The 48,713-nt window shown below is 70.8% G+C and carries 46 protein-coding genes (1 of these 46 running past the window's edge); 24 read left to right on the top strand and 22 right to left on the bottom strand.

Features of this window, described 5'->3' with window-relative positions; genetic code table 11:
- The 7 genes from KME78_RS11750 to KME78_RS11780 form a co-directional block, all read right to left on the bottom strand.
- Positions 1-503, bottom strand: partial view of a sensor histidine kinase gene (locus KME78_RS11750; RefSeq protein ID WP_219528863.1) — the 5' portion only. Its footprint begins 685 nt before the window's first position; only the first 503 of its 1,188 coding nucleotides appear in the window; it begins with the start codon at positions 501-503; its stop codon lies beyond the left edge, outside the window.
- Positions 500-1,171 carry a two-component system response regulator CseB gene (gene cseB / locus KME78_RS11755; protein WP_219528864.1) on the bottom strand — a complete coding sequence of 224 codons (672 nt, stop codon included), beginning with the start codon at positions 1,169-1,171 and terminating at the stop codon, positions 500-502. Before cseB ends, KME78_RS11750 begins: the two co-directional genes overlap by 4 nt.
- 15 nt (positions 1,172-1,186) lie before the next feature.
- Positions 1,187-2,362 (bottom strand): ABC transporter permease, encoded by a 1,176-nt coding sequence (locus KME78_RS11760; protein WP_219528865.1) that lies wholly within the window; start codon positions 2,360-2,362, stop codon positions 1,187-1,189.
- Between the two features lie 2 nt (positions 2,363-2,364).
- Positions 2,365-3,039: an ABC transporter ATP-binding protein gene (locus tag KME78_RS11765; protein ID WP_219528866.1), complete on the bottom strand. Its 675-nt coding sequence runs from the start codon at positions 3,037-3,039 to the stop codon at positions 2,365-2,367.
- A complete protein-coding gene (locus KME78_RS11770; RefSeq protein ID WP_246650922.1) occupies positions 3,032-4,735 on the bottom strand; it encodes a peptidoglycan-binding protein in 1,704 nt (567 codons plus the stop codon). Before KME78_RS11770 ends, KME78_RS11765 begins: the two co-directional genes overlap by 8 nt.
- On the bottom strand, positions 4,735-5,520 hold the full coding sequence (locus KME78_RS11775; protein WP_219528868.1) for a hypothetical protein: 786 nt from the start codon (positions 5,518-5,520) through the stop codon (positions 4,735-4,737). The genes KME78_RS11770 and KME78_RS11775 overlap by 1 nt, the downstream gene beginning before the upstream one ends.
- Before the next feature lie 81 nt (positions 5,521-5,601).
- Positions 5,602-6,795, bottom strand: a complete 1,194-nt coding sequence (locus KME78_RS11780; protein WP_219528869.1) for an MFS transporter — start codon at positions 6,793-6,795, stop codon at positions 5,602-5,604.
- A 60-nt stretch (positions 6,796-6,855) separates the two neighbouring features.
- On the opposite strand from KME78_RS11780, the gene KME78_RS11785 reads away from it, so the two are divergent.
- A complete protein-coding gene (locus KME78_RS11785; protein WP_219528870.1) occupies positions 6,856-7,827 on the top strand; it encodes an ArsR/SmtB family transcription factor in 972 nt (323 codons plus the stop codon).
- Here KME78_RS11785 and KME78_RS11790 read toward each other — a convergent pair.
- The 3 genes from KME78_RS11790 to KME78_RS11800 all read right to left on the bottom strand — a co-directional run bounded on the left by KME78_RS11790 (position 7,820) and on the right by KME78_RS11800 (position 11,229).
- The gene (locus tag KME78_RS11790) at positions 7,820-8,995 is read right to left on the bottom strand and encodes a pyridoxal phosphate-dependent aminotransferase (RefSeq protein WP_219528871.1); all 1,176 of its coding nucleotides are present in this window, start codon (positions 8,993-8,995) and stop codon (positions 7,820-7,822) included. The two genes, KME78_RS11785 and KME78_RS11790, sit on opposite strands and share 8 nt — an antisense overlap.
- A 127-nt stretch (positions 8,996-9,122) precedes the next feature.
- On the bottom strand, positions 9,123-10,139 hold the full coding sequence (locus KME78_RS11795; protein WP_219528872.1) for a proline racemase family protein: 1,017 nt from the start codon (positions 10,137-10,139) through the stop codon (positions 9,123-9,125).
- A gap of 22 nt (positions 10,140-10,161) precedes the next feature.
- Complete coding sequence (locus KME78_RS11800; RefSeq protein ID WP_219528873.1) at positions 10,162-11,229, bottom strand: proline racemase family protein; 1,068 nt, start codon at positions 11,227-11,229, stop codon at positions 10,162-10,164.
- 165 nt (positions 11,230-11,394) lie between these two features.
- Between KME78_RS11800 and KME78_RS11805 the strand changes: the two genes are divergently transcribed.
- The 6 genes from KME78_RS11805 to KME78_RS11830 all read left to right on the top strand — a co-directional run bounded on the left by KME78_RS11805 (position 11,395) and on the right by KME78_RS11830 (position 16,694).
- Positions 11,395-12,237 (top strand): ABC transporter substrate-binding protein, encoded by an 843-nt coding sequence (locus tag KME78_RS11805; RefSeq protein ID WP_219528874.1) that lies wholly within the window; start codon positions 11,395-11,397, stop codon positions 12,235-12,237.
- Positions 12,238-12,240: 3 nt separating this feature from the next.
- Complete coding sequence (locus tag KME78_RS11810) at positions 12,241-12,966, top strand: amino acid ABC transporter permease (protein WP_219528875.1); 726 nt, start codon at positions 12,241-12,243, stop codon at positions 12,964-12,966.
- Positions 12,963-13,721: an amino acid ABC transporter ATP-binding protein gene (locus KME78_RS11815; RefSeq protein ID WP_219528876.1), complete on the top strand. Its 759-nt coding sequence runs from the start codon at positions 12,963-12,965 to the stop codon at positions 13,719-13,721. Before KME78_RS11810 ends, KME78_RS11815 begins: the two co-directional genes overlap by 4 nt.
- A 28-nt stretch (positions 13,722-13,749) precedes the next feature.
- Positions 13,750-14,646 carry a dihydrodipicolinate synthase family protein gene (locus KME78_RS11820; RefSeq protein ID WP_219528877.1) on the top strand — a complete coding sequence of 299 codons (897 nt, stop codon included), beginning with the start codon at positions 13,750-13,752 and terminating at the stop codon, positions 14,644-14,646.
- 28 nt (positions 14,647-14,674) lie between these two features.
- Positions 14,675-15,931 carry an NAD(P)/FAD-dependent oxidoreductase gene (locus KME78_RS11825; protein ID WP_219528878.1) on the top strand — a complete coding sequence of 419 codons (1,257 nt, stop codon included), beginning with the start codon at positions 14,675-14,677 and terminating at the stop codon, positions 15,929-15,931.
- Between the two features lie 136 nt (positions 15,932-16,067).
- Positions 16,068-16,694 (top strand): GntR family transcriptional regulator, encoded by a 627-nt coding sequence (locus KME78_RS11830; RefSeq protein ID WP_219528879.1) that lies wholly within the window; start codon positions 16,068-16,070, stop codon positions 16,692-16,694.
- A 7-nt stretch (positions 16,695-16,701) separates the two neighbouring features.
- Here KME78_RS11830 and KME78_RS64150 read toward each other — a convergent pair whose 3' ends face one another.
- Positions 16,702-16,947: an aldehyde dehydrogenase family protein gene (locus KME78_RS64150; protein ID WP_372454897.1), complete on the bottom strand. Its 246-nt coding sequence runs from the start codon at positions 16,945-16,947 to the stop codon at positions 16,702-16,704.
- Positions 16,948-16,970: 23 nt separating this feature from the next.
- Between KME78_RS64150 and KME78_RS64155 the strand changes: the two genes are divergently transcribed.
- The 5 genes from KME78_RS64155 to KME78_RS11855 are packed head-to-tail and all read left to right on the top strand — an operon-like array spanning position 16,971 to position 20,542.
- Positions 16,971-17,477 (top strand): LysE family translocator, encoded by a 507-nt coding sequence (locus tag KME78_RS64155; protein ID WP_308126905.1) that lies wholly within the window; start codon positions 16,971-16,973, stop codon positions 17,475-17,477.
- A gap of 48 nt (positions 17,478-17,525) precedes the next feature.
- Complete coding sequence (locus KME78_RS11840) at positions 17,526-18,110, top strand: sugar O-acetyltransferase (protein WP_372454905.1); 585 nt, start codon at positions 17,526-17,528, stop codon at positions 18,108-18,110.
- Positions 18,107-18,676 carry a TetR/AcrR family transcriptional regulator gene (locus KME78_RS11845; RefSeq protein WP_219528880.1) on the top strand — a complete coding sequence of 190 codons (570 nt, stop codon included), beginning with the start codon at positions 18,107-18,109 and terminating at the stop codon, positions 18,674-18,676. Before KME78_RS11840 ends, KME78_RS11845 begins: the two co-directional genes overlap by 4 nt.
- A 36-nt stretch (positions 18,677-18,712) precedes the next feature.
- Positions 18,713-19,915, top strand: a complete 1,203-nt coding sequence (locus KME78_RS11850) for an MFS transporter (protein ID WP_219528881.1) — start codon at positions 18,713-18,715, stop codon at positions 19,913-19,915.
- Between the two features lie 33 nt (positions 19,916-19,948).
- Positions 19,949-20,542: a helix-turn-helix domain-containing protein gene (locus KME78_RS11855; protein ID WP_219528882.1), complete on the top strand. Its 594-nt coding sequence runs from the start codon at positions 19,949-19,951 to the stop codon at positions 20,540-20,542.
- 27 nt (positions 20,543-20,569) lie between these two features.
- Here KME78_RS11855 and KME78_RS11860 read toward each other — a convergent pair whose 3' ends face one another.
- Both KME78_RS11860 and KME78_RS11865 read right to left on the bottom strand, forming a co-directional pair.
- The gene (locus KME78_RS11860; RefSeq protein WP_219528883.1) at positions 20,570-21,040 is read right to left on the bottom strand and encodes a hypothetical protein; all 471 of its coding nucleotides are present in this window, start codon (positions 21,038-21,040) and stop codon (positions 20,570-20,572) included.
- Positions 21,041-21,410: 370 nt separating this feature from the next.
- On the bottom strand, positions 21,411-21,908 hold the full coding sequence (locus KME78_RS11865; protein ID WP_219528884.1) for a winged helix-turn-helix transcriptional regulator: 498 nt from the start codon (positions 21,906-21,908) through the stop codon (positions 21,411-21,413).
- A 76-nt stretch (positions 21,909-21,984) separates the two neighbouring features.
- On the opposite strand from KME78_RS11865, the gene KME78_RS11870 reads away from it, so the two are divergent.
- On the top strand, positions 21,985-22,821 hold the full coding sequence (locus tag KME78_RS11870; RefSeq protein WP_219528885.1) for an MBL fold metallo-hydrolase: 837 nt from the start codon (positions 21,985-21,987) through the stop codon (positions 22,819-22,821).
- A 91-nt stretch (positions 22,822-22,912) separates the two neighbouring features.
- Here the strand turns inward: KME78_RS11870 and KME78_RS11875 are convergent, their stop codons facing one another.
- From KME78_RS11875 to KME78_RS11885, 3 genes are read right to left on the bottom strand one after another with little or no spacing between them, the layout of a single operon-like run.
- Positions 22,913-23,557, bottom strand: coding sequence for a response regulator (locus KME78_RS11875; protein ID WP_219528886.1), 645 nt, complete (start codon positions 23,555-23,557; stop codon positions 22,913-22,915).
- Positions 23,548-24,636 carry a sensor histidine kinase gene (locus KME78_RS11880; RefSeq protein ID WP_219528887.1) on the bottom strand — a complete coding sequence of 363 codons (1,089 nt, stop codon included), beginning with the start codon at positions 24,634-24,636 and terminating at the stop codon, positions 23,548-23,550. The genes KME78_RS11875 and KME78_RS11880 overlap by 10 nt, the downstream gene beginning before the upstream one ends.
- Complete coding sequence (locus KME78_RS11885) at positions 24,620-25,237, bottom strand: DedA family protein (RefSeq protein WP_219528888.1); 618 nt, start codon at positions 25,235-25,237, stop codon at positions 24,620-24,622. Before KME78_RS11885 ends, KME78_RS11880 begins: the two co-directional genes overlap by 17 nt.
- Positions 25,238-25,347: 110 nt before the next feature.
- Here KME78_RS11885 and KME78_RS11890 point away from each other — a divergent pair, with 110 nt between their 5' ends.
- Positions 25,348-28,104: an SCO1167/SCO6262 family helicase gene (locus KME78_RS11890; protein ID WP_219529069.1), complete on the top strand. Its 2,757-nt coding sequence runs from the start codon at positions 25,348-25,350 to the stop codon at positions 28,102-28,104.
- The gene (locus KME78_RS11895) at positions 28,101-29,216 is read left to right on the top strand and encodes an SWIM zinc finger family protein (protein WP_219528889.1); all 1,116 of its coding nucleotides are present in this window, start codon (positions 28,101-28,103) and stop codon (positions 29,214-29,216) included. Before KME78_RS11890 ends, KME78_RS11895 begins: the two co-directional genes overlap by 4 nt.
- A gap of 29 nt (positions 29,217-29,245) precedes the next feature.
- On the opposite strand, the gene KME78_RS11900 is transcribed toward KME78_RS11895, so the two are convergent.
- Complete coding sequence (locus KME78_RS11900) at positions 29,246-30,217, bottom strand: quinone oxidoreductase family protein (RefSeq protein WP_219528890.1); 972 nt, start codon at positions 30,215-30,217, stop codon at positions 29,246-29,248.
- A 90-nt stretch (positions 30,218-30,307) separates the two neighbouring features.
- Here KME78_RS11900 and KME78_RS11905 point away from each other — a divergent pair, with 90 nt between their 5' ends.
- The 6 genes from KME78_RS11905 to KME78_RS11930 all read left to right on the top strand — a co-directional run bounded on the left by KME78_RS11905 (position 30,308) and on the right by KME78_RS11930 (position 34,911).
- The gene (locus KME78_RS11905; protein WP_219528891.1) at positions 30,308-30,823 is read left to right on the top strand and encodes a MarR family winged helix-turn-helix transcriptional regulator; all 516 of its coding nucleotides are present in this window, start codon (positions 30,308-30,310) and stop codon (positions 30,821-30,823) included.
- Positions 30,824-30,886: 63 nt separating this feature from the next.
- Positions 30,887-31,726, top strand: a complete 840-nt coding sequence (locus tag KME78_RS11910) for a prephenate dehydratase (RefSeq protein WP_219528892.1) — start codon at positions 30,887-30,889, stop codon at positions 31,724-31,726.
- A 188-nt stretch (positions 31,727-31,914) separates the two neighbouring features.
- A complete protein-coding gene (locus KME78_RS67110) occupies positions 31,915-32,139 on the top strand; it encodes a DUF4982 domain-containing protein (protein ID WP_219528893.1) in 225 nt (74 codons plus the stop codon).
- 49 nt (positions 32,140-32,188) lie between these two features.
- Positions 32,189-33,037 (top strand): CPBP family intramembrane glutamic endopeptidase, encoded by an 849-nt coding sequence (locus KME78_RS11920; protein ID WP_219528894.1) that lies wholly within the window; start codon positions 32,189-32,191, stop codon positions 33,035-33,037.
- Between the two features lie 75 nt (positions 33,038-33,112).
- Positions 33,113-34,228 (top strand): sensor histidine kinase, encoded by a 1,116-nt coding sequence (locus KME78_RS67115; RefSeq protein ID WP_219528895.1) that lies wholly within the window; start codon positions 33,113-33,115, stop codon positions 34,226-34,228.
- Entirely contained in the window at positions 34,225-34,911 is a 687-nt protein-coding gene (locus KME78_RS11930; protein WP_219528896.1) for a response regulator, read from the top strand. The genes KME78_RS67115 and KME78_RS11930 overlap by 4 nt, the downstream gene beginning before the upstream one ends.
- On the opposite strand, the gene KME78_RS11935 is transcribed toward KME78_RS11930, so the two are convergent.
- Genes KME78_RS11935 through KME78_RS11945 form a run of 3 tightly spaced genes read right to left on the bottom strand, consistent with a single transcriptional unit; the run spans position 34,908 to position 38,116 of the window.
- The gene (locus KME78_RS11935; RefSeq protein ID WP_219528897.1) at positions 34,908-35,702 is read right to left on the bottom strand and encodes a class I SAM-dependent methyltransferase; all 795 of its coding nucleotides are present in this window, start codon (positions 35,700-35,702) and stop codon (positions 34,908-34,910) included. The genes KME78_RS11930 and KME78_RS11935 overlap by 4 nt on opposite strands.
- Before the next feature lie 19 nt (positions 35,703-35,721).
- A complete protein-coding gene (locus KME78_RS11940) occupies positions 35,722-36,387 on the bottom strand; it encodes a response regulator transcription factor (RefSeq protein WP_246650925.1) in 666 nt (221 codons plus the stop codon).
- Positions 36,380-38,116 (bottom strand): sensor histidine kinase, encoded by a 1,737-nt coding sequence (locus KME78_RS11945; RefSeq protein WP_219528898.1) that lies wholly within the window; start codon positions 38,114-38,116, stop codon positions 36,380-36,382. The genes KME78_RS11940 and KME78_RS11945 overlap by 8 nt, the downstream gene beginning before the upstream one ends.
- A 160-nt stretch (positions 38,117-38,276) precedes the next feature.
- Between KME78_RS11945 and KME78_RS11950 the strand changes: the two genes are divergently transcribed.
- A complete protein-coding gene (locus KME78_RS11950) occupies positions 38,277-39,620 on the top strand; it encodes a serine hydrolase (protein ID WP_219528899.1) in 1,344 nt (447 codons plus the stop codon).
- 103 nt (positions 39,621-39,723) lie between these two features.
- Here KME78_RS11950 and KME78_RS11955 read toward each other — a convergent pair whose 3' ends face one another.
- Positions 39,724-43,470 (bottom strand): S8 family peptidase, encoded by a 3,747-nt coding sequence (locus KME78_RS11955; protein WP_219528900.1) that lies wholly within the window; start codon positions 43,468-43,470, stop codon positions 39,724-39,726.
- A gap of 177 nt (positions 43,471-43,647) precedes the next feature.
- Here KME78_RS11955 and KME78_RS11960 point away from each other — a divergent pair, with 177 nt between their 5' ends.
- Entirely contained in the window at positions 43,648-44,481 is an 834-nt protein-coding gene (locus KME78_RS11960) for a pentapeptide repeat-containing protein (protein WP_372454906.1), read from the top strand.
- A 77-nt stretch (positions 44,482-44,558) separates the two neighbouring features.
- Positions 44,559-45,446: an alpha/beta hydrolase gene (locus tag KME78_RS11965; protein WP_219528901.1), complete on the top strand. Its 888-nt coding sequence runs from the start codon at positions 44,559-44,561 to the stop codon at positions 45,444-45,446.
- On the opposite strand, the gene KME78_RS11970 is transcribed toward KME78_RS11965, so the two are convergent.
- Positions 45,443-48,700 carry an nSTAND1 domain-containing NTPase gene (locus KME78_RS11970; protein WP_372454907.1) on the bottom strand — a complete coding sequence of 1,086 codons (3,258 nt, stop codon included), beginning with the start codon at positions 48,698-48,700 and terminating at the stop codon, positions 45,443-45,445. The genes KME78_RS11965 and KME78_RS11970 overlap by 4 nt on opposite strands.
- Between the last annotated feature and the right edge of the window lie 13 nt (positions 48,701-48,713).

Raw genomic sequence — 48,713 nt, forward strand, 5'->3', positions numbered from 1 at the left:
GCGGCCAGGTCGCCGTCGGCGATCCGGCGGGCGGTGCGGGCCATGCGCCGCAGCCGCCGGTTCGGGAGTTCGGCGGCCAGGACCGACAGCGGTACCACCCCGGCCAGGGCGAGCAGCGCGGCCTTGACCATGTCGCGATCCAGCGCGTACAGGCTGAGCAGCTCCGAGCCCATCGAGATCTGTGCGCTCGCCGCCTCGCGGCCGTCGCCGCCGTACGGCTGGGCGGCCCACATCCACGGCTCGTCCCGGTGGTCGAGCCCGTACCAGGTCACCGTCCGGCCGGGCCGCAGCTGGGCGGCCAAAGCGTCAGGGAGTTCGTCGACGGCCACCACGTCGGCGGAGGCCAGTGACTTGTCGACGGCCACCTCGGCCCGGGCCTTGCCCAGGTCCAGGGCGCGCTGCCAGGTCGCCTGGTGCACCAGGAGCCCGACCACGGCGGCGACGACGGTGGCGGCGAGGGTGACGAGGGCGGCGATCTTCCAGCGCAGCGAAGCCGGATTCATGTGACGCTCAGCTTGTAACCGAACCCGCGGACCGTCTCGATCCGCTCGGCGCCGATCTTCTTGCGCAGGCGCTGTACGCACAGGTCGACCACGCGGCTGTCGCCGTCCCAGCCGTAGTCCCACACGGTGCGCAGCAGCGTCGCCCGTTCCAGCACGATGCCGGGGTGGGCGGCGAACTCCAGCAGCAGCCGCAGCTCGGTCGGGCTCAGCTCGACGCGTCGCCCGGCCCGCCGTACCTCCAGCGCGCCGGTGTCGACGCTCAGGTCGCCGAAGGTGAGCGCCGCGCTCGCCGCGGCCTGCCCGGCGAAGGTGGCCCGGCGCAGCAGCGAGCGGATCCTGGCCACCAGCACCGGCAGGTCGACCGGTTTGACCACGTAGTCGTCGGCGCCGCCCTCCAGCCCCGCGACGATGTCCAGGCCGTCACCGCGGGCCGACATCATGAGGATCGGCACCTGACTGGTCTCCCTGATCCTGCGGCACACGCTGATGCCGTCGAGGCCCGGCAGCATCACATCCAGCAGCAGCAGGTCGTGACCACCCGCCTGAGCGGCCTCCAGCCCGGCCAGCCCGTCAGCGGCGGTGGTCATCCGATAGCCGTAGCGTTCCAGAGCCAGGCCCACCGACGCGCGGATCACCGCGTCGTCCTCGACGAGCAGCAGGGATGTCATGAAAGTGCACCATACCTAGCGAAGTGCGGCGACCGGCTCCATGCGAGCGGCCCTCAAAGCCGGGTACAGGCCCGCGAGCAGCCCGACGACGGCACCGGCGGCCGGCGCCATGACGGCCAGCCGTACATCCATGACCGGAGTCCATTGCTTGATGGCGCAGACCACGACGATCACCACGATCCCCCCGGAAGCGCCGATGACGCCGCCGGTCAGCCCGGTAAGGGTGGATTCCAGCAGGAACTGCGCGGCGATGTGGCGGCGGGCGGCGCCCAGGGCGCGGCGCAGGCCGATCTCGGCGACGCGCTCCATCACGGTCACCAGCGTGACGTTGGCGATGCCGACCGCGCCGACCACCAGGGAGACCAGCCCGAGGATCAGGAACAGGGCATTGACGTCGCCTTGCACCGCGTCGCGTGCTCTGGTGGGGCTGGATGGCGAGCTGACCTGGAGGAGGGCCTCGTTGCCTGGGCTGAGCGCGGCCGGCGCCTGCTTGGCGATCAGTTCGGCGGCGCCGAGGCCGGTGTTGACCAGGACCCGGGTCACGGTGCCCAGGCCGTAGCGCTTGCCGACGGACGGGGGCAGCAAGACCGCGCTCGCGAGGCTCTTCTCGCGTCGCGGGTCGCCGAGCACGCCGATGACGGTGTACGCCTGGGTGCCGATGAAGACGGCCGGGGCCCGGGTCAGCCGGGTGATGCCCAGCAGCTTGGCCGCGTGCTGACCCAGCACGACGACCTGGTCCCCGCGGGCGATGTGCCCGGAGTCGAAGTAGCGGCCCTCGATCATCCTGCCTTTGACCGCGGCGGGCAGGCCGGGGCTGCTGGAGAGCACGGTCAGGGTCTGGGTGGTGATCCGGGTCGGGTCCACGAGGTCGTTGGAGCGGACGCTGAGGTTGGCGCTCTGTTCCGACTCGGCGAGCCCGGCGGCGGAGACCACCCCGCGCAGCCGGCTCACCCGGCTGACGTCGGCCCAGTCGACCAGGGGGAACGGGCGGTCCGGGACGTCGACCGTGATGGAGGTGGCGGTGAGCTCGTCGAAGCGGCCGACGATCTGGTTGCCCGCCGTCGCGGCGACGCCCAGGGTGACCACGAGCGTGGAGATGCCCAGCACGGTGCCCAGCGTGGTCAGCGCCGAGCGCACCGGGCGGGCCAGCAAGCCCGCCACGGCCTCGTTCAGCAGGTCGCGAGGGTGCACGTCTACTCCTCGGTGAGGACGCCGTCGGTGATGCGCACCCGGCGCCCGGCCCGGTCACTCACGTCGCTCTCGTGCGTGATGACCACGATGGTCATCCCCTGGGCGCGCAGGTCGTCGAACAGGTCGAGCACGGCGTCGGTGTTCTTGCTGTCGAGGTTGCCGGTGGGTTCGTCGCACAGGAGCAGCGACGGGTCGCCCATGAGCGCGCGGGCGATGGCGGCGCGCTGCCGCTCACCGCCGGACAGCTTGCCGGGCAGGTAGCCCACCCGGTGCGACAGCCGTACCCGCTCCAGAGCCCGCAGCGCGCGTTCGCGGCGCCCCGCGCGCGGTGCCGCGCCGTAGACCTCGGCCAGCATGACGTTCTCCAGCACGCTGCGGTGCGGCAGCAGGTGGAAGGACTGGAAGACGAAGCCGATCCGGCTGCCCCGGATGGTGGTCCGTACGCTGTCCTTCAGGCCGACGGTCTCGATGCCGTCGAGCCGGTAGCTGCCGCTGGTCGGTCGGTCGAGCAGACCGAGCGTGTTGAGCAGGGTGGACTTCCCCGACCCCGAAGGCCCAACAATGGCCACGTAGTCCGATTTTTCGACTCTTAGGTTGATAGCGGAGAGCGCCCTGACGGGAGGGTCGGCGGGGAACTCCTTGGTCAGCTCGTCGAGCAGGATGACCGGCTCAGGCACTGTTGATCACCACCTGGTCGCCCGGCCTGAGGTCGCCGGTCACCTCAACGGCTCCGTCGGCGGACAGGCCGGTGCGTACCTCGACCTCCTTCGTCCGGTCGGGCGCGATCTCCACCTGCACCCGGGCCTTGCCGTCCACGGCGGTGACGACCGCCGCGGCGGGGACCACGAGCACCTCCCGGCCGGTGGCGCCGATGGTCACCCGCACCGTGACGGGCGCGCCGGCCAGCTTCTTCAGGCCCTTCATCGAGCCAGGGGTGATCGTCACCGGCACGGCGCCCTTCGCGTCGCGTCCGCCGAGAGAGGTCACCGTGCCGGTGACGGTCTTGCCGGCCTCGGTCTCGATGCTCGCGCTCAGACCCGCCTTCACCCGCTCGGCCTCGGCCACGTCCACCGAGCCCGAGACCACGAACGTGGAGCTGGTCACCGTGGCGATCGACTTGTCCACCAGCTCGCCCGCCTTGACGGCCGGCTTGTGCAGCCGGGCGGGCAGCTTGGGCAGGAAGACGACCTCCCCCGGCGGGACGGTCGTGCCGTAGGTCCGGGAGAACTCGGCCAGCAGCGCCCGCGCCCCGGCCACGTCACGCTCGGCGTCGGCCACCTTCAGCTTGACCGGCGAGAGCTGCCTGGCCTGCCTGAGCGCCTGCTCGGCGGTGACGGCGGCCTCGCGCGCCACCCGGACGTTCTTCCCCAGCTCGGTCAGCCGCTTCGCCCGCGTGGTCCGGGTTTCTTCCTGTACGCGATCCAGCGCGGTCCTTGCCGCGTCCAGGTCCGCTCTGGCGTTGGCGACCCGAAGTTCCAGCAGGCGAGTGTCGGCCGGCGGCCCAGCCGTGGGAGCTGCGGTGGGGCTGGGGCTGGACGCGGGAGTGGGTGTCGCGGTGGCCTGGGCGAGTTCCTGCTGGGCCGCCAGCAGTTTCTCCTCAGCCGCCCGTACGGCGCTCTCGGCGGCCTCGACCTTGGCCTCGTCCTCGGTGGTGCGCTCCTGTGCCCGCGCGCCCTTCAGCGCCTGCTCGGCCTCCTTCAGATCCTGCCGGGCATTGGCGAGCTTGACCTTCAACGGGAGCACATCCTTGCCCTGCTCAAGGGCTTGGCGCTCGGTCGCGAGCACTTCCTGCGCGGTCCGTACGGCCCGGCCCAGCTCGTCGCGCTGCTGCCGCTGCTCCAAGGTGGGCCGCTGCGCCTCGTAGCCCCGCTTGGCGTAGAACCGCGACACCGCGGCACTGGTCGCCCGGTCGAACACGCCGGTCACGGGCGCGCGGTAGCCGAGCCTGCGCAGCGCCTTCTGCAACTGCCGGACATCGGCCCCCTTGGCGCCGGGGACGATGCCGCGATGCATCGGCACCGTGCCGGCGAAGACGAACACCGGGCGCCCGTTCACCTCCATCAGCACCGCGCCCTCCGCGAGGGTGCCCCGCCGGGGAGCGCGGGTGGCGCGCTGAGCGGTCTCGCTGCCGCCCACCACCCCGGCCAGCGACACCGGGTACGGCGAGCCGTACTCCAGCGTGCCGCTGACCACCACGGTGGCGACCAGCTCGCGCCGCTCGACGGCGGCCGTGACCAGCGATGGTTTGGGCGGTTTGCGGGCCGCCGCCTCGTCCGCCGGGGAACGCAGCAGACTGCCCACTCCCCAGCCGGTCCCCGCGACCACCAGGACCACGGCCAGCACGATCAGCAGCTTGCCACGAGGAGCACGCATCACCGCTCTTGGAACCCGTACTTCACCCTGGCCTCATTGGTGAGCCGCCTCTGCAGGGGGATGAAGGCGGCGTAGAAGTCCTTGCCGCACTCCAGGTCGACCAGCGCCGACTTGATCTCCCTGGCAAGATACGGCCTGGCCACATCCGCCGTGACGGTGCCCGACTTGCCGAGCCGCTCGGACTGCTCGCTCCACAGCGTCACGCCGCGGGCGTCCAGCGCGACCGGCTTCTCGGAGGTCACCCGCTCGCCTTTGGACTTCAGGCACTCGGCGAACGGCGCGGCGAGCTCCAGGAGCCCGGGGTCGCCGTCGAGGGTCTTGTCGATGTTCTCGATCTCGGTGCTCATCTGGTCCTGGTAGTCGGCGACCGAGGTGACTTTCAGGCCGTTCACCTGCCGGAGGGCGGTGACCCGGCACTCGTTCAGCGTCTTGAGGTAGGCGTCCCGCTTGGCGCCGGACAGGCTGTCGATCGTCGCCTGGTTGGGGTCGGGCGCCTGTGTCTCCGGCGGCTTCGGATAGACGACGGCGGAGAAGACGCCGAAGCCGTTCTTGGCGCGGTCCGCTTTCATCGCGGCGTAGTCGGCGGGGTTCGCGTCGGACTTCTTGGGGAGGCTGACCGAGGGGGTGTAGGAGAAACCCTTCTGCTTCATGCAGGTGGCGATGACGGTCTCCCGTTCGCGAGCTTTGTCCACTGTGGCACCGTCATCACCGGCCGCGGGGGTCGGGGCTCCTCCGCAGCCGGTCAGCACCGCCAGGCCGAGCAGACCGCACATCAACACACGCATCGAAGACTCCTTCTCGGTGGGATCACGCCACTCTGGAGCCCTTCTCCTGCCGTTCGGTATTCGCCGGGTATCGCCGGGCGCTCAACCGTGTATCCGCTGGGTATCAACGGCCGCCTCGCGGTCGTCCCGCAACCCGGGTGCCAGGGTCAGGGTGACCGCGACCGAGGCCGCCGCCATCACCGCTATCGCCGTCGCGGGCGAGGTCAGCTGCGCGGCGGTACCCGCGAGCGCGGCGCCCACCCCCTGCATGGTCAGCATCCCCGAGGAGTGCAAGCCCAGGGCGTGGCCGCTCAGCTCGTCCGGCGTCAGCGACATCAGGCGCTCCTGGAGGACCAGGCTCGCCGAATACCCGACCGAGGCGAGCGCGACGGCCGCCACCACGACGGGCAGCGGCGGGTGCAGTACGAAGATCACGTACGGCGTGGCGAGCAGCAGGCACAGCGGCACCCTGAGCCGGACCCGCCACGTCGGCGGCACGAACCGGCCGGTCACGACGTCACCGGCCAGCATCCCGAGCGCCGCACAGGCGAAGAGCAGCCCCGCCTGCCCCGGCGCGTACGGCACGAAAAGCGACTCACAACCGACGATCAACCCGTTGGGCACCCAAAGAGCGAGGTAGACGTACCGGCGGGGTCTGGCCGACCACAGCCGGGCGTTGTCCCGCCAGGTCTCGGCGACCGACGGCCGCCCGGCGGCCCGCGGCGCCCGGCGACTGAGGCCGAAGCGGGTGACGGCCGCGGCGGCGAGGTACAGGGCCGCCCCGGTCAGGAGCGCGCCGCGCGGCGACAGGACGGCGATGAGCACGCCGCCGGTCGCGAACCCGCAGATCTGCATGAAGCCGTCGGACATGTTGAACATCGAGCGGCCGAGCAGGTATCCATCCCGCGTGAGGATCTCGTTGAGCAGCCCGTAACGCACTCCCCCGCCCAGCGACGTGATCAACCCCTGCCCCAGCAGTACGGCGAAGACGGCCCACACCGGCAACCCCGGAACCGCCTGCGCGGCGGTGGCCAGGGCGAAGACCAGCATCAGCCCCGTCAACGCGGCACGCGGCGGTAACCGGTCGGCCGCCGACAGCAGCGTGGCCGCCCCGATCACCTGCACGAGGGCGGGACCGAACATGGCCAGCGCGGACAGCAGCGGCGACCCGGTCGCCGAGTAGACCAACGTGCCCAGGGCCAGCCCGCTCACCGTGTGGCCGGCCACCTGCCCGGCGGAGGCCAGAAAGAGCGGAGTGAACTCCGGCGTCCGGAAGAGTTCTCGATAGGTACGCATGGCGGAAAGTGTCAGTGGCCGTGCCACCAGGGCGTTAATGTTTCGCGGGGAGGCGAAACCATGGGCTGGTGGCAGGTCAACGCGGACACGCTCGCGGACAGCCGGTTCGTCGTCTCGCCCTTGGCCGAGGCCACGGCGAGCCTGAAGACCCTCGAACGAGGCACGGCCGCGCATCCGGGCGAGCGCGCGTGGCTCGACGCGCACCTGCCCGCCTACCGCGAACGGCAGGCCCGCGACCCGATCACCGCGCTGCTCATCCGGGCCGCCCTGGGCCGCACCTGGAACGCCGACTTCCTCACCCCCACCCCCTTCGACGAGACCGAACCGGCCTTCGAGCGGGAGCTGGTGCGCATCCGCGAGACCCCGCCCGAGGCCGCCCGCGCCGACCTGACCGTGTCGCTCGGCGGTCCGCTCCCCGCCCGGCTGCACCGCGACGACCTGCCCGAACGCACCGCCGACCTGCTGGAATGGGTGTGGAAGCAGACGGTGCTCCCCCACTGGCCGCGCCGCCGCCGGATCATCGAGGCCGACGTCATCGCCCGCACCGCGCGGCTGAGCCAGGGCGGCTGGGCGGCGACCCTCGACGACATGCGCCCCGGAATGCGGTGGCTCGGCGAGAGCCGGCTGCAGATCAACACGCACGGCTACCCGCCGCGCGAGCTCTCCGGGGCGCGGCTGATGTTCGTCCCCGTCACACCGAGCCAGACGTGGGTCTCGTGGGACGCGGCGCACCGGCACGCCGTGGTCTATCCGTGCTCCGGCGCGCTCGCCGACGCCGGCCGCGCGCCGGTGCCCGAGGCGCTGGGCAGGCTGCTCGGGCCCGCGCGAGCGAACGTCCTCATGCTGCTCGACACCCCGAAAAGCACGACGCAGCTCGTGGCGCTGACCGGCCAGGGCCTGGGCTCCGTAGGCCGCCACCTGAAGGTCCTGCTCGACTCCCGGCTGATCCACCGCCGACGGGCCGGGCGGTCGGTGTTCTATGACCGTACGGAAGCCGGGCAGGTCCTGGTGGACGCCCAGAGGCTCAGCTGAGGGCGGCCACGAACCGCCCGAGCCGGGTGAGCCCCTCGCGAAGCTCTTCCGTTGACGCCGCGTACGAGAGCCGGACGTGCGTATCGGCGGTGTGGGTGCCGAAGTCCCTTCCCGGGGTGAGGGAGACGTGTGCCTCGTGCAGCGCTCGCTCGCAGAACTGCCAGGAGGTGAGCCCGCTCTGCCCGACGTCGAAGTACACGTAGAAGGCGCCGTCGGGCGGGACGGGGACCGGCAGTCCGATCCGGGCCAGGCCTTCCAGGACGAGCGCGCGGCGTTCGGCCAGCTCGACGCGGCGTGCCTCACAGACCGCGAGGGACTCGGCGGTGAAGCAGGCCAGCGCGGCGTGCTGGGCGGGGGCGGATGCGCACAGGAAGTAGTTCTGGGCCAGGCGCTCCATCGCCGGCACCAGGATCTCCGGGACGACGCACCAGCCGAGTCTCCAGCCGGTCATGCCGAAGTACTTGGAGAAGCTGTTGATGACGATGGCGTCGGGATCGAACGACAGCACGCTCCGCGGTGGGCGCCCGTGCTCGTCGTGGTCGCTCAGGTTGAGGTAGATCTCATCGACCATGCGCCAGGCGTCCCGTTCGCGGGCGAGTTCGCAGATCGCCGCCAGTTCGCCGGCCGGAACCGAGGTGCCCGTCGGGTTCGACGGGGTGGCGATCATGACGCCCCGGGTGCGGTCCGTCCAGCTCGACTTCACCGACGCCGCGTCCAGTTGGAAGCGGGTCGCGGCGGTGGCGGGGACGAGCGTGACCTGGGCGCCGAAGCTTTCGACGATCTGCCGGTTGCAGGGATACGACGGGTCACTGATGATCACCTCGTCGCCCGGGTCGACCAGTGCCGCGGTGGCCAGCACCAAGGCGGCCGAGGCTCCCGCGGTCACGACGACCCGGGCAGGGTCGACGTCGACACCGTGCTCGTTCCGGTAGAACCGCGCGATCGCCTGCCGCAACTCGGGCAGCCCCAATGCCGCCGTGTAGGGCATCGGCCTTCCGTCCATGGCCTCGCGCAGCGCGTTCAGGACGGCCGGGGGCGCGCCGAAGTCCGGTTCACCGATGCTGAGCTTGACGACGTGGTGCCCTTGGGACTCCAGCGTCGCGGCGTGCTTGCCGAACTCCATGGCGTAGAACGGGGCGACGGCGAGCGCGCGTTGTGAAATCCTCACGCCACGACCCTCGGCTCGATCGCTCGCGCGTGGTTCACGTCGTCGTGCATGGCTCTCCTAGAAACGGACATTACTCCCAGAGGGTGAGACTAACGTGTTATGCACACCGCTCCCCTCCAGCGCGTGATCACGTGAAGAGGAAGCCTGCTCGAAGCGGGTCGTGTGGATCGATGGTCCACTCGGCGGTGCCGGTGACGTAGGCCCGGCCGGTGATGCGGCTGCGTACGCCGTCGAAGGCGCCGACCTGGACTTTCTCGACGGGCACCGAGGTGAAGGTCTCGCCGGTGATGCTCTCGTGCACCAGGGGCTCGCCCATCCGCAACCGGCCGCGGGCCACCAGCGCGGCGGTGCGGGCGGCGGTGCCGGTGCCGCAGGGAGAGCGGTCGGCGCCACCGGGCCGGATCACGACCGAGCAGAGGTTCGTCGCATCGGCGCGCCGAGGTGGCCCGATGAACTGGACGTGGGTGACTCCGTGGATTCCGTCAAGCGTGGGATGCACGACGTCCACGGTTTCGTTGATGACGTCCCTGAGCGTTTCGGCGAGGAGGATGCGCTTGCCGACCCTGGGCTCGGTGAGATCGAGTCCGACCGAGTCCGCGTCGACGATGGCGTAGAAGTTGCCGCCCCAGGCGATGTCGACCGTCACCGTGCCGGCGCCGGGCAGCTCGACGGGCACATCCCGTGCGTAGAGGAACGAGGGCGTCGACACGAACGAGACCTCGGTCACGCGGCCGTCCTTCCATTCGGCGGCCGTCTCCACCAAGCCGGCCGGGGTGTCCAGCACGACGTTCGTGACCGGCTCGACGACAGGGAGCACGCCGTGCTGGAGCAGCACGGTGACCAGGCCGATCGTGTCGTGGCCGCACATCGGCAGGTGCCCGCTCGCCTCGATGTAGAGCACGCCGACGTCCGCGCGTGGGTCGCACGGCTCGAGAACGAGGCACCCGGACATCACGGAGTGGCCGCGCGGTTCGTACATGAGCGAGGTCCGGATCCAGTCATACCGGGCCGCGAGGTCGTGCATGCGCTCGAGCATGGTGTCGCCTTCGAGGGCGGGAACGCCGGACAGCACGGTGCGGGTGGGGTTGCCGGCCGTGTGGGACTCGATGGTCCGGAATACGTGTGGACGGATGGGTGCGGTCATGAAAAATCCTCTTCTCTGATGTTCAGAAGGACGTGGTTCCCCACACGTCGCCCACGGTGTAGCCGCGCGGGAACGGGTCGTCGGGGTGAAGGATGTGCTGGTTGATCCCGGTTATCCAGGCGCGCCCCTTGATCGACGGGATCACGGCCTCGTGCCCGGCCACCTGTACGCGCTGGTGCAGCATGCCTTCGAAGGTCGTGCCCAGCACGCCTTGGTGGATGAAGGGGACGTTGAGCGCGAGGTCGCCTCGTGCGTGGAGGCAGGCCATGCGGGCCGAGGTTCCCGTTCCGCACGGCGAGCGGTCGAGAGCGCCTCGCCAGGTCTCCGGCCGCTCGGGGTCGAGGTCCCCATTGGGCAGGATGACGCTGTTGCGCGCGGACACGCCTGGCTCGTCGGCCGGGCCGTGGAGCATCGCCAGGGATATCTGATCGATGTTCGCGTCGTCGGGATGGCGTACCGGGATCTGGGCTCGCGCCGCGGCCAGCAGCGCCGCCCCCGCTCTGACGATCGCGGGCGCGTTGTCCGCGCCCAGTTCGACACCCATGGCCGCGGCCGGCGCCTGGACGTAGAACTGCCCGCCGAAGGCCACGTCGGCAAGGACAGAGCCGTACTCGGGCACCTTGATCGGCGTGTCGAGGGCGACGACCCACGAGGGCACGTTTCTCACCTGGACGGTTCGCACCTTGCCGCCTGCGACCACGGCGGTCGCCTCGACCAGGCCGACCGCGGTGTCGATCCGCACGACCGTCTCCGGGCTGCGCATGGGCAACGCACCGGTTTCGAGCAGGGCGGTCACGGCGCACATCGTGTTGCTGCCGGACATGGGCCGGAATCCCCCGTGCTCAAGGATGATCAGTGCGACATCGGCCGCGGGCGTGACGGGTGGCAGCACGAGGACGGCGCACATGGCCGGGTGACCTCGGGGTTCGCGTAGGAGCAACGTCCGCAGATCGTCGAGATTCTCCGTGCACCAGCGCAGTCGCTCGGACATGGTGGCGCCGCGCACCTGGAGATGACCGCCCAGCAGGACGCGGCCGGGCTCGCCTTCCGCGTGCACGTCTACCGAGGTGATGATGCGCGTTCCGTCCACGCGGCGGCCTCCAGGCGTCCGATCGCTCGCTCGATCGCGAAAAGGTTCTCAAAGGCCCCTTGACACGGCAGAGGGACGCTTCCAAGCTTTCACATTAATGCAGATCGTCTGACGATCTACAATCCCCGAAGGCAAGAAGCCTTGGGCTGCCCCCAGGAGGTCACCATGACCAAAACCACGAAATATGTCCTGGCCGTCCTAGCCGTCACCGTCATCGCGCTCGTCGGCGGCTATGTCGGCGCGGGCTTCCGCGACAGCGGTAGCGCCGCCGCGGCGAGCGGCGGCGGGTCCTGGATGGAAGCGGTCAAGAGCCGTGGTGAGCTCCGCGTCGGCGTCGCCATCGCACCACCGATGACCGTGCGCCAGGGTGACGTGCTCGGAGGGCCCAACCTGATTCCGCTGGAGCATCTGGCCAAGGCGCTGGGGGTCAAGCTGACGCCGGTGTCCGCCGACTGGGACAACATCGTGGCCGGGCTCCAGGCCGGCCGTTACGACGCGGCCGCCAACCTCGACTCCACCTTGGCGCGCGCCAAGGCGATCCAGTTCTCCGACCCCGTCTACGAGTACCAAGGCGTCTTCGTGGTCAAGGCGGACTCCGCTCAGAAGACCGCGAAGCAGATCATCGACTCCGGCCAGCCGGTGGCCGTCGCCCAGGGGACGGCCCCGGGGGCGGCCGTCGCCGAGGCCGGCGCCAAGACGCTCGCGCTGAACGACTACACGAACACGCTTCAGGCCGTTCAGGCCGGCCGAGCCGTTGCCGCGTTCGCCGATCTGCCGACCGCCGAGTCGCAGGTGCAGACCGACACGTCGTACAAGATCGTGGTGCCCGAGCCGTCCATCTACGAGGCCGGCGCCGGCTACGGGCTGCCCAACGACATCGACGCGCGCTCACTTCAACTGATCAACATCGGCATCGCGAACGCCCGCATGAGCGGTGAGCTCGACCGCGCGTACGCCAAGCAGCACTACGTCCCCATCGACCAGCTCGGCGACCTGCGGAAGAAGTAGATCATGTTCGATTACCACTTCGACTGGGGTGTGGTGGGCACCGCCTGGCCCCATCTCCTCAGCGGCCTGGGCATCACCCTCCAGCTCGCGGGCATCACCATCGTGCTCAGCATGATCCTCGCGATACCCGTCGCCGTCGCCCGGATGGCCACCATCGAGATCATCCGGTGGGTCGCACAGATCTACATCGAGATCTTCCGCTGCACGCCCATGCTCGTCCAGCTGTTCTGGATCTTCTACGCGCTGCCCGTGCTGACGGGTATCACGCTGCCCGGCTACGCCTCGGCGATCATCGCCCTCACCGCGAACCTGACCGCCTTCATGGCCGAGGCCTACCGCAGCGGCTTCCAGGCAGTCCCCGTCGAACAGATCGAAGCGGGCAAGATGCTGCGGCTGAACCGTTTTCAGCAGCTGCGCCACATCATCGTGCCGCAGGCGCTCCGGCAGCAGATCCCCGTGATCCTCTCGCTGAACATCTCGATGTTCAAGGACACCGCCCTGGTGTCGACCATCGCCGTCGGCGACCTCATGTTCCAGGCGAACACCGCGACGACGGAGACCTACCGTGCCCTCGAACTGTTCACGGTCGCGGCGCTGATCTACTTCTGCATCGCCTTCCCGGTATCCCTGCTCACCAGCTACCTCGAACGCCGGGGTCAGCTCGCCCGCGCCGGGCGCCCGTCCATGATCAAGCCTCGTAAGCCGCAGCTGGCAGGAGCCTCCTCATGACCCTCACGGTTCCCCTTGTCTCAGCGCGCAATCTGCGCAAGGAGTTTCATGGTCAACCGGTGCTGGACGGCGTCGACTTCGATGTCGCCTCCGGCGAGGTGAGCGTCATCATCGGCAAGAGCGGCTCCGGCAAGTCCACCTTGTTGCGGGTCATCGCCGGGCTCGAAGCACCCGAGGACGGTGACGTGACCATCGACGCGAAGCTGACGCTCTCCGGCGGAACCCGTACCGCCGACTGGAGCCATGGCGCCGCCATGGTCGGCATGGTGTTCCAGAGCTACACGCTCTGGCCCCACATGAACGTCCTGGACAACCTCGTCCTGGCACCGCGCAAGGTCCTCGGGCTGTCGGCCGGCGAGGCGAGAGAACGGGCCGAGGCCGCGCTCGACGAAGTCGGCATGGCACACCACATCACCAGCAGGTGCACCCAGCTCTCGGGCGGAGAACGCCAACGGGTCGCCATCGCCCGCGCGCTGATGATGCGGCCGCGCGTGCTGCTGTGCGACGAGATCACCTCGGCACTCGATCCGCCGGTGGCCGCCGAGGTCCTGGGCGTGCTCGCCCGGCTCAAGCAGGAGGACGGCCTCGCGGTCGTGCTGGTCACGCACGACATGGCGTTCGCCTCCAAGGCCGCCGATCGGGTCGTGTTCTTCTCCCACGGCCGCATCGCGGTCGACGCGACTCCGGACGAAGCCTTCCACCACTGCGAAGACCCCGAGCTCAAGGCCTTCGTCGACGCAGTCCGATTCCGCTGAACCCACAGAATCCAGGAGACAACACCGCATGTCTGAGAAGGACCCGCTCACCGGCATCCTCGTCGCCCTCGTCACCCCGTTCACGCCCGACGGCGCGGACATCGACGCCGACGCGCTGCGCAGGCATATCGACAGGTTGATCGACGCCGGCGTCCACGGCCTGGTGCCGGGTGGGAGCACGGGTGAGTTCACGGCGTTGACGCTCGCCGAGCGCAAGGAGCTCACCGAGATCTGCGTCAAGGCCGCCGACGGGCGCGTGCCGGTCATCGCCGGCACCGGCGCCCTGTCGACCGCCGAAGCCGTCGAGCTCAGCGCGCACGCGGCCGAGGTCGGAGCCCGCGCGCTCATGATCGTCCCGCCGTTCTACGACGCGCCCGATCTGGCGCAGCTGCGCGGCTACCTCAAGGCCGTGTACGACGCGTCGGGCCTGCCCATCGTGTACTACAACATCCCGTCCGCCACGGGTGTGAACCTCACCGCCGGCCAGATCGCCGAGCTCGGTGACATCGAAGGGGTGGAGTACCTCAAGGACACCTCCGGGGACGCCGTCGCGCTCAGCGAGCTGCTCCTGGCCCACACCGACCGCATCACGGCGTTCAACGGATGGGACACGCTCACCTTCTTCGGACTCGTCAGCGGGGCCACCGGTTCGGTCTGGGGCGCCACCAACGTCATTCCGGAGCTGTCGATGCGGCTGTGGGACGCCGTCGCGGTCCGTGGCGACCTGGCCGAGGGACGCCGCCTGTGGGAGAAGATCTGGCCCATCTGCGACTTCCTCGAGGCACACAACTACGCGGCGGCCATCAAGACCGGCATGGAACTGACCGGCCACCCCGCGGGGCCGGTCCGCGAGCCGTTCGCCCTGCTCGACGAGACCGCGCGGGCCGAGTTCAGCCGGCTGCTCACCGCCGCGGGCGTACTGTGAGCAGCGCCTTCTTCGTCGGAGGAGTCACGTGAGGATCGTCGTGGTCGGCGCCGGGGTCGTCGGGCTGGCCTGCGCGTACGAGCTGGTGCGGGACGGCCATGACGTGGTCGTCCTCGACCGCGGGCCGGCCGGAGCCGCAGCCTCGCACGGGAACGCGGCCAAGATCGCCCTCGCCGAGACCGGTCCCGTCCCGGCGCCCGGCATGGTCGTCCAAGGACTGAAGTGGATGCTGCGAGCCGACAGCCCGCTCTACATCAAACCGTCGTTGTCGCCCGGCTTCATCCGGTTCATGGTGCGGATGGCTCGTCACTGCACCGAGGACAGGTTCCGCGCCGGCCTGGCGCTGCATCTCCGGCTGGCCTCCACCGCCGACGACCTGCTCGACGAGTGGCGAGCGGCGGGGCTGGAATTCGAGATGCATCGGCGAGGCGTCCTGCTCGCCTATGAGAGCACGCGTCTCTTCCAGGACCGTCTGCGCTACCAGGACGTGTTCTCGGGGCATGGCGAAGAGGTCGAGGTGCTGGACGTCGACGGTGTCCACCGGGTGGAGCCGGCGCTGTCCGACCGGGTTCGGCACGGCCTGTTCTACGCGCGGGACCGGCAGATCGAGCCCGACTCGCTCACCTCGACACTGGCTGGCTACGTGCGCAAGCACGGAGGAGAGGTCCGGGAGAACGCCGAGGTGCGTGCGTTCGACAGCGGAGCGGCCGGCGTCCACGGTGTCGTGACCGCTGACGAGCGGCTGCCCTGCGACGCGGTCGTCCTCGCCGCCGGGGTCTGGAGCGGGCCACTGTCGAGGCGGCTGGGCAACCCCCTGCCGATCCGCCCCGGCAAGGGCTACAGCCTGGACTACACGCCACCGCCTGTCACGCTGCGGACCTCCTTGACGCTCGAGGACGCCCACGTCGCCGTCACGCCCCTGGACGGAATGCTGCGGCTGGCCGGAACCATGGAGTTCTCCGGAATCGACGAACGGGTGAACGGCACCCGGATCGAGGCGATCAAGCGCGCCGCGAGCACGGCGTTCCGGGACTGGGACCCCGCGGCTCCGCATCGGACGCCCTGGGCCGGCCTGCGCCCCATGACGCCGGACGGCCTGCCGATCGTGGGGCGGCTGTACGAGGGCGGAAACGTCTGGGTCGCCTCAGGGCACGGCATGCTCGGGCTGACCCTGGCGCCGAGCACCGCGCGCATGATCCAGCGACTGGTCAGAGGTGAGGCCGAGGAGGACCCGCTCATCAGTCCCCGCCGTTTCCAGCGGGCTTCGTACCGGTCAAGGCGCTGACGAGCGGACTCTGACGGCACTGCCGATCTGCGACACTGAATGCTAAAAGACGAAGGCGGGCGGGAGAATGACGACCGAACGGGCGAGCGAATCGGCACTGGCACCGGTCAGCAATGCCACGAGGCGGGAAGTCGTCGTGGACGCGATTCGTCGCGCCTTGCTGTCGGGCGAGCTCGTACCCGGGCAACGCGTCAAGGAAGCCCCGCTCGCCGACGCGCTGGGAGTCAGCAGGCCCACCATCCGTGAGGCGATCCACCAGCTGATTCATGAGGGCTCCCTGGTGCAGGAGCCCTACAAAGGCATTCGCGTCGCCAAGCCCAGTCCGCAGGACCTCCTCGGTGTGGCGGAGGTCCGCGTGGCGCTGGAGACCCTCGCCGCCCTCAATCTCGCCAAGAATCCGGATGGGGAGGGCATGACGCGGCTGCGCCAGGCCCTCCAGACCCATCTCGACGCGCTCGACTCCGGTGACGTCGTCAAGGCCGACCTGACGCATCTCGAACTGCACCGCACCTTGTGGGAGGGGGCGGAAAACCCGATGCTGACGCGGATCTGGCCCTTGGTGGAGTCCCAGATCCGCATGGCGATGTCCCTCGACCAGGCGACCCGGTCCGACCCGGCGCGAGACGCCGACCTGCACGTACGGCTCGTCGACGTGATCGCCTCCGGCGACGAGGACCGGATCGTCGCCGAGGTCCGCGAGCACATCGCCAGAAGCGCCAACGAGGTCGTCAAGCTGATCGAACGCCAGCCCGGCCAACTCTGAGCCGCTTTCAGGAATGGGTCGGCATCGCGAACTCCGTGCGTACCTGGCTGTCGTTGGGCCAGCGGGTGGTGGCGGTCTTGTAGCGGGTGTAGAAGCGCACACCTTCGGGGCCGTGGATGTGGTGGTCACCGAACAACGACCGCTTCCAGCCACCGAACTCATGGTCGTTGACCAGCCGCACCGCCTCGGTGAACGACTGAGCGCGCACCATCGACAGCACCGGACCGAAGATCTCCTCGCGGTAGACCCGCATGTCCGGGGTGACGTGGTCGAAGAGTGAGCCGCCGAGGAAGAACCCGCCTGCCGGCGGTGGGCGGGCTGCTGGCCGGGCATCTGGCGGCCACCGCGCTGGTGGCGCGCTCGCCGCTGGTGATGACCGTGCTGACCGTGGCGGGCGCGGCCTATCTGGTCTGGCTGGGGATCGGCACGCTGGTTCGCCCTTCGGCGCCGCAGGCCGGTGCGGAGCAAGCCGCCGGCTCGTGGGCGCGGCAGGTGGTGAAAGGGGCAGGGATCAGCGGGCTGAACCCGAAGTTGTTCCTGCTGTTCCTGGCGCTGCTGCCGCAGTTCACCGACCCGGACGCCCGTTGGCCGCTCGCGGTGCAGATCGTGGCGCTGGGCCTGGTGCACGTGGCCAGCTGTGCCGTGGTCTACACCGGGGTGGGCACGGGAGCGCGCCGGGTGCTGCGGACGCGGCCCGCCGCGGCCCGGATGGTGAGCCGCTTCTCCGGCGCGGCGATGGTGGTGATCGGCGTGGTGCTGCTGGTGGAGCAGCTTGTCAGGTAGTGGCAGATATGTACGTGCGTACACTCTATGTGTACGCTTGTACGTATGATGGCTGACTTCGATGGCCGCTCGATGCGCGAGCGGATGCTTGCCGGTGACCTGTACATCGCCGACGATCCCGAGCTGGCCGAGCACATGCTGCGGGCCATGGACCTGATGGAGGCGTTCAACGCGACGTCGGCGCGTGATCCGCAGGAGCGGCGCCGGCTGCTCGCCGAGCTGCTGGGTGCGGTCGGCGAGGGCACGGAGATCCGGCCGCCGCTGCGGGTGGACTACGGCGGCAACATTCGCATCGGCGCCCGGTCGTTCGCCAACTTCGGGCTCGTCGCCCTGGACGTCGCGCCGATCACCATCGGGGACGATGTCCAGATCGGGCCGTATGTGCAGCTCATGACGCCGACCCATCCGGTTGATCCAGAGCTGCGCCGGGCGAAGTGGGAGGCCGCCGAGCCGATCACCATCGGAGACAACGTGTGGCTGGGCAGTGGGGCGATCGTCCTGGCCGGGGTGACGATCGGGGAGAACACCGTCGTGGGGGCGGGCGCGGTGGTCACCCGTGATATTCCGGCCAACGTGGTCGCGGTGGGCAATCCCGCCCGGGTGATCCGTACGATCGGGTCGGACACGGCATGAGCGGCTCCGCCGGCCCATCCGCTCCACGGCGGCCGCGGCGCCACGACCCCGGGCGCCGGGACCGGCTGATCGACGCGGCACTCACCGTCATCGCCGAGCGTGGCGTCGCCGGGACGACGCATCGGGAGATCGCTCGCGCCGCGGATGTGCCGCTGGGATCGATGACCTACCACTTCACCTCGCTCGAGGAGGTGCTGGCCGAGGCGTTCACCCGGCACGCCGATGCGGTGGCCCGCGTCTTCGACGAGCGTCTGAGCGCCGCTCAGGATCGTCACGCGGCGGTCGAGGCGGTCATCGCGCTGGTCTCGGACGATCTGCTCGGCTCACAGCACGACCTCGTCCTGTCCGTGGAGCTGTACGTGGCCGCGGCGCGTAATCCGGCCCTGAGAGCCGTCACGCAGGCGTGGATGGCACGCAGCCGCCGGGCGCTGGAACGCCATTTCGACGCCACCACCGCCCGGGAGTTGGACGCGCTGATCGAAGGGCTCGTGCTGCACAGCGCTCTGTCGACCGACCCGATGACGCCCGAGCAGATCCGCCACGCCATCCACCGCTACCTCCGCTGATCCCTCTTCGCCTGCACCAACGTGATCGGAAAGCCGATGTCCGCTGCCCCCCTCACCGCACCCACCCGTGAGGCACGCTTGGCCCGCGCCGCCGTCGCGGCGCTGTTCCTCACCAACGGCGCCGTGTTCTTCAACGTCGTCCCCCGATATCCGCAGATCAAGGCCGACCTCGACGTGAGCAACGCCGTCTTCGGCACCGCGCTGGCCGGGTACCCGATCGGCGCGCTGCTGGCCGGGCTGCTCGCCGGCGCCGCCATCCGCCGCTTCCGCTCCGCACGCGTGGCGGCGTTCGGGATCGTGGTGACCACCCTCGCGACCTTGGTCATCCCCTTCGCTCCGAACTGGATCGCGCTGGGCGGCGCGCTGTTCGTCGTGGGCGCTCTCGACGCGGTCGTCGACGTCGCGCAGAACGCCCACGGCCTGCGGGTCCAGCGTCTCTACCGGCGCTCCATCCTCAACTCGTTGCACGGCGTGTGGAGCATCGGCGCGGTTCTGGGCGGCCTGATGGGCTCGGCCGCCGCCGGCCTCGGCATACCCCTGGCGGTTCATCTGAGCATCTCCGCGACGCTGTTCAGCATCGTCGCCCTTGTCGCCTACCGGTTCCTGCTGACCGGCCCCGAAGACGCCGAACGGCCCGCGGAAGCCGAGGACGACGGCCGTGCGAACCACCGCCGCTCGTTCACGGGTTCCGCCGTACGGATGCTCGCCGCGCTGGGCGTGCTGGCCGCGTGCGGCGCGCTCGTCGAGGACGCCGGCGCGTCCTGGGGCGCCCTCTACCTCAGCGGCGACCTGCGTACCGATGCCGCCACCGCGGGTCTGGCCGTCGTGGCTCTCCAGGTCGCCATGACGGTCGGCCGTCTGACCGGCGACCGCGTCGTGGACCGCTTCGGCCAGCGCGCCGTCGTCCGCGCCGGCGGAGCCCTGGCCGCCGTCGGCATGGGCGCCGCCCTCGCCGTGCCGTCCGTCGCGACCGCGCTGGCCGGCTTCGCCCTCGCCGGGCTCGGCGTCGCCACCCTCGTACCCGCCGCCATGCACACCGCGGACGAACTGCCCGGCCTGCCTCGCGGTACCGGCCTGACCATTGTCAGCTGGTTGCTGCGTGGCGGATTCCTGCTGTCCCCACCCCTCGTCGGCTTCGTCGCCGACCTCACCAGCCTGCGCGTCGGGCTGCTGAGTGTCGTCCTGGCCGGCGTCATCACCGTCGTTCTCGCCCACGTCCTGACGAATCGCAGTCGTTGACAAAAGCGCTTGCCGATGTGGCAAAGTGCGTCTATGGACGATGAAGGGATTGTGCTGGACGACGTTCTCCATGCCGTCGGGCCGCGGCTGCGGACCCTGCGCCAGCAGCGCGGCGCCACCCTGACCGAGCTGTCGGAGTCCACCGGCATCTCGATCAGCACCCTGTCGCGCCTGGAGTCCGGGCAGCGCCGGCCGACCTTGGAGCTGTTGCTGCCCCTGGCGCGCGCCCACCAGGTGACGCTGGACGAACTCGTCGACGCGCCGCCCACCGGTGACCCGCGCGTGCAGTTGCGCTCGTTCCGGCGCCGGGGCTCCGTGTTCATCCCGCTCACCCGCCGGCCTGGCGGGCTCCAGGCGTTCAAGCAGGTCATGCCGCCGAACTGGCCCGGAACCGAGCCCGATCCCCGGGTGCACGAGGGCTACGAGTGGCTCTACGTACTGTCCGGGCGGGTGCGCCTGGTCCTCGGCGAGCACGATGTGATCCTCACGCCCGGCGAGGTCGCCGAGTTCGACACCCGTATCCCGCACTGGTTCGGCAACGCAGGTTCCGAGCCGGTCGAGATCCTCTCCCTCTTCGGACCTCAGGGCGAACGTCTCCACGTCCGCGCCCAGCCCGCCGGCAAATGAGCTGACCGTCGCGATCGACGCCGCTCGTTACGGGATGACGTCCGCCACGATCTTCGCGGCGGCCTGCCGGCACGAGGAGAGCCGCCCGCTGATGCTCGCCTGAGCGGCCGAGTTGCTGGCGCAACGCCATCCGCCGACGGTCGCGACTCCAGCGCTGCCCTGCTTCGGAGTGCTCGGCCGGTAGTAGGTCCGGAAGATCTTGAGCGCCGTACGGCAATCGGCCCGCCCCGCGGCGACCGCGACCGCGGCCATGGGGCCGCCGACGGGCGGCTGGATCTCACCACACACGGTCCCGGGCCCGGCGAGCACGCGCTTGCGCGAAGGCCGGGCCGTGGGCGTCTGGGGTGCTGATGCCGTGGGCGTCTGAGATGCCGACGGCGCTGGTGTCGCGGGCGTCGTGAGGGCGGCGGACGGTGCGGCCTCCGGCTCGGGCTTCTCTCCGCAGGCGCTCATGAAGAGCAGCAGCACCGGGACGCAGGCAATAACTCGTGAACGCACGAAACAGGACTCCGCAACTCGACTCCAAGATCGGCGTAGTCTCTCACACGCTCTCAGGCAGGACTGTCAGCGCGTCGCTCCACCGTACTGACGACCGGGAGTGCGAATCGCACCGTGGTCAGGCGTTGCGACAACTCCCAGAGGCGGCGGCCGGTCTCGGGATCGGTGGCGGTCGGGGCCAACTGGACCTGTTTGGGGCGCCGCGCAGCTCGGCCATGCCACCCGGTCCGATGGGCTGCCCACCGGGCTGCCCGCCGCTGATCGGCATGCTCGGTGAGGCGTGCGGAGTGTCCCGTATGCCGTTCCAACGTGAGACGTCATCCCGGGCGACGTCCGTTGGCGCCTTGGGACATGGCCGACGGCCTGGCGGCTACGAGGGGTTGGTGGCAGCGAGGTAGGCCGCCTTCAGGCGCTCGCGAACGCTCGGTGATCGCGCTGGGGAACCGGAGCCAAGGTGTGAGTGGCGAAGTTCGTCCATGAACTCTTGCCAGAGCGCGGGTCCACCCTGTTCGAGCAGTTCGGCGCGAACGCGCAGCGCGGCGCTCGTGGGCCGGTGGCGAAGCCCCCAGCTGCCGAGCTGCGCGAACACGGGTACGAGTTGGATCGCGGGTTCGGTCAGGCTGTAGCGCGCCCGCTGGCCGGGGCGTGTGTCCTCACGGGTGAGCAGTCCCGCCTCGACGAGTCGCTTGAGTCGGTCGGCGAGAATATTCGACGCGATCCCCTCGATCGAGTTGGCCTGCAGCTCCCGGAAATAGCGGCGGTCTCCGAAGACGATGTCGCGGAGGACCAGCAGGCTCCAGCGATCGCCGAACACCTCGATGGCGGCATTGATCGGGCACCCCGACCGCGGCTCATTCGCTTCGCCCATAGTACTTGCAATCTACCACCGCTAGGTACTAGCGTCTCGCCAAGCGGTTGCAAATCACAAGCGGAAGGAGCCACCCATGCTGAGGCAGGTCGCGGAGGGTGTGCTGATCCACGAGAGTGAGTTCTGCCAGAGCAACGCCGTTGTCGTGCACGGCCGGGCCGGCGTGTTGCTCATCGACGCCGGGGTGCAGGAGCACGAAATGGCCTGCCTCGCGAACGACCTGTCCGATTCGGGGCAGACCGTTGTGGCAGGCTTCTCGACGCATCCGCATTGGGATCACCTGCTCTGGCACGCCCAGCTCGGCGCGGCCACTCGTTACGGCACGGCCCGCTGCGCGGCCACCGTCCGGGATCAGCTGTCCGACCCGGAGGCGAAGGCCCGCATCGCCGCCCACCTGCTCGAGACGGAAATCGCGGGGCAGGTCCCGCTGGACCTGCTCGGCCTCATCACCGCCCTGCCGGCCGAGGCGGCGCAGATTCCATGGGACGGCCCACAAGTCCGGATCATCGAGCATCAAGCGCATGCACCGGGCCATGCGGCGCTGTTCATCGAAGAACGCGGGGTTCTCGTCGCCGGCGACATGCTGTCCGATGTCTTGATTCCGATGCTCGACCTGAACGGCACCGCGGACCCGATCGAGGACTACCTCGCCGCGCTGCGACTGCTGGAGGGCGTGGCGGGCGACGCCGATGTCATCGTCCCTGGCCACGGGTCAGCTGGCGGAGCTGATCAGGTAAAGGCACGGATTGAGCGGGATCGGGAGTACGTGCTCGCCTTGCGTGAGGGCCTGGTTTCCAGTGACCCGCGGGTCGGCCCATCGGCCAAGCCCGGCTGGGAGTGGGTGAGCGATGTGCACAACGGGCAGGCCCACCGCCTCGCCCGGCGAAGCGAGCGCGAGGGGACGCCCGGCTAGCTCGCGGGTGGGCGATGCTTCTGCCGCGCCACGGGCGGGAGGCGAGGCAGTGTCATCCCGGCGGGCTGACCTCGACGCCGGAACCCACCGGTCATGACTCCAGGAAGCGGAGGACGGCCAGCACGCGGCGGCTGTAGCCGGTCTGGTGGGAGAGCTGGAGCTTGTCGAACAGTGAGTTGACGTGCTTTTCCACGGCGCTCTGCGACACGTGCATGGCCTGGGCGATCGAGGCGTTGGTCAGGCCCTGGGCCATGCGTTCGAGGACGTCCCTTTCGCGCGGGGTGAGCCGGGCCAGCGGATCGAGCTGGGTGGTGCGGGCCAGCAACTGGCGTACGACCTCCGGGTCGAAGGCCGCTCCCCCGGCGCCCACCCGGTCGAGCGCGTCGAGGAAGTCGGCTACCTGCGCCACCCGGTCTTTCAGTAGATATCCGACACCTTCCACATCGCCGCTCATCAGCTCCGTCGCGTACCTCTTCTCGACGTACTGCGACAGGACCAGCACCTTGACGGCCGGCCAGCGTCGCCTGATCTCCAGCGCGGCGCGCAGGCCCTCGTCGGTGTGGGTCGGTGGCATCCGTACGTCGACCACCACGATGTCGGGCCCATGGGCGGCCACCGCCTCGACCAGGGCGGGACCGTCGCCCACGGCGGCGGGCACCTCGTGGCCCTCCTCCACGAGCAGCCGTAGCAGGCCCTCGCGCAGCAGCGTCGAGTCTTCGGCCAGGATCACCCGCATGGCAGCTCCGCCACGATCGTCGTCGGGCCGCCCGCCGGGCTGACCACCTGGAACCCGCCGTCGAGTGCCGCCACCCGGCGGGCCAGCCCCGACAGGCCGCTGCCGGAGGGGGTCGCGCCGCCCCGGCCGTCATCGATGACCCGCACGACGATCATTGTGCCCTCCAGGTGCACGTCAACGGTGATGAGGGTGGCTCCCGCGTGCTTGGCGGCGTTGGTCACCGCCTCGCAGACCACGAAGTAGGCGGCCGTCTCCACTCCCATGGGCGGGCGCGCGGCCAGGTCGCAGGAGACCTTGACCGGCACGCTGGAGCGCTCGGCCACCCCTGCCAGCGCCTCGCCGAGGCCGAGGGAGTCGAGGCCGCTCGGGTAGACCCGCCAGGCCACCTCGCGTAGCTCGGCCAGCGCCTGCTGCGCCTCCTCGTGCGCCTGGTCCAGCAGCTCGGGACGGCCGCGTCGGGATCGGCCGATCAGCATCGACAGGGCGACCAGACGCTGCTGGAGGCCGTCGTGCAGGTCGCGTTCGATCCGGCGGCGCTCGGAGTCGACCGCCGCCACGATCCCGGCCCGGCTCTCGGCCAGCTCGACGATCCTGCGCTCGAGTCTCTCGGTCGGATCGGGGCCGAGAACACGGTGGGCCAGCCGCTGCTCGAGCGCGTGCACGCCCACCACGCCCGAGAGATTCAGGAAGAGCAACAGCACCCCGATCAGGGTGAAATAGATGAGAATCGGCCAGGTGGGTTCGATGTCGTCGATGACGCCTACGGTCCCCCAGGCCCAGGCGACGCGGACGCCCGTCACCGCCCCGATCAGCAGCAGGCCCACCACCAGCCCGCCCAGCACCCCGACCGGAACGCGCAGCGCGAGATAACGCGTGGCCCGCCCGCCCACGTCGAACTCCGCCGGGTCGAGGCCCAGCCGCCGCGTCTCCAGCAGGACCAGCCGCCTGGCCATCGCCCGCGTGTTGGGATAGCCCAGGAAAGGCAGCGCCACCAGCAGGAACGCCAGGTCGGCCAGGGCAGTGGCCGCGCCCAGCGACACCGCCACCAGCAGCCGCAGGCCCTCAGCGACGGGACGCATGCCTGCCCTTGCGCCGCTCCGCCAGGCGTACGCCGATGAAGACGAGCACCGCCAGGACGACCACGCCGATCACCACGTTGGTGCCGACTCCCACGTAGGCCTCCACCAGCGACCAGTTTTCACCCAGGTAGTAGCCGGCGAGCACGAAGATGGTGTTCCAGATGAGGCTGCCGGCGGTCGTCAGCAGGGTGAACGTGAGCAGCGGCATCCGCTCCACCCCCGCCGGGATGGAGATCAGGCTGCGGAAGATGGGGATCATCCGCCCGAAGAACACCGTCTTCTTGCCGTGCTTGAGGAACCACGCCTCGGTCTTCTCGATGTCGGAGACCTTCACCAGCGGCAGCTTGGCGGCGATCGCCAGCGTGCGGCGGCGGCCGAGCAGCGCGCCCACCCAGTAGAGCGCCAGCGCCCCGAACACCGACCCCGCCGTGGTCCACACCAGCACGTCGAGCAGGTCCATCTCGCCTCTGCTCGCGGTGAACCCCGACAGCGGCAGGATCACCTCGCTCGGCAGCGGCGGGAACAGGTTTTCCAGCGCGATCGCCAGGCCCGCCCCGGGGGCGCCCAGGGTCTCCATGAGTGCGATGAGCCAATCAGTCATGTTGTAGAGGCTAATCAAGATCCAATATGGCGGTAATGAGGCGGGCGGCAGATCTGTGCTGTGGTAAACCTCAGGTGTTTCGTACCGTACACTGTACGGCCGTGAGCCCAATGACGGATCTGGTACGGCAGGCGGTCGTCTTCGAGCCGGGCGACCCGCCCAGAGAAGGGCGGATGGCCTTCCTCGACCCTGACGGGGACGCCACGGTGACCGTGGTCGAGGAGCATGGCGGTGAGCTGCGGGTTCTGGAGGCCGGGGCCACCCATGTCCCGGTCGCCGACGCCGTGGCCGCGCTGGCCAGAGCCAGGAGCGACGCGGGTGCCCACCCGGCGGCGCGGTTCTGGGGCGCGGTGGCGCTGGTCGCGCTGCAACTGGTCGCCAGGGGGCGGATCCTGCCGGGGGTTTCGGCGGGTGACTTCGACTCCTGGCGGGCGGGGCCGTTCGACACGGCCGACGTACAGCGCATCCGGGAGCTGGCCGACGCCATGCCCGCCGCGGCGCGGTCCGTACCTCTCGAAGAAGGGCGGGCCACCGACGACGGCGGGCCCGACGATGGCCCCGCGCACGCCGGTGCGGGAGGGGTGCGGTTGAGGGACGCGGAGTCGCTGGTGCGGGCGTTCCTGGACGCGGTGGCCGACGCGATGCCGCGCTCCCCCGGCGCCGTACGCGCGACCGGCACCTCGGCGTTCGCAGCCGTCAAACCGGTCAAAGTGCCCCGGTTGCGTGCCTGGGCCGACGAGGTGTCCGCTGGGCTGGACTCCGGCGTACGCCTGTCGCTGCGCCTGGAGGCCGACAGCCTGGAGCAGGCGGAGTTCCGGGCGGTGGTCCAGCTGCACAGCCTGGCCGACCCGTCTCTGGTGGTGGACGCCGCCGACCTGTGGGAGGGCAGGGACCAGGGGTTCGGCCCCCGTGCCAGGATCGAGGCCACGCTGGCCATCAGACGGGCTGCCCGCGCCTGGGCCCGGCTGGAACGCCTGCTCGACAGCGCCGTCCCCGACGAGCTGACCCTGTCCGGCGGCGACGTGGAGGACCTGCTGGCCGGCGCCGCCGAACGCCTGGGCGCGGCCGGCGTCGAGGTCCACTGGCCAAGGGAGCTGGTACGCGGCCTGAGCGCCCGCGCCGTCGTCGGCGAGCGCGACAGTGCCCCGTCCGACCTGCCGTCCTTCCTCGGCGGCCATCACCTGACCAGCTTCAACTGGCAGCTCGCCCTGGGCGGCGAGCGGCTGACCGCGGCCGAGATGGACCGGCTCGCCGAGGCGCACCGGCCCGTCGTACGGCTGCGCGACCAGTGGGTGCTCATCGAGCCGGACCTGGCCCGCAAGGCCCGCCATCGCGACCTCAAGTCACTGACCGGCATCGACGCCCTCGGCGCCGCGCTGACCGGCACCGTGGAGGTCGACGGCGAGCAGGTGCCGGTCGAGCCGAGCGCCTGGCTGCGCGAGCTGCGCGACCGGCTGTCCGAGCCCGAGGAGATCGCCGCGCCGGAAGGTCTGGACGCGCGGCTGCGCGACTACCAGCTGCAGGGCCTGCGCTGGCTGGCCAGGATGACGTCGCTCGGGCTCGGCGCCTGCCTGGCCGACGACATGGGCCTGGGCAAGACGATCACGCTGATCGCCCTGCACCTGCACCGGGGCGGCGGGCCCACGCTGGTCGTCTGCCCCGCCTCGCTGCTGGGGAACTGGGAGCGGGAGATCTCCAGGTTCGCCCCGGGGGTCCCTGTCCGCCGATTTCATGGAAATAGCCGGACATTGGCTGATGAGGGCTTCGTACTGACGACATACGGCACGATGCGGATGGACGCCGCGCGGCTCGCCGCGCATCCATGGGACCTGCTGGTGGCCGACGAGGCCCAGCACGTCAAGAACCCCTCCTCGGGTACGGCCAAGGCGCTGCGCGAGATTCCGGCGGCTGCCCGCGTCGCGCTGACCGGCACCCCCGTGGAGAACAACCTGTCCGAGCTGTGGGCCATCCTCGACTGGACGACGCCGGGGCTGCTCGGCTCGCTGGGCAGGTTCCGCTCACGCTGGGCCAAACCGGTCGAGTCAGGCGACTCCGTGGCGGCCGAACGGCTGGCCAGGCTCGTGGGGCCGTTCCTGCTGCGCCGCCGCAAGTCCGACCCCGGCATCGCGCCCGAACTCCCGCCCAAGACCGAGACCGACCGCCCGGTGGCGCTCACCACCGAGCAGGCCGGGCTGTACGAGGCGGTGGTACGCGAGATCATGCGGCAGATCGAGAGCGCCCAGGGCATGGCCAGGCGCGGCCTGATCGTGAAGCTGCTGACCGGGCTCAAGCAGATCTGCAACCACCCGGCCCATTACCTGCACGAGGCCGCGCCCAGGCTGACCGGCCGGTCCGGCAAGCTCGAACTCCTCGACGAGCTCGTCGACACCATCGTCGCCGAGGACGGCGCGGTGCTGGTCTTCACCCAGTACGTGGCCATGGCCCGGCTGCTCGACCGGCACCTGACGGATCGAGGCGTCGCCACCCAGCTCCTGCACGGCGGCACCCCGGTGCCGAAGCGGGAGGAGATGGTGCGGCGCTTCCAGGAGGGGGCGGCGCCGGTGTTCCTGCTGTCGCTCAAGGCGGCCGGCACCGGACTGAACCTCACCCGGGCCGACCACGTCATCCACTACGACCGCTGGTGGAACCCGGCCGTCGAAGACCAGGCCACCGACCGCGCCTACCGCATCGGCCAGGACAAACCCGTCCAGGTGCACCGGCTCATCGCGGAGGGCACGATCGAGGACCGCATCGCCCAGATGCTGGCGGCCAAGCGCTCGCTGGCCGACGCCGTCCTGGCCTCGGGCGAGGCCGCCTTCACCGAACTGACCGACGCGGAACTCGCCGCCCTCGTGGAGTTGAGATGAACGCTGTCCGAGGATTCCCGGCATTTCCCTCGCAACGGGCCGGCGCCCGGTTCGCCACCTCTTGGTGGGGCCGCGCCTGGATCCAGGCCATCGAGGACACCTCCCTCGACCAGACACTCCTCCGCAAAGGCCGCACGTACGCCAAGTCCGGACAGGTCGGCCCCATCACCGTCAGCCCCGGCCGCATCGCCGCCGTCACCGAGAGCGAGTACGACACCGTCGTCCACGTCGAGCAGCTCACCGCCCCCGAATGGGAGCGCTTCCTCGACCAGGTGGCCGCCAAGGCGGGACACATCGCGGCGCTGCTCGACGGCGACATGCCCCACGACCTGGTCGAGGACGCCGAGGACGCCGGAGTCCCGCTGCTGCCGGCGGTCGGCGACCTCGAACCGGAGTGCTCCTGCCCCGACTGGGGGCACCCGTGCAAGCACGCCGCCGCCCTGTGCTACCAGGCGTCGTGGCTGCTCGACGCCGATCCGTTCGTCCTGCTGCTCATGCGCGGGCGGGGTGAGCAGGAGCTGATCGAGGCGCTGCAGGGCCGCGACGTCCCCGCACCCGATCTCGCCGCCGACGCCGGCATGCCCGCCGTGGTGGCGTTCGGCCTGGGTGTGCCGCCGTTGCCGGGGCCGCCGCCGTTCGACGTCGCGTTCGCGCCGCTCGGGCTGGAGCCCGCACCCGGCGTCGACGTGGCCGCTCTGGAGGTGCTCGCCGCCTCAGCCGCCGACCGGGCCCGCGAGCTGCTGCTCACCGGGGGGCTTGCCGTACTGACCGAATATCAGGACCGGGTACGGCTGGCCGCCGCCCACGACCTCGACCTCGGCCTGGAGGCGGCCGTCCAGGCCTGGCGCTACGGCGGCGCCGACGGACTGGAGGCGCTCGAATCGGCCTGGACCCCGCCCAAGCAGGACCTGGCCAGGGCCCGGACGCTGCTCCGGGCCGGCTGGGAGGGCGAGCACCCCCCGGAGGTCGAGGCGTGGCGCAACCGCTGGACCATCGGCGCCCGGCAACTGCGTTACGGCCGCGACGGCCGCTGGTACCCGTTCACCGACCGCGACGGCCAGTGGTGGCCCGCCGGCCCACCGGAACGCGACCCGTCGGCGCTGGTGGGCTGACGAGGCTTCTGGGTGGCCGCCCGTCCTTGTCAAGGTGTGAAGACGATGCGGCGGTCGCTTCCGCCTCGCTCCCACGTCTTTTCGATGTCGGCGAGCGGGACGGGTTCGATGTCGAGGAGGATCTCGCCCGCGACCGCCTGCTGGAGGAGCTCCGCGTAGGCTGCTGCGGCGTCCGCGAGCGAGGCCTGCCCGCGGGTGCCGCTGCCGATCAGTTGGACGGGCGCTTTGCGCAGGGCCATGGCGGGCAGGCCCGCCACCTCCCCAGCGGTCATCCCGACCAGGATGTAGCGAATCTGCCGGCCGGCACCGTCGGGGCGCCCGCCCGTACGCATCAGCGCCGCGAAGACCGCCTCGGCCGGCGCGCCCCACAGGTAGTCGACGATCAGGTCATAGGGTCCCGCGGCGGCGATGGCGGCGGCCAGCTCGTCGTGCGGCCGATCGACCCTGATCGCGGCATCGGCTCCGCCTGCCACCAGCTCGTCCAGGACGCGCTGGTTGCGCCCGGCGGCGATGACGCGTGCGCCATGACGTACGGCCAGCTGCGTGGCGATGCGGCCGGATGCGCCGGTCGCGCCGAGCACAAGGACCGTCTGCCCGGTGGCGGCCTCGCCTTCGAAGACGACGGTCTTCCAAGCGGCCATCCCGGGGTTGAGGTACGCGGCCGCGGTGGCGTCGTCGACGCCGTCGGGCACCGGCAGCCACACATCGCGGCGCACCAGCGTCCGCTCGGCCATGGCCCCAAAGGGCGGCTTCGGGATGAAGAACGCCACCCGGGCACCGTCCTCCAGTCGCCCCACGCCGTCTAAGCCCACCACGTGGGGAAACGTGGTCGGAGCGTAGTGGACTCCCTTGGCCATGGCACGGTCGGACGGCTTCAGCGCCGCCGCGGTGACCGTGAGGACCGCTTCGTCGTCACCGGCCACCGGTGCCGGGAACGGCTCGTAGCGCGGGGTCTGGCCGATGCCGTGCAGTACCGCGCCGTGGATCTGCTGTGTGTTCACGGGTGATCTCCCTGATCGAGTCGCGCACGTCCAAAAATCCGTTCAATCTGAACGGATAAGGTAGCAGGGAATGCGTGCATAATGAACGGGATGACTGATCGTGATCGCGACGAGTACTACGAGGTCTGGCTCGAAATCCTCGGGCGCACCTCACGCCCGCGCTTCGTCGAGCTGCTCCTCGACCGCGCCGGCGTCACGCTGGACGCGGACCTGTGCCGCTACCTGGTGCACATCGATCTTCGCGGACCCATCGGCGTCCTCGAGCTCGCCGAGCTCGCCGAGCACAACCACCCCAAGTCCAGCCGCTCGCTCGCCCGGCTGGAACAGCTCGGTCTGATCACTCGCGCATCGGCCCCGCACGATCGGCGGATCAAGACCGCGTCGATCACCGCCGAGGGGCACCGCATCGTTGAGGCGATCAACCAGGGGCGGCGGCGGATCCTCCAGGAGGTCTTCGCCGACTGGAGCGAACACGATCAGACCGAACTGGCCCGCCTGACACGCCGCTTCTCAGACGCCATGGCCACGCTGGTGGACGCGCAGGACCCAGCACCGGCCAAGACGGACGCGACGAACAGCCGCGCCGCTCCTCGGCAAGGAAGCTGACCGGCATCCCGCGTACCAGGACCGCCACGCTCCCGGCGCCCGGCTGCGTGGGAAACTGATGGGGTGACCGCACGACGTATCGCCTATCAGGGCGAGCCCGGCTCGAACTCCCACTTGGTGTGCAAGCAGCACTACCCCGACTGGGATGCGGTGCCGTGCGCGTCCTTCGAGGACGTGTTCGGGGCGGTGGAGAACGGCGAGGCCGAGCTGGCGATGATCCCGATCGACAACTCGATCGCCGGCCGGGTCGCCGACATCCACCATTTCCTGCCGACCTCGGCCCTGCACATCATCGGCGAGCACTTCCTGCGCATCCAGTTCAACCTGATGGCGCCGCCGGGTGCGACCCTGGACACGATCAAGGCCGTGCACAGCCACGTGCATGCCCTCGGCCAGTGTCGCCGGATCATCCGCGAGCACGACCTGGTGCCGATGATCGCCGGTGACACCGCCGGTGCCGCACGCGAGGTGGCCGAGGCGGGCGACCTGACCCAGGCGGCGATCGCGCCGCCGCTCGCGGCGGAGATCTACGGCCTGCACATCCTCGCCCGCGACGTCGAGGACGAGGAGCACAACACCACCCGGTTCGTGGTGCTCAGCCCGGACTTCGTGCAGGCACCGCGCGGCGAGGGCCCGGTGGTCACCTCGTTCGTCTTCAACGTCCGTAACCTGCCGGCCGCGCTCTACAAGGCGCTCGGCGGGTTCGCGACCAACGGCATCAACATGACCAAGCTGGAGAGCTACATGGTCGGCGGCCACTTCGCGGCCACTCAGTTCCTCGCCGAGGTCGACGGGCACCCCGAGGATCCCGGCCTGAAGAACGCGCTGGAGGAGTTGGCATTCTTCACCACGGACGTGAAGATCCTCGGGGTCTACCCGGCCGACCCCTTCCGCGCCAACTGAGGTTCGAGACGGGCGCCAAGGCGCCACTGGTGGGTCACGATACTCGCCGCACGGAGAATGAGCACCAGGACAAGGTGCCGATTGCGGGGACATCGACATTCCCGTCTCTTACTACCGGGAGATCGAGGAGTGACACCGTCGCTGGCTGGACCTGGCCCGGCCACGAGAGCGCCCCGATCATCGTCGAGGTGTACAGCGACGCGGACGAGGTCGAACTTCTCATCAACGGTCGCTCCCTGGGACGCAAACCGGTCGGCGAACAACACAGGTTCCGCACCGAGTTCGAGATCACCTACGAACCGGGCGAACTGCTCGCGATCGCCTACCGCGACGGCGTCAAATCCGGATCCCCCGTAAGAGCTACCGGAATCGTCCACTCGCTGGTGATTCGTCGGCGCTGTCGTCGCTCATAACGTTTCCGCTGGGTCGCCGACCGCGCGACCACCGTCAACGGAGGTCACCATGAGCACGACAGCCACCCCGCACCCCGCACACCCGGGCGGCGGCCGGATGCGGCGGATCGCCCGGTTCCCCCTCACCTGGCTGTTGGTCGGGCTGCTCGGCGTCGGCGCCGTGTCGGCGCTGGCCGCGAGCGGGCCGGTGCTCGCCGTGCTGGGTGCGGGCGCCGCGGTGGCCGTCTACTGGGCGGTCATGCGCTTCGTCGCGGGACGGAGCACGCCGGAGATCGCGAGAGGCGGGGCCGGACGGGAGGCGTTGACCGGCGCCGGGATCGGGCTGGGGTTCGTCCTCGTCTCCGCGCTCCTGATCGCGATCTTCGGCGGTTATTCGTTCACCTGGTCGTCCGGGAACGTCCTGTCCGTCGTGTTCGCGATGGTCACGGTGTCCGTCGGCGCGGCGGTCACGGAGGAACTGATGTTCCGCGGGCTGGCGCTTCAGGCCCTGGAACAGCTCTTCGGCAGCCGCGCGGCCGTGGCGATCACCGCGTTGGCGTTCGGTGGCATGCACCTGGCCAACCCGGGAGCCAACGCGTGGAGCTCGCTGGCGATCGCCCTCGAGGCGGGTGTCCTGCTCGGTGCCGCCTACCTCTGGCGGCGCAGTATCTGGTTCGTCGCGGGACTCCACTTCGCCTGGAACGCCACCGAGGGGCTGCTCGGCATCCCGGTCTCCGGCCATGCGGCAGCCGGGCTGCTGACCACGCACGTCACGGGCCCGGCGCTGCTGACCGGCGGTGAGTTCGGGCTCGAGGCGTCGATCGTGCCCGTCGTCGTGAGTGTGCTGCTCACCGTCCCGATGTTCAGGCGGGCCCGCCGGCGCGGCGATCTGGTGCCGATGCGCCGTGGTGGCCGTTAAGCTTGCGCGGTGTTCGCGAACGCCACACGTTCTGTCCGCTCCTGGCCAGGCTGGTGGCGAGCCCACCCGACGCCCGTGAAGGACGGTGTGCTCGCGGCGGTGCTCACGCTCATGGCGTTCGAGCCGACACTGTCCACCATCTCGGCGCAGCTCGGCGACCTGCCCAGGCGCCCGTCGGACGCGCTGGCCGTGACGCTGACCTTGGCTCAGTCCGTACCGCTGGCGTTACGCGGCAGATGGCCCGCGGCCGGTCTGGCGGTCATCGGCACCGCCTTCGCCCTGCATCAGGCGATGTCCTATCCGCCGACGTTCGCCAGCATCGGGCTCTATCTGTCCCTGTACGCCGCCGGAGCCCATCAGGCCCGGTTCCGTCGCGGCCTCGTCGTGGTGTCGAGCGCGGGCTATGTCGTGTTCGTGGTCGTGCTGCACAGCCTGGGGTCACCCGATCGGGCCCAGGACTTCCTCGTGTTCTATCTGGCGTTGGCGGTGAGCTGGTTGGCTGGTGCCGGGATGCGCCGGTGGCGGGCTGAAGAGGCCGAGCTCCGGCGGCTCAGCGCGGACGTGGCCACGGCCGCCGAGCGCGCGCGTATCGCCCGCGAACTGCATGACGTGGTCACCCACCATGTGACCGCCATGGTGGTGCAGGCCGACGCGGCACAGTTCCTGATCAGCGGCGCCCCGGATCGCGCCGGGGAGGGGCTGGCCGCCATCAGCGCCACCGGCCGGCGGGCGCTGACCGAACTCCGGCACCTGCTCGGAGTGCTGGAGGCGACCGGCGATTCGGCGGTCGCGCACCGTACGCCGACGCTGGGCAGGATCGGCGATCTGGTCGAGCAGGCCCGGCTGTCCGGCCAGCCCGTCGAACTGGCCGAACACGGAGACCAGCGACCTCAGCCCGTCGATGTGGAACTGGCCGCCTACCGGGTCGTACAGGAGGCACTCACCAACGCGATCAAGCACGCGACGGGACGGTCCACGACGGTCACGGTCCACCACCACGACGATCACCTCGAAGTCGAGGTGACCACCGACGGACCCGCCGACGCCACCTCCGTGGTGCCGTTGAGCGGACGAGGTCTGGCCGGGCTGCGGGAACGGGTACGCCTGCTCGATGGCGTGCTGGTGGCGGCGGCCCGGCCCGGCGGCGGGTTCAGCGTCCGCGCCCTCATCCCGTCCAGGAGCGACCCATGACGACCCCGCCGATCCGGGTGCTCATCTGCGAGGACCAGGCACTGGTACGCGCCGGCTACATCACCATCTTCTCCGCCCAGCCCGACATGGACGTCATCGGGGAGGCCGCGGACGGCCGCGCGGCAGTCGAGGCCGCCCGGCGGCTGCGCCCGGACGTCGTCGTGATGGACATCCGGATGCCCATCCTGGACGGCATCGAGGCCACCCGGCAACTGGCCGGCCCCGACACCGCCAGCCCGGCGAAGGTGCTGGTCGTCACCACCTTCAACGTCGACGAGTACGTCTACGAAGCGCTCAAAGCCGGAGCCAGCGGCTTCCTGCTCAAAGACGCGCCACCTCTGGAGCTCGTCAACGGCGTCCGGACCATCGCCCGGGGCGACTCCCTGCTGGCGCCCGCCGTCACCCGCACGCTCATCGGCCACTTCGCCGAACGGCTCCGCCCCGCCGACACGTCCCGTCCGGCCAGGGACGAGATCGTACGAGCGCTGACCCGCCGTGAACTCGAGGTGCTCGAACAGCTCGCCGCCGGTCTGTCGAACGCGGAGATCGCCGCGACGTTGTTCATCACCCCCGAAACCGTGAAGACCTACGTGTCACGGATCCTGACAAAACTCGATCTGCGCGACCGCGTGCAGGCGGTCGTCCTCGCCTACCGGGTGGGACTGGTGCCCGGCGCGGACTAGTCGACGGGCTTCGCAGCCACCGCCATCAGGTGAGCGCTGACCCCCAGCATGGACGGCTCGGACTCGATGAGCCGGATGGCGCGCAGCAGATGGTCCGGCTCCTGGAGTAACTCCTTCAGGTTGCCGAGCGACGTCGCGAACCCCTCCACGGCCAGGAGACGTTCGTGAACGAAGCCCGCCTGCTCCACTTCAGGGGCCACTTCCTCAATCCGGTGGAAGTACGCCCAGAAAACCTCATCAGGCCGGTCCGGGGTGTTGCTCTCCCCCGTGCGCAGATTCAGGTCGAAGACATCCCAGATGCCGTGATCAGTCAGCCGGTCCTGGGCGGTGGCGTCGATGATCCACGCGTAGCGGCTGATGACCTCGGCCAGCAGTCGGCCGCCAGGACGCAGCACCCGGAAGGCCTCCCGCAGCGCCAGCTGCCGGTCCGCGGCGTCGGCGAGGTGATACAGCGGGCCCATCAGCAGCACCGCGTCGAAACTCGCGTCAGGCAGCGGAAGATCGCGAGCATCTCCGAGCTGGCACGAGAAGTGGCTATCGGCGGCGGAGGCCTGGTCGATGTGCCGTGGCACCGGATCGACCAGCACCACTTCGTAGCCGAGCCCGGCGAGATGCGACGCGTGCGTCCCCGGACCGCCTCCGACGTCGGCGACCTGCCCGCGCTCAGGAAGGAACCGCGCGAAGATGTCCCAGGTACGCCGACGGGTGAGTTCGCCACGGGCGGTGGTCCAGAGGCGACCGGCCTCGTCGTTCAACGCGTAGTGCCGAAGCACCCGCTCGTCCCATGCCACGGCCGAGGCCTCCTTTCGCTCATCTCAGGTAGGCGAGGACCGCCGCCACCCTCCGGTGCACGTCCCCGCTGTTCTCCAGCCCCAGTTTCGTGAAAATGGCGTTGACGTTCTTCTCCACCGAGGAGATCGACAGATGAAGGGCCCTGGCGATGGCCGAGTTGGAGCGGCCGTGCGCCATCTCCCGTAGCACGTCGCGTTCGCGTCCGGTCAGCGCCTCCTGCTGGCCGCGGACGTCGCGCCTGGCCAGCAGGCCCTCAACGACCTTCGGGTCGATGACGGAGCCGCCGGAGGCCACCGCCCTGATCGCCCTCAGCAGCTCGTCCAGGTCCCCGACCCGGTCCTTGAGCAGGTAGGCGAAGCCCTCGGTGCCGTGTTTGAACAGCTCGAACGCGAACAACGCGTCCGAGAACTGCGACAGCACCACGACCCCGACCTCGGGCTGCGCGGTCCTGATGCGGTGGGCGGCGTCGATGCCCTCGAAGCCGGGCCGCCAGTCACCGCCGGGCATCCGGATGTCGGTGAGCACGACGTCGGGCTCCAGGCGGCGGACGGCGTCGAGGAGCTCGTCGGCGTTGCCGACCGCGCCGACGACCGTCATCTCGCCCGACATGTCGAGCAGTTGGCGGGTTCCTTCGCGTACGAGGTAATGGTCGTCGGCGACCACCGCACGGATCCGCTCACCCATCGACCGGCACCCATGCGTTCATCCGTGTCCCCTTTCCCGGCGAACTGTCGAGATCGAGCCCACCGCCGAGCGCGTCCAGCCGGTCGGACAGCGTGGCCAGCCCCCTGCGGTCGATGGCCCCCGGGTCGAAGCCCTTTCCGTCGTCGGCGACCGTGGCACGCAGGCGGCCGCCCGTGTGCGACAGGTGGACCTCTATGGTGGCGGCGCTCGCGTGCTTGAGCGCGTTGGCGACCGCCTCGTTGACCGTGAAGTACATCGCGCCCTCGACCTCGTCCGCGAACCGCTTGGCTCGCAGCCCGGGGTCGGAGGCCACCGTCGTGCGTACGGGCAGGCGGGAGCAGCGCTCCTCCACCGCCTCCACCAGGCCACCCTGGCTGAGCGCCGACGGATGGATGCCGGCCGCCAGCTCGCGCAGGTCGTTCAGCGTCTGGCGGGCCTGCTCGCGCAGGTGGGCGAGCAGGTCGGGGCTCGCGCCGGTGGAGCGGGCCAGCTCCAGACCGGCGATGAGCGCGACGAGCTGCTGCTGCACGCCGTCGTGGATGTTGCGTTCGATGCGCCGGCGTTCCGCCTCCTGGGCGTTGACCAGGCGGGTGACCAGGCCCGCGTTCTGGATGGCCAGCCCGGCCGGCACGGCCAGCGCCTCCAGGAGCCGCTGGTCCACGCGCGTCAGCGTGCCCACGCCCCGGGGGCCGCACTCGATCCGGCCGAGCCCGCCGTGCACCGGAACCGTCAGTGTCGCCTGCCCCTCCTCCCTGCCGGCGACCACGCGGGTGCCGTCCGCCAGCGTCACGGCCGCCCACCTGGCCTCCAGCGCGGTACGTACGGCCGCGGCCACCCGGTCGAGCTGCTCCGCGGGCTCGGGTGCGTCCCGCAGCGCGGTGCCGAGGTCCGACAGCACCTCGTCCACCGTCGGCCGCAGGTCGAAGATCAGGTGCAGCCGGGAGCCCCGGATGCCGATCCCGATGTCGAGCAGCCGGTGGCGGGCCACGGTGACCCCGATCGCGGCGGGCAGCGCCCCTGTCATAGCCACCGTCCCGAGCAGCGCGAGCGTCGGCAGCCCCGCATAGAACGCCAGCTGCGCGATGCCTCCCGAAAGGCTCACGGCCACGCCCCCGACCATCCAGGCGTACTGTCGCCGCTCGACCCGCGCGCTGCGCCGCCAGCGGAGCACGAGCCCGCAGAATCCGATCGCCGCCATGATCCACGTGGTGAACTGGCCGACGGCGGCCGACAAGGCCGCGAACAGCGCGAGCGGCGACTCCAAGACCAGTTGCGGCCGGCTCGCCACGTCGCCGCTCAGCGCGACCCCGGCGGTGTGCAGGGCGATCGCGATACCGGAGATCCACGCGAACACCCGCCAGCGGGGCGAGGGCAGCCGCCCTTCGGGGAAGAGCAGCGGAACGAAGATCCAGTTCAGGCCGTAGAAGACGGCGGAGATGGAGGCGAGCGGGAAGACCAGCCAGACCGGCGCGCCGCCCACGACCTTCAGCCCCGCGCCGGTCAGGCCCAGCCCCAGGAAGAGCGCGCAGGTCAGGAGCAGCCAACCGTAGCGCAGCTCGGGACGCCGGGTGGCCAGCAACCAGCCCAGCGCGGGCAGGAGCAGCGCCACCACCACGAAGATCCACTCGGTCACCGGCCAGGGGAAGCCGCGGTTCGATATGACCACGCCGGCCGCGATGCCGGCGGCCGCGCCCGTCGCCAGCACCCCGGCCAACAGCCTGGAACTCATAAGCCCCCATCGTCGGGCAAGATCAGCAATGCGGCTATGAGGTTATCCGCATATCTCGTACGGCCATCCCCACCTGTCAGAACGGCGGCTCCCTTGATGGTGCACCGCGGCCCCGCCGCGCTTGTCTGAGCGCACCACGCTAATGAGAAGGAGCCTTGTCGTGATCACTTCGTCGAAGCCCGTCCGTTTTCTGGCGGCGGCCGCTGTGGCGGTGACGATGGCCTACGTGGGGCAGCCCGCGCCCGTACAGGCCACGACCGCCGCCATCTCCGCGCCCGAGATCCCCGACACGCCCGCGGGCAGGCAGTTGCGCTGGCTGCTCGACGCGGTCGCCCGCCCGCCAATCCCGGAGAGCGAGCTGAAGGAGCACTTCTCCGTCGACTTCCTCCAAAGCGTCCCCGCCGACCAGCTGAGCCGGACCCTGACCGCTTTCAAGGGCCTGCGGCTCCGGGAGCTGACCAAGTCAGAGAACACCCTGCTGATCGCCACGGTCGAGGCGGCCGGCGCCCTGTTCGACCTGTCGCTCACGACGGACGGCGCCGGCCTCGTCAACGGACTGCTGTTCCGCCCGCGCATCGCGCCCGCGCCCAAAGACTGGGCGGAGCTGGACCAGCGGCTGAGCAAGATCGCGCCGCAGGCGGGGTTCATCGCCGCCGAAGTGACCAAGAACGGGACCTGCCGCCCTGTGCACTCCGTCGCCCCCGCCACGGCGCGCCCGCTCGGCTCCATGTTCAAGCTGTACGTGCTGGGGGCCGTGGCCGAGCGCATCGCGAGCGGGGCGTTCGGCTGGGACACCCGGCTCACGATCACGCCGGAGCTGAAGAGCGTGGGGTCGGGCGAGCTGCAGAACCGTCCGGACAACAGCAAGGTCTCGGTGCTGGAGGCCGCCAAGCTGATGATCTCCATCAGTGACAACACCGCCGCCGACCTCCTCATCCGCAAGGCAGGCCGCAGGAACGTCGAGCGTACGGCGTGGGCCTGGGGCGCCCGCGACAAGCGCGACACGCCCTTCCTCACCACACGGGAGATGTTCGTGCTCAAGGGGGCCGACTATCCGCGGCACACCAAGAAGTACCTGTCGCTGGGAACGGCCGGGCAACGGGCCTACCTGGGCAGAGTGGTCGCCAAAGTGCCGCTGTCCCGCATCGCCGGGTGGACCGCGCCGCGCGAGCTGGACACGCTCGAGTGGTACGCCTCCCCCGCCCAGGTGTGCCAGGCCTTCGCCCGGCTGTCGAAGCTGCCGGACAAGCACGTCGGCGAGGCCCTGTCGATCAACGACGCGGGGCTCGCGCTGGACAAGGCGCAGTGGCCGTCCGTCTGGTTCAAGGGCGGGTCGGAGCCCGGGGTGCACGACCTGGGCCACCTCGCCAGGACGGCGGAGGGGCGGTCGTTCGTGGTGACGACCCTGGCGACCAACCCGAAGGCTCCGTTCGACGCGGCGCAGACGGGCTCGGAGCAGCTGGGGCTCGCCCGTGGCGCGTTCACGCTGGTCAAGGGCTCCTGAACGCCCTATCGCGCTGGTTGACCGCCGCGACCGCGCCTCTGGTAAGTGCACGCCGAGCGGATGAGCCGGAGGGGGAGGCCCATCCGCTCGGCGGGTCTGTGTGTCACCGTGCCGCGTAGGCGCGGATGACCTCCTGGGAGACGGTGTTGCCGTCGACGTCGGAGGCGTTGAGGCGCAGCGAGACGAAGCCCGACGGGCGCGGCTCCAGCGTGGCCTCGTAGTTCGTGCCGCCCTTCGGGCGCAGGCGGGCCGCCCGCCAGGTGGCGCCGTCGTCGTAGGACACCTCCAGGGACACCTCCTTCACCGCGCTCGGCGCCGCCCCCTCCTGGCGGTAGAGGGACACGCCGAGCTTGGCCGAGCGGGCCCGGTTCTTCAGATCGACGGGCGCGTCGATCCCGGCCAGGAGCAGCGGGATCACCGTGGTCGCCGCGGCCGTGCGCTCCGAGCCGAACGTCCACACCGACCGGATGCGCGTCGACAGCTTCGCCCAGGTGGCCTCGTTGCGTACGTCGTACTCGATCCGGTACGCCGACTTCTCCGCCGGCAACGTCACCGAGCCCGAAGGCAGGTAGCTGGTCTGCTGGAGCAGCTTGTCGCCCTGGTAGAGGCGGAAATCAGTCTTCATGCCGTGCTCGAACGGGCTGGTGTAGGCGTCGCCGTAGTTGCCGTCCGCGTCGATGAAGCCCTCCATGGAGACGCGCAGCTTGTCGCCCTCCCTGCGCAGCGGGTTGCGCGGGTTGACGCCCGGCAGCACCGGCTGCTTGAACCAGGTCCGCTCCACCCGCTCGCCCGCCTCGTAGCTGCGGAACACCGGCGTCGACAGGGCCATGCGCGGGGTGTCCACGTGCGGCCACTGCGTGTTGTAGAACCGCTCAGGACTGCCCGCCGAGGCGCTCCAGCGCAGGTCGGGGTCCGGTGTGAAGTATTCGACCTGGGTACGCGGCGTCTTGGCCAGCGGCCGGTTGGTGGAGATCGAGGAGGTGTCCCACGGCTCGAAGACGAACCGCGCCTCGTTCACCGTCACGTCGTCCGCGAGCTGGCTGTGATAGCCCGACTCGACGCGGGTCAGCGACCTGTCGCGCACCACGTACCGCAGCGAGTCCGGCACCCGGCCCTTCTCGCGCAGGTACAGGTCGTACACGTAGGGACTGGCCACGATTCCCTTGGCCAGGACGGGCACGGGCAGCCGCCGCAGCCGTTCGACCAGCTTCAGGCCCTCCTCCTGCGTCAGCCGCACGGTCGGGACCGTGAGCTTGACGCCGGTCCCGCCGGAGGTGATGTCCGCTCCCGGGTGGTCGCTGTAGATCGCCACCATCCTGGCTCCCGCGGCGGCGGCCGCGTTGGACTGGGTGGAGACCGGCACGCCGTCGGTACGGCGGATGACCGCCAGCTTGCCGCGCAGGTCGCGGGCCTTGATCTCCTCGGCCGTGCCGCGCCCGGCGTCCACCGCCAGGAACAGCTCGGTGCCGTCCAGCTTCGGATACTCCGTGGCGTAGTCGCTGAAGGAGACCGGGTCGTAGTACTGGGGGTTCAGGGCGAGGCCCGGAGTCGTCAGGGTGATCGCGGGCGCCTCCAGCCGCCAGCGGGTGGCGACGGTGAAGGTGCCCTTGGTGACCTTCCTGGTCGGCTGGATGAACAGCCGCTCCTCGATCTGCCCGCCGGGCGAGATGTTGGTGCCGCCGCGCAGGGCCGTGCCCTTCTCGCCGACGCGGTACCAGGCGAGCTGCGCCGCGGCGCCCATGTTCCGCTTGGTCTTGTGGTCGGGGGTCTCGATGGCGACCTCGACCGCCTTGCGGGCGTCGAGGACGACCTCGGTGTCCTCGGTGATCTTCATCTCGGGGTCGCCGACGAGGCTCTCGTTCAGCGGCTTGCCCGCCATCGTGCTGTCCTGCGTGGCGGGCATGGTGAAGATGTGGCCGAGCACGGAGTAGGTGCCGGGCTTGACCAGCAGGCAGGTGCCGGTGCCGGACTTCTGCTCGGAGCACGGCTGGGCCGGGTCACCGGGCAGCAGCCGCCCGACCAGCGTGCCCTCGTCCAGGTTCAGCACCGTGAACCCGCCGCGCGCGTTGCGGCCGTCCCTGGCGACTCCGCGCACCCTCAGCTCCACGCGCTGCCGCTCGACGCTCGCGGTCAGCAGGGTCCGTACGGTGGCGCCACCGGGAACACTCGCCGACAGTTCCTCCCGCAGCAGGCCGGGCGTCGCGGCCTTGAGGGTCACCTTCACCTCGGCCTGCCCGGCGCCGGGCACGGTCACCTTGCCGGGCTCGGCGGTGAACGGGCCGGCGCCCTTCAGGTCCAGCTCGACGGGGTCCTTGCCGAGGTTGCGGTACTTCACCGTGACGCTCTTGGCGGCGCCTTCCACGAGGTCGCCGAAGTTCACCGAACCGGCCGAGGCGACGACCGCGCCCTTCAGCGCCCCGGCCACGTCGATCCGGCCGGTGCCGCGCGCGTCCGCGGGCGTGCCCGGAGTGGGCTTGGCGGTCCCCATCAGCAAGGACTTCAGCTCGGGTCCCGTGAGGTCGGGGCGGGCCTGCCGCAGCAGCGCCGCGGCGCCCGCGACGTGCGGGGTGGCCATCGAGGTGCCCGACATCGTGACGTACCCACCGCCCGACCTGGCGGCGGTGATCTCCACGCCCGGCGCGGTGACATCGGGCTTGACCGAGTCGTCCGCGGCGATCGGGCCCCTGCTGGAGAAGACGGCCAGCTTGTCGTCGCGGTCCACCGCGCCGACGGTCAGCGCGTCGGCGGAGTCGCCGGGGGCCCCGACACAGCCGTCACAGCCGTCGTTGCCCGCCGCCACCACGAACAACGTGCCGTACTGCTGGGACAGCCGCGACACGGCCGAGGAGAGCGGCCCGCCCGCGACGCGGCTGCCCAGGCTCATGTTGACGATCTGGGCGTGCTTCTCCCCCGCCGCCCACTCCATGCCGTCGATGATCCACGAGAGCTGTCCGTTGCCGTCGCCGCCCAGAACCCTGCCGTTGAGCAGGCCGGCGCCGGGTGCCACGCCCTTGCGGCGGCCGTCCGACGCGGCGCCGGAGCCCGCGATGGTGCTCGCCACGTGGGTGCCGTGGCCGTGGGGGTCGCCGGTCACGTTCTCGCCGGTGAAGTCGCGCTGGTCGGCGACCTTTCCGGCCAGGTCGGCGTGGGTGGCGTCGATGCCGGTGTCGAGCACGGCCACGGTCGTGCCCGTGCCGTCGAAGCCCGCCGCCCACGCCTCGGGCGCGCCGATCTGCGGCACGCTGTTCTCCAGCACCGGCTCCACCTTGCGGTCGAGCCAGATCTTCGCCACCCCCGCCAGCGGGCTCGCCGTCCGGGCTGCGGATCCGGCGGCGAGCCCGGCCAGCGCGGCGCCGAAACGGGCCGCGTCCTGGGTGGCGAGTGACACTCCCGCGCCGCCGATGCTCTCCAGCGTGCGGAGCTGCTTGACGGCCGGGAGGGCGGCTTTCGCGACGTTTCCGTCGTAGGTGAGGATGAGCGGGATCGCGGTGTCGTATCCGTCCTCGGCCAGCTCCGACACGTTGAACAGCTCGGTGTCGAGACGCTGCGGGACCAGGGCGGCGACGTCGTCGGGGATGACGGTCAGCTCACCGTCCGCCTCCAGCACCTGGAAGTTCGGCACGGTGCCGTCCGCGCGCGGGGCCGGGGTGATCGTCACCGCCTGGTGGCCGCCGTCGACGGCGCGTAGGTGCACCTGGTCGCCGGTGATGAGCGTGATCTCACCGCCGGCCGTACCCCGCACCAGCTCGGAGGCCGCCACCTCGGCGCCGGCCCGGGCGCCGGGCACCGACAGCGCGGAGACGGCCAGCACCGCCGCGGCGGTGGCCACCGCCTTTCGCCCACGCAGCATTGACGACCTCCAGCGAATCGGTAAGAGAAGCTACCGAATTCCTAGTGGTCATGATCTGGCATTGTCTACGTGGAAAGGGTGGCTAGATCCAGACGTGTCGTGAACCCGCCATAGCCGAGGGCCTGCTCATGAGAGCTGAGGTACTCTCGGGACCCTGACCCCCCCAGAAGGAGACACCTGACCTTGCCCGATTCCCTGAAGGCCGACTGCGAAAGCTGCTTCGGGCTGTGCTGCGTGGCCCTGCCCTTCTCCGCCTCGGCCGACTTCGCGATCGACAAGGACGCGGGCAAGCCATGCCCCAACCTGGACCAGGACTTCCGCTGCGGCATCCACCGCGACCTGCGCAAGCGCGGTTTCCCTGGCTGCACGGTCTACGACTGCTTCGGCGCGGGCCAGAAGGTCTCCCAGGTCACCTTCAGCGGGCGGGACTGGCGGCAGGCGCCGGAGACGGCCACCCAGATGTTCGCGGTGTTCCCGGTCGTGCGGCAGCTCCACGAGCTGCTGTGGTACCTGACCGAGGCGCTGACCCTTGACCCGGCCCGCGAGCTCCACGACGAGCTCCGCGCCGCCCTCGACGAGACCGGACGTCTCAGCCGCGGCGACGCCGACGACCTCCTGGTCCTGGACGTGCCCGCGCACCGGCAGGCCGTCAACACGCTGCTGCTGCGTACGAGTGAGCTCGTCCGGGCCGGCACCCCGCGCCGCAAGAACCGCAGGGGCGCCGACCTCATCGGGGCCAAGCTCAAGGGCGCCGACCTGCGCGCCGCCGACCTCAGAGGGGCCTACCTCATCGGCGCCGACCTCAGGGGAGCCGACCTGCGGCTGGCCGACCTGATCGGCGCCGACCTGCGGGGCACCGAACTCGGCGGAGCCGACCTCACCGGCAGCATCTTCCTCACCCAGCCGCAGCTCAACGCCGCCAAGGGTGACGCCGCCACGAAGCTGTCGCCCGCCCTCACCCGCCCAGCCCACTGGTCGGCTCCCGACCGGCCACGGCGGGCATCCCGCTAGCGTCCCAGCCTCCGACACCTTCTCGGCGTCTTCTACGGCGTAGAGTGACTTCTACAGTGTAGAAAACGGAGGTTGTGATGCAGACAGTGAAGGTTCCCGGGGCGCGGCTGCACACCGAGATCACCGGCGAAGGCCCGCCCCTGGTGCTGGTCTCCGGCGGGGGCGGAGACGCCGGCATGTACGAGGACGTGGTGCCCCTGCTGGCCGAGCGGTTCACGGTGATCACGTTCGACCGGCGGGGCAACTCACGCAGCCCGCTGTCAGAACCGGGCGCGTCCCTCGCGGTGTCGCGGCAGGCGGCCGACGTGATCGCCATCCTGGATCACTACGGCGTCGACCGCGCCTTCGTCTTCGGCAACAGCAGCGGCGCGATCATCACGGTGGAGCTCCTGGCCCGCCACGCCGACCGGCTGCGCGGCGCGGTCGTCCACGAACCGCCACTGGTCTCGGTCCTGCCTGATGGCCGGGACAGCCCCGAACAGCGCGCCTTCGACGAACTGGCCGGCATCGCCGAGCGGGAGGGGCCGATGCAGGGGTTCGCCGCGTTCTCGGCCATGATCCTGCCCAAGGCGCCGGGGCTGTTCACCAACCCCACCGGGCGGGCCGTGACCGCCGGTGCCATGCGGGTGGCGATGGGCGGCGCCGCGCTGGCCCGCCGGGTGACCGGCCGGCAGCCGGGCGGGATGTTCCGGCTCATGGGCAACCTCGACATCCTGCTCACCCGCGAGCTGTCCCTGTTCCCGTCCTACGAGCCCGACCTGAAGGCACTGGAGACGGTCACGATCCCGTGGTGCCTGGCCACCGGCCACGACAGCGTGGGCCGCCCCTACTACCGGCCCGCGCACGTCCTGAGCGAGCGCTTCGGGGTGCCGTGCGAGGAGTTCCCGGGCGGGCACACCCCGTACCAGACCCACCCGCGGGAGTTCGCCGATCTGCTCACCGCGATCCTGGACGGCATGCACTAGGTGGGATCGCAGGGTGACAGGCTCTTCATGTTGGGTACGAGCCGCGCCCACTCCTGCGGCTCGGGCACGGAGGCGATGTCGCAGGCACGGCGGAGCGACGCGCCTTCGTCCAGGTCCCACCAGCGGAGCGTGCCGTGCGCTCCGATGACGGCCAGGCGGCCGGAGGCGAAACCCAGCGCCCGGACGGAGCCCTGGCGGGTGGACAGCGCGAACAGCTCGCGCCGCCCCTGGACCTGCCAGAGCCGCACCGTGCCGTCGTCGGAGCCGATCGCCAGCACGGTGCCGTCCGCGTTGTAGGCGAGCGCCGTGATCGGCGAGGTGCCGGCCATGAGGAGCTGCCGCGACGCGGGATCGCCGAGCCGCCGCAGGTAGACGGCCCGGTCCTCGCCGGTCGTCAGCGTCCGCACCCCGGGGTCGAACGCGAGCGCGCCCACGGCCCCGGACGCCGTCCACGTGTCCATCCTGATGGCTTGACCTGTGGCGATGCGCCACACCAGGATCTCGTCGCCATAGCCGCCCGCCACGAGGTCGCCGGCGGGGTCGATGGCGACCCGGCTCCGGTCCGCGGCTCCGGGGTCGGGATGGTCGAGCCGGTAGAGCTCGGTGCGGTGCTGGAGGTCCCACACGCGGATCCGTCCGGTGTCCGCGCCGACCACCAGCAGGCCGCCGTCCTTCCCGCCCCTGGCCAGGCCGCTGATCGGCGGGTAGGGCACCGGCAGTTGTCCGCACAGTCCCGTGGCGGCGGCCGGTCCGCCGTAGCGGACGACGCCGTCGACGGCGCCGGTGACCAGCCCCCAGGGTCCCCATGCCGCCGCGACCGATTCGGGCTCGGGGCAGCCCCGGACCTCCCAGCCCGTGCTGTCCCAGATGGCCCCGGTCGTGTCGGCGGCGGCGCTGGCCAGCAACGTGCCCCGGCGCGGGAAGGCGACCGCGTGCACGGGAGCGCTGTGGCCGGTCAGCTCGGCGAGCCGGCGGCCCGCCGCCACGTCCCACAGCAGGATCCGCTGGTCCTCCCCCGCCGTGGCGAGCAGCCGGCCGTCGCCACGGAAGTCGAGGTCCCACACGGTGCCGCGGTGCCCGGTCAGCACGCCCGCCGGACGCCAGTCGGACGTACGCCAGAGGCGTACGGCACCGTCGTCACCCGCGGCGGCCAGCCGGGTGCCGTCCGGGCTGAAGGAGACGTCGCGTATCGCGTGCCCGCCCGCTTTGAGGATCACCGGCGGCCCGCCCTTGCCGTCGGTGCGCCAGAGCCGCAGCCGCCCGTCGCGGCCCGCGGCGGCCAGCAGAGCGCCGTCGGGGCTGAACGCGGTCCCCTCGATGGCGTCGGCCCCCCACGGCGGAGGCGGCAGCGCCCGCAGGTCACCGGCCCGCCACAACTCCACCCCGGTCCCGGCCACGGCCAGGATCGCGCCCTTCTGATCGAAGGAGAGCCCGCCCATCGCCGTGCCGCCCGCAAGCGGGCGGGTCGCCAGCACACGGCCCGTCCCGGCGTCCCACATCCTCAGCCGTCTGTCGTCTCCCGCCCCGGCGACCAGGCGGCCGTCCGGGCTGATGGCGATGGCGGTGAGGCGTGCGGAGAGGTCTTCCAGCGTGTGGATCACGGTCCGCCGGCGGGCATCCCACAGCAGGGCGCGGCCACCGTGGTCGACGGTGGCCAGCGTCGATCCGTCAGCGCTGAACGACGCCCCCCAGAGGGGAGCCTTGTGCCCGGCCAGCCGCGCCACGAACCCGCCCGCCTGCGTGCTCATCAGCGCGCCGAGCGACTGCGGCGTGCGGTCCTGCTCGACGGCCGCCGCGGCGAGCAGCGCCGACACCTCCGGCCGGGACGCCGCCAGCCGGGCCGCCTCGACGGACAGCCGCCCGGCCAGGGAACTCCGTTGCGCCTGCCCCGTCTGCTCGACCACCACGACCGCGCCCGCCACGGTCAGCGCCAGCGTGACCGCCAGGCCGCCGACCAGGCGGCGCAGCCTGCGGTTACGCCTCAGCGTCTCCAGCCGCTCGGCCTCCTGCCCCTGCCAGCTGGCGGTCAGGAAGGCGCGCTCGACCGGGGTGAGGGCCCCGGCGGGCGCTACGTCGGCCCATTCGCGCAGCGTGGTCAGGTGGGGGCCGCGCAGCAGGAGGTAGTCGTCGCGTTCGGCATGGTCCCACGCCTCGGCGGCGTCGGTGAGCTGCTGCCGGATCCGCAGCCCCGCCCGGTCGGTGTCGATCCAGCCTTTCAGCCGGGGCCAGGCGTCGAGCAGCACTTCGTGGCTGATCTCGACCCACTCGGCGTCGGCCGTCAGCAGGCGGGCTCCGATGAACGTCTCGACGACGGCCGCCGCGGCCTCGTCCCCGGTCAGCGCGTGGCGGGCGAGCCGGCGGCGGCCGTCGGCCACGCCGTCGCCGACCTGGACCAGGCGCAGCAGGGTGTTCCTGGCCGCCTGCTGTCGTGCCGCGTCGAGCTGCTCGTACGCGTGCTCGGCGGTGACCTCGATGGCGCCCCGGATGCCACCGGTGCGTTCGTAGCCGGCGACCGTGAGCAGGGCGCCGGTCCGCTGCTGCCAGGTGGCGCGCAGGGCGTGGGACAGCAGCGGCAGCGCCCCGGCGTCGCAGGCGCCGCTGGTCCTGGCGCCGACGTCGCGCAGCAGCAGCTCGACCAGGCCGGGTTCGAGGGCCAGCCGGGCCACCACTGCGGGTTCGCTGATCGCCTGCCGTAGCTGCCCGGCCGCCATCGGGCCGAGCGGCAGGCAGCGCGCCCGCAGCGCCGCCAGCAGCGGCGGGTGGGCCAGGCAGTGGCCGTAGAAGTCGGCGCGTACGCCCAGCACCACCGCCAGCCCGGCCGCCGACCGGTGGCACAGCTCGGCGATGAACGCCTGCCGGGCGGCCTCGTCCTCGCAGAGCGTGAACAGCTCCTCGAACTGGTCGACGATCACCAGCGTGCGGGAGTCGACACCGCCCAGCTCGCGCATCGGCCGGGCCGTCGGCGTCAGGTACGCCACACTCGGCTGCCCGGGCCGGCGGCCGGGAAGCGCCCCTCGCAGCACGGCCGGGGCCAGACCGGCTCGCAGCAGCGAGGACTTGCCCACTCCCGAGGGGCCGATCACGATCGCCGGATGGCCGGCCGTATCGGGATCGGCCAGCAGGCTCACCAGGTCGGCCACGGCCCGGTCGCGGCCGAAGAACCAGCGCGCGTCCTCCGTGCGGAAGGACATCAGCCCCGGATAGGGGCAGGCAGGTGCCGGACCGACCGGACCGGAGGGATGGAGTGCCCTCAGGGTCTGCGTCGCT

This window comes from Nonomuraea guangzhouensis, assembly GCF_019396345.1.
GTDB lineage: Bacteria > Actinomycetota > Actinomycetes > Streptosporangiales > Streptosporangiaceae > Nonomuraea > Nonomuraea guangzhouensis.

What these genes read in the sequence shown, in the direction of transcription:
- KME78_RS11945 (WP_219528898.1), bottom strand. Translation starts at nt 38,116, where the DNA reads ATGAGTTCCAGGCTGTTGGCCGGGGTGCTGGCGACGGGCGCGGCCGCC.
- KME78_RS11855 (WP_219528882.1), top strand. Translation starts at nt 19,949, where the DNA reads ATGGACGATGAAGGGATTGTGCTGGACGACGTTCTCCATGCCGTCGGG.
- KME78_RS11810 (WP_219528875.1), top strand. Translation starts at nt 12,241, where the DNA reads ATGTTCGATTACCACTTCGACTGGGGTGTGGTGGGCACCGCCTGGCCC.
- KME78_RS11940 (WP_246650925.1), bottom strand. Translation starts at nt 36,387, where the DNA reads ATGGGTGAGCGGATCCGTGCGGTGGTCGCCGACGACCATTACCTCGTA.
- KME78_RS11850 (WP_219528881.1), top strand. Translation starts at nt 18,713, where the DNA reads ATGTCCGCTGCCCCCCTCACCGCACCCACCCGTGAGGCACGCTTGGCC.
- KME78_RS11820 (WP_219528877.1), top strand. Translation starts at nt 13,750, where the DNA reads ATGTCTGAGAAGGACCCGCTCACCGGCATCCTCGTCGCCCTCGTCACC.
- KME78_RS11890 (WP_219529069.1), top strand. Translation starts at nt 25,348, where the DNA reads ATGACGGATCTGGTACGGCAGGCGGTCGTCTTCGAGCCGGGCGACCCG.
- KME78_RS11780 (WP_219528869.1), bottom strand. Translation starts at nt 6,795, where the DNA reads ATGCGTACCTATCGAGAACTCTTCCGGACGCCGGAGTTCACTCCGCTC.
- KME78_RS11905 (WP_219528891.1), top strand. Translation starts at nt 30,308, where the DNA reads ATGACTGATCGTGATCGCGACGAGTACTACGAGGTCTGGCTCGAAATC.
- KME78_RS11845 (WP_219528880.1), top strand. Translation starts at nt 18,107, where the DNA reads ATGAGCGGCTCCGCCGGCCCATCCGCTCCACGGCGGCCGCGGCGCCAC.
- KME78_RS11815 (WP_219528876.1), top strand. Translation starts at nt 12,963, where the DNA reads ATGACCCTCACGGTTCCCCTTGTCTCAGCGCGCAATCTGCGCAAGGAG.
- cseB (WP_219528864.1), bottom strand. Translation starts at nt 1,171, where the DNA reads ATGACATCCCTGCTGCTCGTCGAGGACGACGCGGTGATCCGCGCGTCG.
- KME78_RS11920 (WP_219528894.1), top strand. Translation starts at nt 32,189, where the DNA reads ATGAGCACGACAGCCACCCCGCACCCCGCACACCCGGGCGGCGGCCGG.
- KME78_RS11895 (WP_219528889.1), top strand. Translation starts at nt 28,101, where the DNA reads ATGAACGCTGTCCGAGGATTCCCGGCATTTCCCTCGCAACGGGCCGGC.
- KME78_RS11805 (WP_219528874.1), top strand. Translation starts at nt 11,395, where the DNA reads ATGACCAAAACCACGAAATATGTCCTGGCCGTCCTAGCCGTCACCGTC.
- KME78_RS11965 (WP_219528901.1), top strand. Translation starts at nt 44,559, where the DNA reads ATGCAGACAGTGAAGGTTCCCGGGGCGCGGCTGCACACCGAGATCACC.
- KME78_RS11865 (WP_219528884.1), bottom strand. Translation starts at nt 21,908, where the DNA reads ATGGGCGAAGCGAATGAGCCGCGGTCGGGGTGCCCGATCAATGCCGCC.
- KME78_RS11955 (WP_219528900.1), bottom strand. Translation starts at nt 43,470, where the DNA reads ATGCTGCGTGGGCGAAAGGCGGTGGCCACCGCCGCGGCGGTGCTGGCC.
- KME78_RS11775 (WP_219528868.1), bottom strand. Translation starts at nt 5,520, where the DNA reads ATGCGTGTGTTGATGTGCGGTCTGCTCGGCCTGGCGGTGCTGACCGGC.
- KME78_RS11880 (WP_219528887.1), bottom strand. Translation starts at nt 24,636, where the DNA reads ATGCGTCCCGTCGCTGAGGGCCTGCGGCTGCTGGTGGCGGTGTCGCTG.
- KME78_RS11885 (WP_219528888.1), bottom strand. Translation starts at nt 25,237, where the DNA reads ATGACTGATTGGCTCATCGCACTCATGGAGACCCTGGGCGCCCCCGGG.
- KME78_RS11795 (WP_219528872.1), bottom strand. Translation starts at nt 10,139, where the DNA reads ATGACCGCACCCATCCGTCCACACGTATTCCGGACCATCGAGTCCCAC.
- KME78_RS11840 (WP_372454905.1), top strand. Translation starts at nt 17,526, where the DNA reads ATGGCTGACTTCGATGGCCGCTCGATGCGCGAGCGGATGCTTGCCGGT.
- KME78_RS11770 (WP_246650922.1), bottom strand. Translation starts at nt 4,735, where the DNA reads ATGCGTGCTCCTCGTGGCAAGCTGCTGATCGTGCTGGCCGTGGTCCTG.
- KME78_RS11870 (WP_219528885.1), top strand. Translation starts at nt 21,985, where the DNA reads ATGCTGAGGCAGGTCGCGGAGGGTGTGCTGATCCACGAGAGTGAGTTC.
- KME78_RS11875 (WP_219528886.1), bottom strand. Translation starts at nt 23,557, where the DNA reads ATGCGGGTGATCCTGGCCGAAGACTCGACGCTGCTGCGCGAGGGCCTG.
- KME78_RS11930 (WP_219528896.1), top strand. Translation starts at nt 34,225, where the DNA reads ATGACGACCCCGCCGATCCGGGTGCTCATCTGCGAGGACCAGGCACTG.
- KME78_RS11785 (WP_219528870.1), top strand. Translation starts at nt 6,856, where the DNA reads ATGGGCTGGTGGCAGGTCAACGCGGACACGCTCGCGGACAGCCGGTTC.
- KME78_RS64150 (WP_372454897.1), bottom strand. Translation starts at nt 16,947, where the DNA reads ATGCGGGTCTACCGCGAGGAGATCTTCGGTCCGGTGCTGTCGATGGTG.